This is a genomic window from Flavobacterium sp. HJSW_4 (assembly GCF_042436695.1).
GTDB lineage: Bacteria > Bacteroidota > Bacteroidia > Flavobacteriales > Flavobacteriaceae > Flavobacterium.
In genome coordinates, this window is sequence record NZ_JBHNPP010000031.1 from 1 (window position 1) to 52,364 (window position 52,364).

32 protein-coding genes are annotated in these 52,364 nt (G+C 34.5%); 28 read left to right on the forward strand and 4 right to left on the reverse strand.

The window, feature by feature from the left end; translation table 11 throughout:
* Positions 1-419: 419 nt before the first annotated feature.
* Both ACE01P_RS20700 and ACE01P_RS20705 read right to left on the reverse strand, forming a co-directional pair.
* Complete coding sequence (locus ACE01P_RS20700) at positions 420-1,061, reverse strand: response regulator (RefSeq protein ID WP_379700941.1); 642 nt, start codon at positions 1,059-1,061, stop codon at positions 420-422.
* Positions 1,062-1,073: 12 nt separating this feature from the next.
* Entirely contained in the window at positions 1,074-3,263 is a 2,190-nt protein-coding gene (locus ACE01P_RS20705; RefSeq protein ID WP_379700942.1) for a tetratricopeptide repeat protein, read from the reverse strand.
* A gap of 287 nt (positions 3,264-3,550) precedes the next feature.
* On the opposite strand from ACE01P_RS20705, the gene ACE01P_RS20710 reads away from it, so the two are divergent.
* The 20 genes from ACE01P_RS20710 to ACE01P_RS20805 all read left to right on the forward strand — a co-directional run bounded on the left by ACE01P_RS20710 (position 3,551) and on the right by ACE01P_RS20805 (position 35,422).
* Positions 3,551-3,988: a PepSY-like domain-containing protein gene (locus ACE01P_RS20710; protein WP_379700945.1), complete on the forward strand. Its 438-nt coding sequence runs from the start codon at positions 3,551-3,553 to the stop codon at positions 3,986-3,988.
* An 81-nt stretch (positions 3,989-4,069) separates the two neighbouring features.
* The gene (locus ACE01P_RS20715) at positions 4,070-5,098 is read left to right on the forward strand and encodes a LacI family DNA-binding transcriptional regulator (RefSeq protein WP_379700947.1); all 1,029 of its coding nucleotides are present in this window, start codon (positions 4,070-4,072) and stop codon (positions 5,096-5,098) included.
* A gap of 60 nt (positions 5,099-5,158) precedes the next feature.
* On the forward strand, positions 5,159-5,995 hold the full coding sequence (locus tag ACE01P_RS20720; RefSeq protein WP_379700948.1) for a helix-turn-helix domain-containing protein: 837 nt from the start codon (positions 5,159-5,161) through the stop codon (positions 5,993-5,995).
* A gap of 86 nt (positions 5,996-6,081) precedes the next feature.
* The gene (locus ACE01P_RS20725; RefSeq protein ID WP_379700949.1) at positions 6,082-6,624 is read left to right on the forward strand and encodes a YbhB/YbcL family Raf kinase inhibitor-like protein; all 543 of its coding nucleotides are present in this window, start codon (positions 6,082-6,084) and stop codon (positions 6,622-6,624) included.
* A gap of 279 nt (positions 6,625-6,903) precedes the next feature.
* Positions 6,904-9,057, forward strand: a complete 2,154-nt coding sequence (locus ACE01P_RS20730; protein WP_379700978.1) for an alpha-glucuronidase family glycosyl hydrolase — start codon at positions 6,904-6,906, stop codon at positions 9,055-9,057.
* Between the two features lie 16 nt (positions 9,058-9,073).
* Positions 9,074-9,811 carry an SDR family NAD(P)-dependent oxidoreductase gene (locus tag ACE01P_RS20735; RefSeq protein ID WP_379700950.1) on the forward strand — a complete coding sequence of 246 codons (738 nt, stop codon included), beginning with the start codon at positions 9,074-9,076 and terminating at the stop codon, positions 9,809-9,811.
* A gap of 163 nt (positions 9,812-9,974) precedes the next feature.
* The gene (gene uxuA, locus ACE01P_RS20740) at positions 9,975-11,138 is read left to right on the forward strand and encodes a mannonate dehydratase (RefSeq protein ID WP_379700979.1); all 1,164 of its coding nucleotides are present in this window, start codon (positions 9,975-9,977) and stop codon (positions 11,136-11,138) included.
* 123 nt (positions 11,139-11,261) lie between these two features.
* The gene (locus tag ACE01P_RS20745) at positions 11,262-13,868 is read left to right on the forward strand and encodes a glycosyl hydrolase 115 family protein (protein WP_379700951.1); all 2,607 of its coding nucleotides are present in this window, start codon (positions 11,262-11,264) and stop codon (positions 13,866-13,868) included.
* Between the two features lie 255 nt (positions 13,869-14,123).
* A complete protein-coding gene (locus ACE01P_RS20750) occupies positions 14,124-15,233 on the forward strand; it encodes an endo-1,4-beta-xylanase (protein ID WP_379700952.1) in 1,110 nt (369 codons plus the stop codon).
* A gap of 251 nt (positions 15,234-15,484) precedes the next feature.
* A complete protein-coding gene (locus ACE01P_RS20755; protein WP_379700953.1) occupies positions 15,485-16,918 on the forward strand; it encodes an MFS transporter in 1,434 nt (477 codons plus the stop codon).
* A 21-nt stretch (positions 16,919-16,939) separates the two neighbouring features.
* Positions 16,940-17,974, forward strand: a complete 1,035-nt coding sequence (locus ACE01P_RS20760; protein WP_379700954.1) for a glycoside hydrolase family 43 protein — start codon at positions 16,940-16,942, stop codon at positions 17,972-17,974.
* Between the two features lie 376 nt (positions 17,975-18,350).
* Positions 18,351-19,358 (forward strand): GntR family transcriptional regulator, encoded by a 1,008-nt coding sequence (locus ACE01P_RS20765; RefSeq protein WP_379700955.1) that lies wholly within the window; start codon positions 18,351-18,353, stop codon positions 19,356-19,358.
* Between the two features lie 3 nt (positions 19,359-19,361).
* Positions 19,362-20,843, forward strand: coding sequence for a xylulokinase (locus ACE01P_RS20770; RefSeq protein ID WP_379700956.1), 1,482 nt, complete (start codon positions 19,362-19,364; stop codon positions 20,841-20,843).
* Between the two features lie 13 nt (positions 20,844-20,856).
* Positions 20,857-22,182, forward strand: a complete 1,326-nt coding sequence (gene xylA, locus ACE01P_RS20775) for a xylose isomerase (protein WP_379700957.1) — start codon at positions 20,857-20,859, stop codon at positions 22,180-22,182.
* A gap of 972 nt (positions 22,183-23,154) precedes the next feature.
* Positions 23,155-26,322, forward strand: a complete 3,168-nt coding sequence (locus tag ACE01P_RS20780; protein ID WP_379700959.1) for a SusC/RagA family TonB-linked outer membrane protein — start codon at positions 23,155-23,157, stop codon at positions 26,320-26,322.
* A 10-nt stretch (positions 26,323-26,332) separates the two neighbouring features.
* On the forward strand, positions 26,333-27,964 hold the full coding sequence (locus tag ACE01P_RS20785) for a RagB/SusD family nutrient uptake outer membrane protein (RefSeq protein WP_379700961.1): 1,632 nt from the start codon (positions 26,333-26,335) through the stop codon (positions 27,962-27,964).
* A gap of 31 nt (positions 27,965-27,995) precedes the next feature.
* Positions 27,996-29,366: a glycan-binding surface protein gene (locus ACE01P_RS20790; protein ID WP_379700963.1), complete on the forward strand. Its 1,371-nt coding sequence runs from the start codon at positions 27,996-27,998 to the stop codon at positions 29,364-29,366.
* Between the two features lie 15 nt (positions 29,367-29,381).
* Positions 29,382-31,592, forward strand: a complete 2,211-nt coding sequence (locus ACE01P_RS20795; protein WP_379700964.1) for an endo-1,4-beta-xylanase — start codon at positions 29,382-29,384, stop codon at positions 31,590-31,592.
* Positions 31,593-31,705: 113 nt separating this feature from the next.
* Positions 31,706-33,355: a DUF5597 domain-containing protein gene (locus tag ACE01P_RS20800; RefSeq protein WP_379700965.1), complete on the forward strand. Its 1,650-nt coding sequence runs from the start codon at positions 31,706-31,708 to the stop codon at positions 33,353-33,355.
* Positions 33,356-33,514: 159 nt separating this feature from the next.
* Complete coding sequence (locus ACE01P_RS20805) at positions 33,515-35,422, forward strand: sialate O-acetylesterase (RefSeq protein WP_379700966.1); 1,908 nt, start codon at positions 33,515-33,517, stop codon at positions 35,420-35,422.
* A gap of 65 nt (positions 35,423-35,487) precedes the next feature.
* On the opposite strand, the gene ACE01P_RS20810 is transcribed toward ACE01P_RS20805, so the two are convergent.
* Positions 35,488-36,363 carry a LysR substrate-binding domain-containing protein gene (locus ACE01P_RS20810; RefSeq protein ID WP_379700967.1) on the reverse strand — a complete coding sequence of 292 codons (876 nt, stop codon included), beginning with the start codon at positions 36,361-36,363 and terminating at the stop codon, positions 35,488-35,490.
* Between the two features lie 103 nt (positions 36,364-36,466).
* On the opposite strand from ACE01P_RS20810, the gene ACE01P_RS20815 reads away from it, so the two are divergent.
* The gene (locus tag ACE01P_RS20815; RefSeq protein WP_379700968.1) at positions 36,467-37,222 is read left to right on the forward strand and encodes an MBL fold metallo-hydrolase; all 756 of its coding nucleotides are present in this window, start codon (positions 36,467-36,469) and stop codon (positions 37,220-37,222) included.
* 122 nt (positions 37,223-37,344) lie between these two features.
* On the opposite strand, the gene ACE01P_RS20820 is transcribed toward ACE01P_RS20815, so the two are convergent.
* Entirely contained in the window at positions 37,345-37,956 is a 612-nt protein-coding gene (locus ACE01P_RS20820; RefSeq protein WP_379700969.1) for an RNA polymerase sigma factor, read from the reverse strand.
* Between the two features lie 279 nt (positions 37,957-38,235).
* On the opposite strand from ACE01P_RS20820, the gene ACE01P_RS20825 reads away from it, so the two are divergent.
* The 7 genes from ACE01P_RS20825 (at position 38,236) to ACE01P_RS20855 (ending at position 52,300) form a co-directional block, all read left to right on the forward strand.
* On the forward strand, positions 38,236-39,387 hold the full coding sequence (locus ACE01P_RS20825) for a FecR family protein (RefSeq protein ID WP_379700970.1): 1,152 nt from the start codon (positions 38,236-38,238) through the stop codon (positions 39,385-39,387).
* 211 nt (positions 39,388-39,598) lie between these two features.
* Positions 39,599-43,195: a SusC/RagA family TonB-linked outer membrane protein gene (locus tag ACE01P_RS20830; protein ID WP_379700972.1), complete on the forward strand. Its 3,597-nt coding sequence runs from the start codon at positions 39,599-39,601 to the stop codon at positions 43,193-43,195.
* Between the two features lie 17 nt (positions 43,196-43,212).
* A complete protein-coding gene (locus tag ACE01P_RS20835) occupies positions 43,213-44,616 on the forward strand; it encodes a RagB/SusD family nutrient uptake outer membrane protein (protein ID WP_379700973.1) in 1,404 nt (467 codons plus the stop codon).
* 66 nt (positions 44,617-44,682) lie between these two features.
* Positions 44,683-45,885: a redoxin domain-containing protein gene (locus tag ACE01P_RS20840; RefSeq protein WP_379700974.1), complete on the forward strand. Its 1,203-nt coding sequence runs from the start codon at positions 44,683-44,685 to the stop codon at positions 45,883-45,885.
* Positions 45,886-46,067: 182 nt separating this feature from the next.
* Complete coding sequence (locus ACE01P_RS20845) at positions 46,068-47,201, forward strand: redoxin domain-containing protein (protein ID WP_379700975.1); 1,134 nt, start codon at positions 46,068-46,070, stop codon at positions 47,199-47,201.
* Positions 47,202-47,284: 83 nt separating this feature from the next.
* Positions 47,285-50,056 (forward strand): M16 family metallopeptidase, encoded by a 2,772-nt coding sequence (locus ACE01P_RS20850; protein WP_379700976.1) that lies wholly within the window; start codon positions 47,285-47,287, stop codon positions 50,054-50,056.
* 234 nt (positions 50,057-50,290) lie between these two features.
* A complete protein-coding gene (locus tag ACE01P_RS20855) occupies positions 50,291-52,300 on the forward strand; it encodes a cytochrome c biogenesis protein CcdA (protein ID WP_379700977.1) in 2,010 nt (669 codons plus the stop codon).
* Positions 52,301-52,364: the final 64 nt, after the last annotated feature.

Here is a 52,364-nt window from a genome sequence, read left to right on the forward strand (position 1 = left end):
CTGCAGTTATGTGGGAGAGTATGTCGTCGCCTTTCTTTTGAAAACCCCATCCAATACGGATGGGGTTTTCTGTTTTATATCCCTTCTGGGAAAAAGCTCCTAAAACGGAACCTTTCTTCTTCCCTAAAACCCCATCTGTAAAAGATGCAGCGTAGCACTGCCCCTAAGGAAACATCATAATTTTATTAAAAGAATTAAATTTTAAACGTGAAAATCATTATTTATAATGATGTGAAAGAAAATGTAGAGTATTAGTTTTGTATAAAGTTGCAATGTAAACGAGGTGTGTCAAGCTATTTTTGGAGAATTAAATTGATATTGTCATGCAATTTTAATTACTTGCTCGAATAACTACTAGTACTAGCATTGGGGAGCTTTACTATATTATTCGAGCTTAGTTGTATTTAAGCATCATCTGATTAATCTACTAAACCATTTTCTACAGCATATTTTACCAGACCAGCTGTGTTCTTAGCATTTAATTTAGATAATAAATTGCGGCGGTGCGTATTTACAGTATTTAGACTTATAAAAGTTTTTTCTGCGATTTCTGCGGTATTGTATTCTTGCGTAATAAGTATCAAAATTTCTTTTTCCCTTGAACTTAATTCCGTTAGATTGGAAACTTGTTTTTCAATTCTAGAACTATTTATAGCGTGTTTCTCTTCTAGTTCTTCTGCAAAGTAATTTTCGCCTGAAGCAATTGAGTTGACAGCTCTTAATAACTCTCCTTTTTCAGCATTTTTTAATAAATATCCATTTACGCCAATTCTTATTAATCTCGAAATAATCATAACATTACTGTGTGTGCTTACTATTAAGATTTTGATTTGCGGATAATGTTTTTTAAGAATCTTACTCAATTCAATTCCATCCATTTCTGGCATGCTTATGTCGAGAATTATAAAATCAATAATGCCTTTTTTAATAATCTCCAACGCTTTTATTCCATTTACGGCTTTATCAACAATATTGATATTCGGTTCTTGTTCTAACAAAGAAATTAGACCTTGTAAGAACATCGTATGATCATCAGCAATAAGTAGATTAATTTTCTTCATTTCATAAATATATTAGTTGCTCTTCAACTCATCAAACGGATTTTTCAGATCTATGCCTTTAATTTGAATTCTTGATTTTGATTGTAAAATTGGAATTTCAATATTGATAATGGTACCTCGTTTTAATTTTGAGTCAATTAGATATGATCCATTTAGTTTGTTAATTCGGTTTTGGAGGTTAATAAGTCCAATTCCTTTGGATGTATTTTCGATTTCGAAGCCTATTCCATTATCCTCAAATAAGAGATTTAATATATTTTCAATATAATTCAGCTGAATTTCGATATCAGAAGCGTTAGCATGTTTAATTGCATTAGTTAGAAGTTCTTGAATAATTTTAAAAACCTCAACTTGAATATTTTCATTCAATTCATTAATCTCTTTCTTCGGGTATGGAATACAAGAAATTCTTATTTTGCTTGCCTCGCTTATGTTGTTTAAATAGGATTCTAAAACTTCAATAAAATTATTCTGATTGAATTTTTTCGGAAGTAAAGTGTGCGATAAATTTCTAACTTGTTGATAGGTTTCATCAAGCTGATGGCTTATTTTTTGAATATTCGAAAAATTAGAAGGATTTAAATGGTTTACTTGCAATTTAATTGCGGCAAGATTCCCACCAATACTGTCATGAAGTTCTTGCGAAATACGCTGTCTCTCTTTGTCTTGCCCAGCAATTGAAGCTTTGATTAATTCTAATTCCTGCTCTTTTAAAATGCTGTTTATTTTTTGAGTACTAATTTCAGTCTGCTTAATATTTAATAAATGCTGGACTTTAAATCTTTTATAAAATTGAAATAAAAGCGCAATTATGGGAATCAATAAAATGAGAAAAGCATTTATGGTAAAAAATTTAAGTTTTTTCTGCTGATTGATTTCTAGTTCTTTTAATTGTTGCTCTTTTTTCAGTAACGATATTTCATTTTGCTTTTTATAGAATGTGTTTTGATACGCAAGAATCGTATTCTCACTATTTTTTCTTGAAATTTCATCTTGAAGAATCATATTTTTAATTGCTTCTTCTTGAGTGGCTAATGTTAGTTTTTTAGCATCATTTTCAAATTTCAAAAAATCAATTTCTTTTTGTTTTTGTGCAGTTTGATATTTGACTTCTAGTTCATTAATTTCCTTGATTCTTTCCAATTTCGAAATAGAGTCTTTAATTCGAGTTGATTTTTCAAAAAAAGAATAAGCATTTTTGTAATCATTTTGTTCTATAGCAATTTTTCGCAATTCATTATAGATGTCTATTTGATTTTGAAGTAATCCAAAATGTATTGATTTTTGAAGTGCTTCAGAGAAAATCAATTTTGCATCGTTATATTTTTTCTGTGAAATATAGCAATCACCAATGGTGATTCTTGAAATAATTGCTAATTGATTCATTTCATTTTCGTCAGCAATAGCAAGCGCCTCCTGAAACATTTTTAGCGCTTCCTGATATTTGTTTTGCGATTGATAATTTTCGCCTAAACCAAGTAATATTGTTGCTTTTCCTTGGAAGTTATTGGTTTTCTCACAGAGGTTTTTTCCTTTTTTATAATAGTCAATCGCATTATCGTAATCTTTCAGCCTGGAATAAATATCTCCAATGTTGATATAACTTCCTAGAATTATTTCTGAATCGTCTTTGTACTCCAAACATTGTTTAAATAATTTTAAAGCATTTTGATAATCGCCTAGCTCTGTATAGGTTTGCGCTAAACCATGCGTATGTGTGTAAAAAAGATTTTTCTCATTGTATTTTAGCGAAGCTTCGATGCCTCTAAGATGCCATTTTTTACTTTCGTTAAATAAACCTCGTTTGTTGTTGTTAATTGCCAACAAATTATATCCCAAAGAAAAAAGCCGATTTTTTAAAGAATCATTAGCGGTTGTGTTATACTTAAAGGCTTGGTTTGTATAGTAAATGGAGGAGTCGATGACGGCTCTTTTGTTGAAATAGTAAGCAAGAAGAAGATTTGCACTTGCAATAGATCGGTTATCTAGTTTTGTTTTTAAAAGAAAATGCGCTTTTTTATAAGCCTTTTTTTCTTCTCCATTATTGTATAAATTATAAAGATCTAGAATTTTTGGATCGTGTTTAACGTTAGAAATTTTTTTGACAGCGAAAGTCTTCTTTTTATTTTCAATCTGTGCCTGTAGATTGAAAGATAAAAAGACAAAAAGCATTAAATAAAGCTTTTTGGACCAGATTGCCATACGTTTTTGGTTTGTATTCTAACTAAGAATAATTTTTTAGGTTTTGTAAACTTGGAGATTCTTTTCTTCTGATTGGTAGGTAAAAGTACTACAAAACATTTGAAATAAATCTTCTGAAAAATAATTTTTTTAAATGAAGTTGTGATATTATAATCATAAAATAAAGTTTTAAATTATTTGTATGTCAGTGAGTTATGATTTTTTTAAAGGCTAAAAGTTTCTTAAATTAATTTGAATGTAGATTTTCTTACTGTAAATTAGTATGACTTTACTTAAATGAATGGATTATGAAAAATAGAATGTTTTTAGCCATAGCATTGTTGATGTTAACAGTCTCGGCCAGCGCACAGAAGAAAATTGAAGTAACAGAACTGCCAAAACCGGCACAAGATTTTTTAAAGAAACATTTTAGTCATACTTCCGTAGAAATTGCTAAAAAAGATGCAGAGCACGGTGAAAAAGGTTATGAAGTTAAATTGAAAGACGGAACAGAAGTCGAATTCTGGAAAGATGGATCGTATCGTGAAGTAGATGGCGGTGACAAGCCAATTCCGACAGATTTTATTCCGGAAAACATTAAAGCTTATGTAGCCAAAAAGCATCCAAATGAAAAAATAACGCACATCGATTATGGACACAAAGATCTTGATGTAGATTTAACGAATAATATTGATTTGGAATTTACGAAAGATGGTAAAATTCTAAAAGACAAAAAAGATGATTAATGGCTCAAATTGTTGCTGAGTTTTGAAAATATAAACGTGAAAGAAAAATAGCTTATATTTACATCTTCTATTATTTGTTTTATGGAAGAAAATAAACATGTAACGATTTACGATATTGCTGAAAGGCTTAATTTGGCAACATCAACCATTTCACGAGCTTTAAAGGATCATCACACGATTAGTGATAAAACGATAAAGAAAGTAAAAAAAACGGCTGAAGAAATGGGGTTTGTTCCCAACACTTTAGCGGCAGGTTTGCGCGGCAACAAAACTAAAACCATTGGAGTTTTGATTCCGACCGTTACACAGCCCTTTTTATCATCATTAATCAGCGGAATCGAAATTACGGCTCAAAAATCAGATTATACGGTAATCATTATGCAGTCGCATGACTCGTATGAAGAGGAGGTAAATATGGCGAAATCCCTTTACAGTAATCGTGTAAGCGGTGTAATTTGTTCGCTCGCTATGGAAACGCGCGATACGTCGCATTTTCATCAATTCTCAAATAATAATATTCCGTTAGTTTTTGTTGACAGGGTTCCGAAAGATTATAATACTTTTAGAGTGGTGATTGATAATTATTCAGCTGGTTATAAGGCTACTAAACATCTTATTGAGCAGGGGTGTATTCGTATTGCTCACATTACAGCAGGATCGGAATTAGGGAATTTATATAACGAACGTAAAAGAGGCTACATAGAAGCTTTAAAAGATCATAATGTTGATATTGACGAAAACCTGATTATCAATTTAAATTCAGTTACTTACGAAGATGGTGTAAAAGCCAGCAATGCTTTGTTTGATTTAAAACCAATGCCAGACGGATTATTTGCTCCTGGAGATATTCTGGCAGTAAGCGCTGTACAAACGGCTAAAAAGCGAGGTATAAAAGTACCCGAAGAATTTAAAGTAATTGGTTTTAATAATGACCCGATTTCTCAGATTATCGATCCTAATTTGTCGACTATCACACATCCCGCAGAAAAAATGGGAAAAGCAGCGGCAGAAATCATCATCAAGAATTTGAAATCGGCTAAAAATGATGATGCAAAAGAAATTACCTTTTTAAATACAGAAGTACTCGCAAGAGAATCTACTCAAAAATAAAATCAAAAATATTCTAAATAGTAAGGCTTATCGATTCGTTTGGTAAGCCAATATTTTTTTATGAAAACAATTACACTTCCAGAAGAAATGAATTTAGAAAAATCGCAACAAGTTCATGTTGTGGGTTATAGTAGTTCTAAAGACGTTTCGAAACAGCAAATTATTTTAAATCAAAATATTATCAGTTTTTTAATTGAAGGAACGAAAGAAGTCATTTTTGATAATGAAGCATTGTCAATAACACCTTCAAAGTTTATTGTAATGAGATCTGGAAATTGTTTAATGACAGAAAAAAGAGTTTCTGAAATTTCTCTTTATAAAAGTGTTCTTTTGTTTTTTTCTAATGAAATGCTTCATAATTTCATTAGAAAAATGGAATCTGAAAGATCAGAATCAATTGAGTCAAAGTCAGTTTATGCGTTTGATTATGATGATTTCTTAAAACGTTTTGTAGAAAGTTTAACTGATATTTCTAACCTTTCTAAAGCGGTTCAGTCAAAATTATTGGAAGTTAAATTTGAAGAAATTATGCTTTACTTGACTGATAAATACGGAACAGATTTTCTTTATTCTTTGACAACAAACAGTGATGATGCGGCACAAAAATTCATTAGGACCATCGAAAACAGTCATTTAAGCAAACTGACTTTGAAAGAATTGGCTTTTTTATGCAACATGAGTGTTTCGACTTTTAAAAGAGAATTCGAAAAATACTATTCTGAATCGCCTATAAAATGGTTTCAAAACAAAAGACTGGAACATGCGCATTATTTGTTGAGTCAAGAAAAGAGCCCTTCAGAGGTTTATTTTGAAGCTGGTTATGAAAATCTTTCAAGCTTCAGTCAGGCTTATAAAATCAAATATGGTGTAACGCCCAAACATTATAAAACAATTTGAGCTTTTAGCAATAGTTTTTGAACTTTTGTCTAAAATTATTCGGCGATTCCAAATCTAACTTTGCTTAAAATTTTAAATCAGATAAAATGAAAAAGCTAAGTTTAATTTTGGCGATGTCAGCGATTTTTTCGACATCTATTTTTGCACAAAAAACATTCACATTAAGCAGTAAAGATTTAGGAGGAGAAACTACTAAAGTCCAAGAATTCAACGGATTTGGATGTTCGGGTGAAAACCAATCTCCGCAATTATCTTGGAAAAATGCTCCAGAAGGAACCAAAAGTTTTGCCGTAACAATGTATGATCCTGATGCGCCAACGGGAAGTGGATTCTGGCATTGGGTTGTATTTGATATTCCAGCAAACGTAAACGAATTGGTAACCAATGCAGGAACAAAAAATCTTGTTCCAAAAGGAGCAATTCAAAGTGTTACCGATTATGGAATTAAAGGATTTGGAGGGCCTTGTCCGCCAGTTGGCCACGGATACCATCAATACATTATTACGGTTTATGCTTTAAAAACCGATAAATTGGGAACAGACGAGAATACAAACCCAGCTGTAGTAGGATTCAATCTTTGGAACCAAACTTTGGCAAAAGCTAGTATTATAGCATATTACAAAAGATAAATTAGAAATAAGGAATCTAAAATTTACCATACTGTAGGCAGGATAGTTTTTAAAATTATCCTGCCTTTATTTGTTTATGAAATTATTTTTTTTGAAAAAAGCAGCGCTAAAATTTTTTTCTTAAATAACAATCTTATATTTTTACGCAACCGATTGCGATTGTTGTTTTGTTTAGGATAATTTATTTTTTAGATTAAAATTTTATCAAATATTTTTATTGTAATGAAAAACATTGATTCTTTCAAAATGGAAATTTTAAAGAATAAATTAAAAACCAAAATGGCTTCATTAAGATTTGTTTTCCTCTTTCTTTTGATTTCCTTTTCGGCTTCTGCTCAAAAGGATTATAAATTGTGGTTGCAGTATAACACTGTGAACAATTCTGCAATAGCTTCAGAATACAAAAACAATCTAAAAGGAATTGTTGTTTTAGGAAATTCAGAAACTATTAAAATTGCGGAAAAAGAACTTAAAACGGGATTTCAAGATATGCTGGGTTTCATTCCAGAAATCAAATCAGATGTAAAAGGAGAAAATAATCTAATCGTTGGTTCGCAATCCAATTTAAATTCCGAAATAAAAAAAGAACTACAATCTGATTTTGGTAAAATAAATGAAGAAGGTTTTATCATCAAATCAGTTTCTATTGAAAACAAAAAACAGATTATTATTTCAGGAAAAAATGATGTTGCCGTTTTATACGGAGTTTTTAATTTTCTGAGAATTTTACAAACTAATAAATCGGTTAAAAATTTAAATATTGCCGATTCTCCAAAAACAAATATCAGAATTCTGAATCATTGGGATAATTTAGATCGAACAGTTGAAAGAGGTTACGCCGGATTTTCACTTTGGAATTGGCAGAAACTTCCTGATTTCATAGATCAGCGTTATATTGATTACGCTAGAGCGAATGCTTCAATCGGAATTAACGGAACGGTTTTGACGAATGTAAACGCGAATGCTTTAATTCTGACGCCACAATATTTGGAAAAAGTGGAAGCTTTAGCGAATGTTTTTAGACCTTACGGAATAAAAGTCTATTTAACCGCAAGATTTTCAGCACCAATCGAAATTGGAAATCTAAAAACGGCAGATCCAAAAGATCGCGAAGTTATAAAATGGTGGAAAAATAAAGCAGCAGAAATCTATAAACGAATTCCCGATTTTGGAGGTTTTTTGGTGAAAGCCAATTCAGAAGGTCAGCCTGGTCCGCAAAATTATAGAAGAGATCACGTTGACGGAGCAAACATGCTTGCCGATGCTGTTGCGCCTTTTGGCGGTGTAATTATGTGGAGAGCATTCGTATATTCGGAACATGATGCTAATGATCGTGCGAAACAAGCTTACGCAGAATTTCAGCCTTACGATGGAAAATTCAAAGAAAATGTAATTGTTCAGGTAAAAAATGGAGCGATTGATTTTCAGCCGAGAGAACCTTTTCATCCGTTATTTGGAGCAATGCCAAAAACGCCTTTAATGATGGAATTTCAAATCACGCAGGAATATTTAGGCTTTAGCACGCATTTGGTTTTTCTACCCAAATTATTTCAAGAAGTTTTAGAATCAGATACGTATCGAAAAGGAAAAGGTTCGACCGTTGCCAAAGTTGTGGATGGAACTTTATATCAAAATAAACTAACAGGAATTGCTGGCGTTGCCAATATCGGAAACGATTTAAACTGGACAGGACATCCTTTTGCGCAGGCAAATTGGTACGGTTTCGGAAGGCTGGCTTGGAATCCGTATTTAGATTCGGAAATTATTGCTGATGAATGGTTGCGAAGTACTTTTTCTAACGATGAAAATTTCATTAGACCTGTAAAAAATATCATGATCGAATCTCGCGAAGCAGTAGTAAATTACATGACACCTTTAGGGCTACATCATATTATGGACACTGGCCATCATTACGGACCAGGACCTTGGGTTTCAAATTTATCAAGACCAGAATGGAATCCGACGTATTATCATAAAGCCGATAAAAACGGAATTGGTTTCGATCGATCTAAAACAGGAACGAATGCAACTGCCCAATACGCGCCTGAAGTTGAAAAACTTTTTGATAATTTGGAAACTTGTCCAGAGAAAGATCTTTTATGGTTTCATCACGTTTCATGGGATTATAAATTGAAAAATGGCCAGACGCTTTGGAATGGCATGGCGTTGAAATATCAGGAAGGCGTAAATCAAGTCAATGAAATGCAGAATGTTTGGAGGAAAACCGAAAAATATATTGACAGCGAGCGTTTTCATGAAGTCGAAATGTTATTGAAAATTCAGTACAAAGAAGCAAAATGGTGGCGCGATGCCTGTTTACTGTATTTCCAACAATTTTCTGAAAAAGAACTTCCGGCAGGAGTAGAAAAACCTACACAAAAATTAGATTATTTTAAATCGTTAAAATTCCCATTTGCACCGGGAAATGGATAAATATATTTTAAAAATTATGAGTAATAAAACAGCAATTGTAACCGGAGGAAATTCGGGATTAGGATTTGCAACAGCAAAAAAACTTTGTGATAACGGAATCAAAACCTACATAATCGGAAGGTCAAAAGATAAAACTGAAGAGGCTTGCAAGGAAATTGGAGAAAATGCTATTCCGGTAATCTTTGATTTAAATGATTTAGCTGGAATTCCTGCAATGATCGAAAACATTACAAAAGAAAACCCAATTGATATTTTGGTAAATAATGCCGGAATCAATCTTAAAAAAGAATTTTTGGATGTGACTGATGAAGATTTCTTTTCGATAATTCACACCAATCTTTTGAGTGTTTTTGCCGTAAGCAAAGCAGTTGTGAAAAATATGAAAGAAAACGGAGCAGGAAGTATTGTAAACATCAGTTCGATGGCTTCACAATACGGAATCCCAAAAGTAATTGCTTATTCGGCGAGCAAAGGTGCAATAGAATCTATGACGCGCGCTATGGCTGTTGAATTAGCGCCACTCGGAATTCGTGTCAATTGTGTTGCCCCAGGTTTTATCAAAACAAAAATGTCGGCTAAAGCCTTGGACAGCGATCCGGAAAGAAAAAATAAAGTGTTAGGAAGAACGCCAATGGGCTTTTTGGGCGAACCTTCAGACATTGCAGATGCCGTTTATTATTTCGCTTTAAGCGAATCAAAATATACCACCGGAACTATTTTGCCAGTTGATGGCGGAAATAGTATTGGATTTTAATTTAAAGTTACTAAGGGACAGAGGCTCAAAGGTTCAAAGGTTTTTTAAAGCCACAGATTAAAGGATTAAAAAGATTAAAATCAGCTCAATCTGCAAAATCTGCGGGAAACAAAACTTTGCATCTTAGCGACTTTGCGAGATTAAAAAAATAAGTATGATAAAAATGCAACAAACAATGCGTTGGTTTGGACCCCAGGACAACGTAAAACTTATCGATATAAAACAGGCCGGAGCAACAGGAATTGTAACCGCCTTGCATCAAATCCCTGTTGGGGAAATTTGGTCAGTTCAAGATATTCAGGAAAGACAACAAATAATTAAAAATGCAGGTTTGGAGTGGACAGTTGTAGAAAGTCTTCCGGTTCATGAAGAAATCAAACGCGCTTCTGGAAATTATTTGCAATACATTGAAAATTATAAAATCAGTTTAAAGAATCTGGCAGATTGTGGCATCAAAATCATAACCTACAATTTCATGCCGATTCTGGATTGGGTGAGAACCAATCATGATTTTATAAATGAAGATGGAAGTAAAGCTTTGCTGTACAATCAGGATGCGTTTACTTATTTTGATGTATTTCTTTTGAAAAGGCCAAATTCGGAAAATTATTATTCGGACGTAGAAAAAGAAAAAGCATTGCAATTTGGAAATCAGTTGAATGAAGATGAAAAAGCATTGCTTTTCAAAAATGTTTTGTTGGGATTGCCAGGAAGTAAAATTAATTTTACGGCAGAACAGATTTTGTCGCTTTTAGATAATTATGCCGATATCAATAACGAAAAGCTAAGAGAAAACCTGATTTATTTTTTATCAGAAGTAACGCCAATTGCGGAGCAAAACGGACAAAAACTAGCGATTCATCCAGACGATCCGCCGTTTTCGGTTTTGGGACTTCCAAGAATTGTTTCAACAGAAGCTGATTTGAAAGCGATTTTTACCGCCGTTTCTTCAACCGCAAACGGATTGTGTTATTGTACAGGTTCACTAAGCGCTGATCCAAAAAATAATCTGGAGAAAATAATTGACGATCACGAAAACCGAATTCATTTTTTACATCTAAGAAATACTATCCGCGAAAGCGAAACTATTTTCAGAGAATCGGAACATTTAGATGGCGATGTAAATATGGGGGCAATTGTAGAAAAATTATTGCTTTTAATGAATAAAACCAAAGTGAGTCTGCCAATGCGCCCCGATCATGGTTTTCTTCACGAAGCAGATGAAAAAACAGAAACGTATCCGGGTTATTCGTTGACAGGAAGATTAAAAGGGCTTGCCGAATTGAGAGGTTTGGAAATGGGGATTGCTTATAAATTGAATTTGTAAAAGTCTTTTACGCAGAAAATTTCTCGCAAAGACGCGAAGGTGCAAAGACTTTTTCTTTTAAGCTTTTAAATAAAACTTTGCGACTCTGCGACTTTGAGAGATTAAATAAAAAAACTTGTCACAATGTCTTTAAAAATCAAAACATCCTACATTATTTTACTGCTTTTCCTAATCGGATTAAGCACAAAATTGCACGCCATAAATCCAGAAAAATATGTAGTTAATGAATCTTCAAATGAAAGTTTTCCTTTAGTTTCAAAAGGAAAAACAGCTTCGATTTTGGTGAGCGATAAAGATTATGCAGGAGTTTTAAAAGTGGTAGGACATTTAGAAAATGACATTTTTAAAGTTTCGGATTTACATCCAAAAAGAATTAAAAAGATTTCTGAGGCAGAAGATTTTGTTGTCATAATTGGAACATTAGGAAAAAGTGAAATCATTGATCAATTAGCTAAAAAAGGCAAAATTGATGGAAACGCGCTTCAAGGAAAATGGGAAAAATTTACAACGCAGATTGTCGAAAACCCGTTTAAGGGAATCAAAAAAGCACTCGTAATCGCAGGTTCAGATAAAAGGGGAACGATTTACGGAATCTATGATTTATCGAGTCAGATTGGAATTTCGCCTTGGTATTTCTGGGCCGATGTTCCTGTGAAAAAACAATCAGAATTGCATGTTTTGTCAGGAGTTCATACACAGGGCGAACCAAAAGTAAAATACCGTGGAATCTTTATAAATGATGAGGCTCCAGCTTTGACAGGTTGGGCTTTTGAGAAATACGGCGGATTCAATTCGAAATTTTATGATACTGTTTTTGAATTGATTCTGCGAATGAAAGGCAACTATTTGTGGCCAGCAATGTGGGGCAGAATGTTTTATGTCGAAGATCCGCAGAATGCTGTTTTAGCTGATGAATACGGAATTGTGATGGGAACTTCTCATCACGAACCGTTAACTCGAGCACATGCTGAATGGGTAAAATCAAATGGAAAATGGGATTTTAATACCAATTCGGAAGCTCTGATTAATTTCTGGAAAGACGGAATTAAAAGAATGGGCAATAAGGAAACCCTTGTCACAATTGGAATGCGTGGCGATGGCGACGAACCGATGACGGAAGGAACTGCAATTGATTTATTAGAAAATATCGTCAAAACTCAAAGAAACATCATTCAGGAAGTAACCAAAAAACCGATGGAAGAAACGCCACAAATGTGGGCGCTTTACAAAGAAGTTCAGGATTATTATGATAAAGGAATGCGAGTTCCAGACGATGTAACGCTTTTATTGTGCGATGACAATTGGGGAAATATCCGCAAATTACCAGAACTGAACGCAAAACCAAGAAAAGGCGGTTACGGAATTTATTATCACTACGATTATGTCGGCGGTCCGCGAAATTACAAATGGATCAATACCAACCAAATCGAACGAACTTGGGAACAAATGGATTTGGCATATCAATATGGAGTTGATAAAATCTGGATTGTAAATGTGGGCGACATCAAACCAATGGAATTTCCGATTGAGTTTTTCTTGGATATGGCTTGGAATCCAGAAAAGTTTAATGCGGGAAATCTACAAGATTATTATGTGAATTGGGCAAAAGAGAATTTCGGAAATCAGTTTTCAGAAGAAATTGCTGAGATTTTAAAGTTATATACGAAATATAACGCTCGTCGAAAACCAGAATTATTAGATGCTAAAACGTACAGCATAACCAATTATAACGAAGCTGACCGAGTTATTGCTGATTATCAGAAATTGGTAGAAAAAGCCAATTCGATTAACGAAAAATTGCAACCCGATTATAAAGATGCTTTTTATCAGCTGGTTTTGTTTCCTGTTTTGGCGAGTTCGAATTTGAATGAATTGTATGTTGCAACGGCTAAAAATCATTTGTATGCAGAGAAGAGAAATGCTTTAGCAAATGTTTATGCTGAAAAAGTAAAAGAGTTGTTTGAAAAAGACAGTCAGTTGACGAATTATTATCATACAAAATTAGCAAATGGAAAATGGAATCATATGATGTCGCAAACGCATATTGGTTATGATAATTGGCAGCAACCGGATAAAAATGTAATCCCGAAAACAAGGAGAATTGCGCCTGAAGTTCAAGCGATAAAAGTTGTTAGTGCTGAAGAGATGGCAAAAAAGGAAACATCAACTAGCAAAAATCAATATTTAGCTCAAGTTCATGGTTTTATAGAGAACGACGGTTATATTTCAATAGAAAGCAAAAATTATTCTAAAGCAATAAATTCAAATTCTGTAAAGTGGACTATAATTTCGAATCTCGGTAAAACAGATTCAGGATTAACAATCAAGCCTTCGAATATTCAACCAATTGAAATTTCAGAGCAATCGCCAAGATTAGAATATGATCTTCATTTTTTCAGCAAAGGAAAAGTAAAGGTAAAAGCGTATTTTTCGCCAACAATCAATTTTAAAATTGGTGACGGATTAAAATACGGAATTGCTTTCGATTCGGAAAAACCACAAATTATGAACCTCAACACAGATTCGTCAGAGAAAAATTGGGCTGAATCGGTTGCAAACAATATTCAAATTATAACGTCAACGCATCAAATAGAAAATGCAGGAAATCATGTTTTGAAAATTTATGCGATTGATTCGGCTTTGGTGCTTCAGAAAATTGTTATTGAAACGGAAGAAGGAAAAGTTTTGGAGTCGTATTTAGGACCGCCGGAGAGTTTTAGGAAGGAATAATGCGATAAAGTATCACGTTCTATTTGTCATTTCGACGAAGGAGAAATCTCCGCAAGAAGCTCCACAATGAAAAACGACAATCTTTGTAGAGCTGTTTTAGGGGTTGGAGGTTCGAACCCCTCCGGGGTCACTTACGAAAATTACTACCCACTCAAAATGATATGATTGTGGATAAGCATTGAAGATAATCGTTGCGGATTTAGACCTGATAGGTCTCCGTGGAGAGAAAACTATTAACTATTTAAACCAAAAGATATGAGATTTATTAAACCTTATTTATTTGCCGTCACGACCTTGCTGGCTGTGAGTTGTACATCGCAAAAAGAAACGGCTTCATTAAAAGATGTATATAAAGATGATTTCTACATAGGAACTGCTTTAAGCGCCAACCAAATCGAAGTCAAAAATGAGAAAGAAGATTCTTTGATTCAAAAAGAATTCAATGCGATTACAGCCGAAAATATAATGAAATCCATGTACATTCATCCGCAGAAAGACAAATATGATTTTGCTTTATCTGATAAATTTGTGTCTTATGGAGAAAAGAATAAAATGTTTATTCACGGACATACCTTGATCTGGCACAGCCAATTAGCGCCTTGGATGGAGAAAATTGCTGACAGTACAGAAATGAAGGCTTTTATGCAGGATCATATCAATACGATTGTTTCAAAATATAAAGGAAGAATTGGTTCTTGGGATGTTGTAAATGAAGCTTTAAACGAAGACGGAACTCTGAGAGAATCGGTTTTTTTGAAAACACTTGGCGAAAAATATTTGGTTAATGCTTTCAAATTAGCTGCAAAAGCTGATCCGAAAGCAGAATTGTATTATAACGATTATAATATCGAAGAACCAGCAAAAAGAGCAGGAGCGATCGCTTTAATCAAAAAAATAAAAGCGGAAGGTGGAAAAGTAGATGGAGTTGGAATTCAGGGGCATTGGAGATTAGAAAGTCCGTCTTTAGAAGAAATAGAAAAAAGTATTTTGGAGTATTCGGCTTTAGGAGTTAAAGTTGCGTTTACCGAATTGGATATTACTGTATTGCCAAATCCGTGGGATTTAAAAGGAGCAGAGATCAGTCAGAAATTTGAAGGAAGCGCGAAAATGAATCCATATCCAAAGGCTTTGCCAGATTCTATTCAAAACAAGCTTGCAGAACGTTACGCTTCGATTTTTAAATTATTTTTAAAACACAAAGACAAAATCAGCAGGGTAACTTTTTGGGGCGTTCATGACGGGCAATCTTGGTTAAACGATTGGCCGATAAAAGGAAGAACAAATTATCCTTTGCCGTTTGATGTCGATTTAAAACATAAAAAAGCTTACGACAGTATTTTAAAACTTAAAGAAACTGAAGAATAAGTATTAAAAAAGGATAAGTTTTGATAAATTAATCAACAATCGGTTGTGGTTTGAAAAATAACTTAAATAAAGTGAAGTAAATTTGCATAATATGTTTTTTTGTCTAATTTTACACAACCGATTGTTTAAATGGAAATTGAAATAATCTTGTCATTTCCTAGAGATGAGAAATGACCAAAAAACTGACTAACTTTATTTTTAGAAACCACTTTTGCTTACATAACTACCAACAAATGACCACAAACCCACGAATGACTAACATTTCACAAAAACTATCCATCAAAGAAAAAATTGGATACAGCTTAGGAGACTTAGCAGCTAATCTGGTTTTTCAGACTTTGATGACATATTTGGCGTATTTTTACACCGATATTTATGGCTTATCACCAACCGATTCTTCTATCATTATGCTGATCGTTGGTTTAGTTGCAGCCTTTATTTTTAATCCTATTATTGGAGTTTTAGCAGATCGAACAAGTACCAAATGGGGAAAGTTTAGACCGTGGATTTTAATAACCGCAATTCCACTTGGAGTAGTGGCTTTATTAGCATTTTCAACTCCCGATTTCTCTTATAAAGGAAAAGTAATTTATGCGGTGATAACCTATACTTTTTTGCTGCTTTTTTATGCAGGAAATAATCTGCCTTATTCTGCTTTAAGTGGTGTGATTACGGGCGATATGAAAGAACGAAATAGTATGTCATCGTACCGCTTTGTTGCCGTTATGTTTGCTCAGTTTTTCGTTCAGGTTTTTATGCTCGGAATTATAAAAAGTGCTGGAAACGGCGATAAAGCAATAGGAATCGAGAAAGTAATGACCGCTTTGGCGATTATCGGAACAATCATGCTTTTGATTACTTTTTTAACAACGAAAGAAAGAATCATTCCGAAACCAGAACAAAAGTCAAGTGTTAAGGAAGATTTGAGCGATTTAATCAAAAATAGACCTTGGGTCATTATGCTTACGCTGACGACTTTGGTTTTTGTGACTTTGGCGATGAAAGGCGGTTCGTATGTGTATTATTTTGAAAACTATGTCAACAAAGAACAATTAGCCGTTTTTATTCAGCCAATATTAGATTTTCTAACTACGATTGGATTGAATCATTTTGGTAATGATCCTGTTTCTGCGGGCTTCGGTTTATTTAATGCGGGCGGAATTATTTTTATGATTGTCGGAATCACATTGTCTAAAAACCTGGCTGATAAATACGGAAAAAGAAATGTTTTCGGCGTGTTTTTATTCATTTCGACTTTATTCATTATCGCTTTTTATTTCTTTCCGCCAGCGTCAATCGGATTAATGTTTTTTTCTCAAATCTTGCACGGATTTTTCTACGGAATCACAATCCCTATTCTTTGGGCAATGATTGCCGATGTTGCCGATTATTCAGAATGGTTGAATAACCGTCGTGCAACTGCTATTATTTTTTCTGCCATGATGGTCGGATTAAAAGCTGGATTGAGTATTGGAGGCGCTTTAACAACCTTATTTTTAGGATATTTTCGTTACGTTCCAAATACTTCTCAACAATCAGAAACAGCGATAAACGGAATCAAATTATTAGTGAGTATTTTCCCTGCAATCCCTTTTTTAATTGGAGCTGGATTGCTGTTTTTCTATAAAATTAATAAAGAAATGGAAGTGCGAATCGAAACAGAACTTAAACAAAGAAGAACTTAATTATTTAAATAAAATATCACTATGCCTGAAGATAGCATTGAACACATTAATTTTGAACAAATTAATGAACTGGCGATTTCAAAGCCTTTAGTATCACATATTTATACAGCCGATCCTTCGGCGCATGTATTCAACGGTAAAATTTATATTTATCCATCGCATGACATCGATGCGGGAATTCCGTTTAATGACAATGGAGATCATTTTGGGATGGAAGATTATCACGTTTTTTCTATGGAAGACATTTCGTCAGAAGCCGTTGATAATGGCGTTGCGCTGCACGTAGATGATGTTGCTTGGGCAGAAAAGCAAATGTGGGCGCCTGATGCGGCACATAAAAACGGAAAGTATTATTTGTATTTCCCCGCAAAACGTGCCAACGGAATTTTCCAGATTGGAGTTGCGGTCAGCGATTCTCCAGCTGGGCCTTTCATTCCAGAAAAAGAAGCTATAAAAGGAAGTTACAGTATTGATCCAGCCGTTTTTGAAGACGAAGATGGCAAACATTATATTTATTTTGGAGGAATTTGGGGCGGACAGCTTCAGAAATATCGAAATAATAAATACGATCAGAATAATGAAGAGCCGACAGCAGATGAAAAAGAGTTGGGACCTATCGTGGCTAGACTTCGACAAGATATGCTGGAATTTGACGAAGAGCCGAAAGAGATTTTAATTCTGGATGAAAATGGAGAAGTGATAAAAGCAGGCGATAACGACCGTCGTTTTTTTGAAGCTTCTTGGGTTCATAAATACAACGAAAAATATTATTTCTCGTATTCAACGGGAGACACGCACTTTATTTGTTATGCGATTGGCGATAATCCGTATGGGCCATTTACGTACCAGGGAAGAATTTTGAATCCGGTTGTGGGATGGACATCACATCATTCGATTTGTGAAGTGGAAGGCGAATGGTATTTGTTTTATCACGATTCAAGTTTGTCGAAAGGCGTAACGCATTTGCGAAGCATGAAAGTAACCAAAATCGATTATCTAGAAGATGGTTCGATTATTACGATTGATCCTTATGGAATAAGAAGATTGATTGATTAAGGTTTTTTGTGTAAAAAAATTTAGCAAAAATTACAATCGGTTGTGTTGTTCTTATTTTGCTTTTTTGTCATTGCGAGGAACGAAGCAATCACATTTGCTGAATCAATTTTAGTGAGGTTGCTTCGTTCCTCGCAATGACAAATTTTAGGATAAATGTTCTTATGAAACCGTTTCGCGTGAGGGATAGAAGTGGAAAGCCCACAGCCGCGAGGAACGAGCAGGCGAGGACTTGGAACGGATAGCCCGATTCGCCGCGGCGAACACGCCCAAATTATGAAGATTAACACATTTAAAAAAATAACAATTTTAATCTAAAAAATAATTTTTTGTAAAAGATTTTTATCTACTTTAGCATAACAGAACGGAACAGAACGGTATGCCAAAAGAAGAAGAAAAATTTGAGTTTATAATTAACCACGAAAGTGATATTCCGAAGTACCAGCAGTTGGTTGACGGGATTACAAATGCGATTGCGGAGAATATTTTGCAAAAGGGAGATTTGCTTCCGTCTGTGAATGTGATTTGTAAAACGTATCAGCTTTCGAGAGACACGGTTTTTAAGGCGTATTCGATTTTAAAGGATCAAAAAGTAATTGATTCTGTACCGAATAAAGGCTATTATGTTGCGGGCGAAACGAGAAAAGTGCTTTTGGTTTTGGATACGTTTAAGGCTTATAAAGAGGTTTTGTATCATTCGGTTGTGAATAATCTGCCTGATAATGTAATTATTGATGTACAGTTTCATCATTATAATATTGATGTTTTTAAAACAATCATTAATAACGGAATCGGGAAATATTACAAATATGTGGTGATGAATTTTGACCACAAGGATATTCCGCCAGCATTGTCGGCGATTTCGAAAGATAAATTGCTTTTGATTGACTGGAATATCAGAGCGGATAAAGCGAATAATTATGTTTTTCAGGATTTCGGAAAAGCGTTTTATGATGCTTTAAAAGAAGCGGTTGATTTGTTTAAAAAGTATAAAAAAATAGATTTTGTATATCCGGATTTCACGAATCATCCTTGGGAAACAGTTGAGTTTTTTAAGAAATTTTGTGCTGATTTTGGTTTTGAATATGACCTCATCACAGATCCGAAAAAGTTCAATATTGAAAAAGGAATTGCTTATATCAGTGTAAGTGACAGGATTTTAGGATACTTTTTAGAGCAATGCAAAGAGAAGGATTTTGAACCTGGAAAAGACGTTGGTTTGCTTTCGTACAACGATACGCCAATGAAGAAATTTATATACAAAGGAATTTCAGTTGTTTCGACTGATTTTAACGAATTAGGAACCAAAGCAGCGGCATTTATTACGCATGACGAAGAAACGAAATGTTATGTGCCGACTAAATTAATAATAAGAGAATCATTGTAAGTTATGTATTATATCGGTTATGATATTGGAAGTTCTTCTGTCAAGGCAGCCTTGGTGGAAGCAGAAACAGGCAAAAAAATCATTGTTCTGAATGAGCCTCAAAACGAAATGGAAATCCTTTCGATTCACCCAGATTGGGCAGAACAGGATCCAGAAATGTGGTGGCAATACATTTGTACAGCAACAAAAAGAGCAATTAAAGAAGCTAATATCGATGCTTCTAAAATTCAGGGAATTGGTATTTCGTACCAAATGCACGGATTGGTGATTGTTGATAAGGAAGGTGCTTCGTTACGTAATTCAATTATCTGGTGTGATAGCCGTGCGGTTGAAATTGGAAACAAGGCTTTCGCCGAAATTGGAGAAGAAAAATGTATGTCGCATTTATTGAATTCGCCAGGAAATTTCACTGCTTCGAAACTGAAATGGGTTAAAGAAAATGAACCTCAGCTTTATAGCAAAATTGATAAATACATGCTTCCAGGAGATTACATCGCTTTGAAATTGACAGGCGAAGTAACGACAACTAAAAATGGTTTGTCTGAAGGAATGCTTTGGGATTATAAAGAAAATAAAGTGGCAGATTGGCTTTTAGATTACTACGGAATCGATCAGTCACTGACGCCAAAAATTGTAGAGAATTTTACGAATCAAGGTGTTGTTACTGAGAAAGCTTCACAAGAATCTGGTCTTCCTGCGGGAATTCCGATTGTGTATAGAGCGGGAGATCAGCCAAATAATGCTCTGTCGCTGAATGTGCTTCGTTCGGGAGAAGTGGCGGCAACAGGCGGAACTTCTGGCGTTTTCTATGCGGTTACAGAAACTAATTCAGGAAAAAGTACTCGTGTAAACAACTTTGTTCATGTGAATTATACAGAATCAAATCCGAGAGTTGGAAAATTACTGAATATAAACGGAGCGGGAATTCAATACCGATGGATGCGAAACAATATCGGAAATGAGTCGTACGAAGAAATGAATGAAAAAGCATCTCAGATCAATGTAGGTTCGCAAGGATTGGTTGTGATTCCGTTTGGAAATGGTGCCGAAAGAATGTTCAATAATAAAAACATTGGTTCTCATATTTTAAATCTGAACTTTAATATTCATACCAACGCGCATTTATTCAGAGCATCTTTGGAAGCCATTGCGTTTTCTTTTGTATACGGAATGGAATGTTTGAAAGATGATAATGCGACAATTAATGTCATTAGAGCTGGAAATGATAATCTTTTCCGTTCTGAAATTTTCTCGAATACCGTAGCAACATTAATTGGTCATGAAATCGAAATTTACAATACAACCGGTGCAGTAGGAGCGGCGAGAGCAGTAGGCTTGACAGATGGCGACTTTGAAAAATTTGGTTCAGGAATTACAACAAACGATCACGTAATGACTTTTCTTCCTTTAAAAAATAAAGAGGAATATGAAAAAGCATATCAAAACTGGAAAAAAGAATTAGAATTAATATTAACAAACAAATAAAAAAATAAATAAAATGATAGTTTTAGGAGATAAAGAATACTACAAAGGTATTGGCCAAATTAAGTTTGAAGGAAAAGAATCTGACAATCCAATGGCGTTTAAATATTACAATCCAGACCAAGTTGTAGCTGGAAAAACAATGCGTGAGCACTTTAAATTTGCTATTGCTTACTGGCATACTTTCTGCGGTCAAGGTGGGGATCCATTCGGACCTGGAACTCAAAATTTTGCTTGGGATGCATCATCAGATCCGTATCAAGCGGCTAAGGATAAAGCAGATGCTGCTTTTGAATTTATCAGCAAAATGGGATTTGATTATTTCTGTTTCCACGATTACGATTTGATTAATGAAGGGCCAACTTTCGCAGAATCAGAAAAACGTTTAGCATTCATTACAGATTACTTAAAACAGAAAAAAGCAGAATCTGGAATTAAATTGCTTTGGGGAACTTCAAACTGTTTCTCAAACCCAAGATTCATGAACGGAGCAGCTACAAATCCTGATTTTAATGTTGTGGCAAGAGCCGGAGGACAAGTAAAATTAGCTTTAGATGCTACTATCGCTTTAGGTGGAGAAAACTACGTATTCTGGGGAGGTAGAGAAGGTTATATGTCTTTATTGAACACAGATATGGGAAGAGAATTAGACCACATGGCGCAATTCTTAGCAATGTCTAGAGACTACGCAAGAGCTCAAGGTTTCAAAGGAACTTTCTTTATTGAGCCAAAACCAATGGAGCCATCTAAGCACCAATACGATTTTGACTCTGCAACTGCAATTGGATTCTTAAAACAATACGGTTTAGACAAAGATTTCAAAATCAATATCGAAGTAAACCATGCTACTTTGGCACAGCATACTTTCCAACACGAATTAGAAGTTGCTGCAAAAGCAGGAATGTTAGGAAGTATCGATGCAAACAGAGGTGATTACCAAAACGGATGGGATACAGACCAGTTTCCAAATAACATTCAAGAAACTACTGAAGCAATGTTGGTTTTCTTAAAAGCTGGCGGATTGCAAGGTGGTGGAGTTAACTTTGATGCTAAAATCAGAAGAAACTCTACAGACTTAGAAGATGTTTTCTTGGCACACATCGGTGGAGCTGATACTTTCGCAAGAGCTTTATTGACTGCTGATAAAATCATTTCTTCTTCTCCATACGAGAAATTAAGAAAAGAGAGATACAGCTCATTCGATTCTGGAAAAGGTAAAGATTTTGCTGATGGAAAATTAGGTTTAAAAGATCTTTACACTATCGCTCACGAAAATGGAGAATTAAATCTTCAAAGCGGTAAACAAGAATTGTTTGAAAACATCATCAACCAATATATTTAATCGGTAAGATTTTAAAATAGATTTCACCTAACGGGTTTTAAAGCCCGTTAGGTTTCTACAAAATATTTAGTGAGACAAAATATCTAAATAATTTTAAGTTTTTAAATATGATAGCTATAAAACGTTAGTATTTTTGAAACTACTTTTTTTAGATGAAAACTGAGAAATGTGTATTAAGATAATGGCCTATTTTTTGACTTTTGAATGGAAGAGAATGGATTGAAGGTTTAGTTACTATTTTCTTTTTATTCGAAATTGAAAATGAAGTCAGTTTGATAAGAATTAGTGTGAGTTAAATTTTTATTGAAGGTTTTTTGAAGAGCAGAATCGATCGAAATGCACATTTTTTCTCGCTAGAATTTATTTAGAAACTTTGTTAGAGTTTAAAACTTTGACAAAGTTTTTTTATTTCCATTTTATAGTTTTAAAACTCCCTTCCAGCTATTTGGAAGGGAGTTTTTTTATGAAATAAAAGCAACCGATTGTCTCTTTTTTATGTTTTGTAAGAAATGTATTCTTTTGAGGTTATTGTGTTGATTTACAGTTTTTAAGGTGTTAGAAGTCCCATTTTATAAGGGGTATCGAAGATTTTGTTTAGGAGAGATTTTTAGATGTTTACTACAACGTTTTAGTATTTTTTGAAAAATCCGCATATTTTAACATTTTATATTTTTTTTAAGATTTTCAATCAAACAATTTATTATATCTAACGTTTTCGTGATATTAAATGTGCTTTTTAGTAATTATTCAATATTTTATAATTTTAAATAAATATAATTCTTTTTTATAACTATATTTTTTTGAAATTGATTAAAAAAGTTAACGCAACCGATTGTGTGTTGTTGTTTTTTACATATATTTGTTTTGACTATAAGTTGTTATTTGTTTGAAATGTTAAAATAAAAACGAATCGTAAAGTCACTAAAAGAAAACTAACTAAACCATACTATTAACTCATTAAACCAATTATTTATGACTAACTTTTTAATTACTAAAAGCAGATCTAAATACTTTAAGAATTTGGGGTTCTTGATCCTGATGCTAGTATTTTCTGCTGCAGTAAATGCACAAATTACTGTTACGGGTACTGTATCTGATGGTAGCGGACCAATACCAGGTGTCAATATTATTGTAAAAGGAACTAAAACAAGTACTGTATCTAATTTTGATGGAACCTATACGCTTCCAGCTATTCCCACTAATAGTATTTTAGTTTTTAGCTTTATTGGATACAAACCGTATGAAGTTGCAGTCAACAATAAAACTAAAATTGATGCGCTGCTTGAAGAAAACTTAAATGACTTAAAAGAAGTTGTTGTTATTGGATACGGAACATCAAAAAGAGCAGATTTAACGGGAGCTATTTCTTCTATTTCTAGCGCTGCAGTAGCACAATCAGTTTCAACAACTATTGATCAGGTTTTGCAAGGTAGAGCGGCTGGGGTGCAGATTCAGCAAAATAGCGGTACGCCAGGAGGGAGTACTTCAGTGCGTATTCGTGGTATAAGTTCTATTACAGGTTCAAACGAGCCAATTTATGTAATTGATGGTGTTATTATAGATGGTAATTCAGGTTCTTTAAATGCAAATCCGCTTTCGGGAATTAACCCTAATGATATTGCTTCTATCGATATTTTAAAAGACGCTTCTGCAACTGCAATTTATGGATCTAGAGCTGCAAATGGTGTAATTATAGTTACAACTAAAACAGGTAGAAAAGGCGATTTGGTTTTAAATTTTGACAGTTATGTAGGATGGCAGCAAATGCCTAAAGAATTGCAAGTGCTGAATTTGCAAGAATATGGAACTCTTAAAAATACTCGTGCAGATTTGGGTATCGTACAAAGAGATCCTTATTTTATTCGTCCTGATTTATTAGGAGAAGGAACAAATTGGCAAGACGAATTATTTCAAACAGGTTTAATTCAGAATTATAATTTATCTGCTTCAGGAGGATCTGATACTACTACTTATGCATTAGGAATGTCTTATTTTGATCAAGAAGGAACCATAATCGGATCTTCTTTTGATCGTATGACGATTCGTGCGGTAGTTGATTCTCAGGTAAAAAAATGGATGAAAGTTGGAGTAAACATGAATGTTTACAAAACCAATCAAGTAACGACAGTTAATGATGATTCGGTTATCTTAACGGCGCTAAAACAAACTCCAAACGTAGCGGCTCGTAATGCTGATGGAACGTTTGACGGACCAGATACAACAGAATTCGTTCAAACCAATCCGTTAGGAATTGCAATGCTAAAAGATAATCATGGAAAAGATTACGGAATTAGAGGAAACGTTTACGCAGAAATTGGTTTTACAAAAGATTTAAAACTTAAAACAACATACTCAATTGATTATGGTTTTGGAAACCGATATACTTTTAATCCATCGTATACTTTTGGAGCATTATCAAATGAAGTAAGAGAAGGATCAAGAACAAAATCTACCAGCGAAAACTGGATTTGGCTTAATACTTTAAATTATAATAAGACATTTCAAAAACATACAGTTGGTGCAATGTTGGCTCAAGAAATGCAAGAGCAAAACTGGGAAAATCTTTATGGTTACCGTTCTGGTTATTTAACAAATGGAGCAACAGATTTAAATGCAGGAGATCCAACGACAGCAAGAAATTCAAATGCAAGTTCTACAAAATCGCTTAGTTCTTATTTTGCAAGAGCAAATTATTCATACGATGATAGATATTTTATAACAGGAACAATCAGAAGAGACGGATCTTCTCAGTTTGCAGAAGGTAACAAATGGGATTGGTTTCCATCTACTTCTTTAGCATGGAAAATTTCGAATGAATCATTTTTAAAAGACAGTAAAGCAATTAGCAATCTGAAATTGCGCGCAGGATGGGGAGTAACAGGGAACTCAAGCGTGCCAAATAATGCTTATACTTCTGTTTACGGTACTTCTGCAACCAATTGGGGAAGCGGGCAAATTGCAACCAATACAGCAAATCCAGATTTAAAATGGGAAAAATCAAACCAAACGAATATTGGTTTAGATTTTGGGTTTTTAGATAATAGAATTGAAATTACAACAGATGTTTACTACAAGAAAACAGACGATTTATTACTAAGATTATCTCTTCCAGCCTATGTAGGAACTACAGGTCAAGGATCTACAACACCGCCTTTTGCTAATATCGGATCTTTAGAAAACAAAGGTTTCGAGTTTACCATAAACACGGTTAACATGCAGAGAAAAGATTTTCTTTGGAAAACAAATTTCAATATCTCGATGAACAGATCTAAAGTATTGAAATTGAATTCAGAATCTGGAGTGTACGATCAAACTCTGCAGCAAGGTTCAGATGTAACTGTGGTTACTCGTACAGCTGTAGGTCAGCCATTAGGACAATTTTATGGTTATAAAGTAATTGGACGTTTTGAAAAAGCAACAGATTTCTATTATAAAGATGCCAGCGGAGCAGTAAAACCAACTGCATTGCCTGAAGGAATGGCAATTGGCGAAAATGGCGTTTGGATTGGAGATTATATGTTTGAAGATGTGAACAAAGATGGTGTAATCAACGAAAAAGATGCCGGTTATATTGGCGATCCTAACCCAGATTTTATTTTCGGTCTTACCAATAATTTTTCATTTAAAGGATTTGATGTCGGAATCACATTCTCAGGATCTTACGGAAATGAAGTTTTAAACTACCAAAGAAGATGGTTAGAAAACCCTCGTGAGAACACAAACTTATTGAAATCGGCGCTAGGATATGCACAATTAGATTTGATTGATCCGAATGGGCCAAACGATTATCGTAACGTGCAGATTGTAGGCGGTGATCCTTACATGCCTAGAATTGGAGCTTCTTCAGCTTCTTCAGCATCTAACTATCGTTTGAGCAACAGATTTGTAGAAGACGGATCTTATATCAGACTTAGAAATATATCATTAGGGTATAATCTTCCTAAAGAATTATACTCTAAGTACGGAATCTCAAATATCAAAGTATACTCAAACATGCAGAATGTTTTAACCTTCACAAAATATAAAGGTTACGACCCTGAAGTTGGAGCGATAAACCAAAACCAATTGTTAAATGGTATCGATAACGGACGTTATCCTTCACCGACAATAACTACACTTGGATTAACTGTTAATTTCTAAAAACTGCACAATGAAAACAAAGAAAATATTTTACACGGCTTTAATTATTGCATTGCCATTTGTTTGGACGAGTTGCAGCGACATTTTAGACGTTGAACCAAATGATGTAATTACAAAAGAAAACTTCTATAAAACAGAGTCTGATTTTCAGGCGGCAACGGGACCATTGTACAACAAAGTATGGTTCGATTTTAATGATAAATTTTATTATGGTTTAGGAGATGGACGTGCAGCAAACATGTATGCGCCTTTCTCAGACTACATTTATCCTTTTACAGATTTAACAGAAACAGGATTGACAGGGCCTTTGGTTTCGGCTTGGGGATCATTGTACAATGTAGTGCAGCAGTCAAATAACGTGATTATCGGAATTTCAGGAAGTCCGTTGAGCGATACTGTTAAAAATAAATACATTGCAGAAGCTCGTTTTATGCGAGGAACAGCTTACTGGTATTTGGCTTCATTATGGGGAGATGTAATCATTTCTACAGATCCGAGAGAATTGGTGAAGAATCCAATTGTAAATAAAAATCCGTTAAAAGATGTTTATGAATTTTCAATTCGCGATTTAGAATTTGCTGCAAAATACCTTCCAGAAGCTGCTGGTCAGGCTGGGCGTTTAACAAAATACAGCGCATTCGGAATGCTGTCTCGCGTTTATTTATCATTTTCAGGAGTAAGCGATAATCCAAATAGCGGAACTCGCAATCAAGAATATCTTGACTTGGCTAAAAAAGCGGCAGAAAAAGTAATGAGTTCTGGGCCGTACGCCTTAATGACAAATTATGAAGATTTATTCATGATTGACAATAACAATAATACAGAATCGATGTTTGCCTTGCAATGGGTTCCAAACGGAGATTTTGGAGTAAACAATACCCAGCAAGCTTATTTCGCATTAGGTTCTGACATTACGGGGGACGATGCCGCTTGGGGTTATTGGACAAGAGCTTCTTACAATGTTTTGCAAGAATATGAGTCAAAAGATCTTCGTCGTAGAGCAACTTTTATGGGAGACAACGATCATTATGCAGAAATCAATAAAGCAAATGGAGGTTACACAGTAGATCACGGAGCTGATTTCCTTACGGTTAAAAAAGGAGTTGTAGGTTCTACAAAAGACAATTCTAAAATTACCCGTATGAATTCTGCTCTAAATACGTACATGTTGCGTTTGGCAGAAGTATACTTAAATTATGCAGAAGCAACATTAGGAAACAATACCTCAACAGCAGATGCCACTGCGATTTCGGTGGTAAACAGACTTCGCACCCGTGCAGGTTTAGATCCAAAAACAACTTTGACTTATGCAGATCTTGCACACGAAAGAAGAGTAGAATTATGTATGGAAGGACAATACTGGTACGACTTAGTTCGTAGAGCTTACTACAAACAGCAAGAAGTAATTAACTATGTAACAGCTCAAAACAGAGGAACAATTACTCCAATTCTTTACGATACAGCAACCAATACAGTTACAGTTGATGCTTCAAAAAGTACAAGCCCAAGAGCAATTGGTGTAATCGATGCTACAATTTTCACACTTCCTTATCCAGAATCTGAATTAGTTCAGAATCCGTTATTGAGAGAAAATCCTGTTCCGTATCAGTTTACAGAAGAGAAAATAAAAGACTTATTCTAGTTTCAGAAATAAAAAACTAAAAGATATAAATATGAAATATATTTTAAATAAAAAGTATTGGGCACCCATCGCATTGCTAAGCACGATGGTTTTCAGTATGCTGTTTACTTCTTGCGACAACAACGATTCAGAAGTAAGCGCGATTACAATTACAAAAGTATTTTTAGAAGATGTAAACTCATCTGTGCCAGATAGAGAAGTAAGTTTTGCCCGTTTGGGACAGCTATTGCGTATTGAAGGTTCGGGATTTGCTGGATTGAAAAAAGTATACATTAACGGATATTCAACCTATTTTAATGTTGTTTTTGTTTCTAATAATTCGATGCTCGTAAGCGTTTCTGCAGATACGCCAATTTCAGATGCAGATCCGTCAGTACGAAATACAATTCGTTTTGTAAATGATTCTAACGAAGTAACATTCCCTTTTCAAATCCGTTCAGGAAAACCTAGTATCGTAAGCATGTCGAATACAATGCCAAATCCGGGAGAAACCATTATTGTTTCAGGAACAGGTTTAACAGAAGTAAGTAAAGTAGTTTTCCCAGGAAATGTTGAGGTTACAACAGGAATCGTTTCAGATGAAGAAGGAGAAGCATTTACCGTTGTAGTTCCAAGCGGAATTTCAGATTTAGGAGGTTCAATTTATGCAGAAACATCAAACGGAGGCGTTTATTCTCCAGCATATTTTAATTTCAAAAAAGGAATTATTTTAGATTTTGACGGCCTTGGGCAGCACAGTTTCTGGGGAACACCACCAGCTACAGGAATGATTTTAGGAACAGATTTAGAATCGACATCTATAGGAGCAGGAAATCTTTCACATGGTAAATATGTACCACATCGTCCATCTCGCATCACGTCAATTGCACCAGCTACAGGAAGAGCTACAGAAGTTTGGACAGGAGGTACAGGTGTAGATAATTGGAGAGCACAATTAACACCTTATATTCCAGCAACTACTCCGCTTGATAAAGTAGCATTTCAATTTGATATTTATGTGCCAGATGCATGGAAAGACTCAGGTTATTTAAAAATATGTACCATCAATAATTTTAATGCAGGAACATGGTCTGGAGGTGTGTATAATTATATTCCTTGGCTAGTAGACGGAAAATCTGTTCCTTTTCAAACTACAGGATGGACTACTATTACAATTCCGTTGAACAAATTTTATCAATGGTCTAAAGAAGCTGCAACATTTGAAACTGTTTTAACTTATCGTGAAACGGCAACTTATCAAAACTTTGGTATATGGTTCGAAAATGCCGATGTAAAAATGAAAGATGTTCTAGGAAATACAAGCGAAGTAGAATTCCCTTCAAAAGCAACTTCTGTAAAAGTATACACAGACAATTGGAGAATTGTACCGCTAGACACGCCAGTTTACAATGATTTTAACTAACCCAACAACCACAAAATGAAATATAAATATATCATACCAATTATAGCTTCATCACTAATGATTTTGTCATCATGCGATGATAATTTGATGGAGTGGGGAAAAGACCCAGAGCACGGAGAAGTAACAGGAGCTGAACTTCCGCTGGCTTTAGTAGAAAAAATAGGCCGTTACGAACCGCTAAAAAACTATTCTGATTTTTCTTTAGGAAACGGAATCGGAATCAGTTTGTACATGAGCGATGCAGCCTACAGAAAAATCGTAAACGAAAATTTTGACGAAGTAACGCCAGGCTACGAAATGAAGCACGGAGCCATGGTAAATTCTAAAGGAGAAATTAATTTTACCAATGTAGATGCCTTCATTGCAGCAACAAAAAGCGCAGGCTTGAAAGTTTTCGGACACACTTTAATTTGGCATTCGAACCAAAATGCAAGCTATCTAAACAGTATTATTGCCCCAACCGTAATTCCAGGTTCAAGCGGAATAAATGTTTTAGATCTAACACCTGTTAAAAATGGAACTTTTACAGGTTGGACAAAATATAATTCAGGTAAAGGAATTGCAACAGTTGCCAATCTAGGTTTAGCTCCAAACACACCAGCTATTCAATTAGAATCTAGTGCAACTTCTTCTTTAGCCTATAATTTACAATTAACATCTCCTACGGTACCTATCGTAGCGGGACATAATTATGAAATTTCTTTTTATGTTAAATCAGATGTAGCAGGAAAAGGACGAATTTCTTTTGATGCAGATGCCTCATTAAAAAACAAATATCCTTATAAAGATTGGATGAATACAGGCTCAGAAACCGAAGCTTTTGCTACAACTTCATCATGGAAACAAGTTAAAATTAAATTGGCCCCAGGCGATTTTCAAGCAGCTGCTACAGGCTTTAAATTTAATATCGATTTAGGATATCTGCCAAATGTTACTTATTTGGTAGATGTAAATACTTTAGCAGTTGTCGATCTTGACGCTGTCGCAGGCCCAGTTAATTTAGTTTCTAACGGAACATTTAATTCCGGAATAACAGGATGGAGTAAAGCTAACGGAGCAGCAGATGCTTTAAGTGCTGCTACTTCTGCCAATGCTTACGAAGGAAACGGAGCAATGAAAGTAGTAAATGCTGTATCTGACGCAGGAAACCAATGGAAAACGCAAATTCAAACTACCTTTACTTCTCCATTAGTAGCAGCAAAAAGTTATACGATTTCGTATATGATTCGTTCTGAAGCTGCAGGTTCAGTAAGATGTTCAACAACACCATCATCAAATGCAAGTTATCAAACGGATCAAGCAACTACAACGACTTGGAAGTTAGTCGAATGGAAAATCACAGCAAAAGGCGGTGAAACAGGTTTTGGTTTCGATTTAGGAGGAGCCGCAGGAACGTATTACATCGATAATGTTTTGGTAACCGATGGAACTTCGACTGGAGGAGGTGTTACAGCTCCAATTACAATTGAAAAAACAGAAGCAGAGAAAACCAAAATCATTACTGATGCAATGACCGATTGGATTTCTAAAATGATGACACATTACAAAACAAGCGTTTTCTCTTGGGATGTGGTTAACGAACCAATGAAAGAAGATGGAACATTAAGAGACGGAACTGAAGGAGATACTGCTACAGACTATTTTTCATGGGTGAAATATCTAGGAAAAGATTACGCTGTAACGGCTTTCAAACTAGCACGTCAATACGGAAATGAAACCGATAAACTTTTCATCAACGATTTCAACTTAGAATCGAGATTAGACAAATGCGATGGAATAATCGAATATGTAAAATATATTGAAGGAAAAGGCGCTACAATTGATGGAATCGGGACGCAAATGCACATCAGTTTAACAACAGATAAAGACAAAATTGTTCAGATGTTCCAAAAACTGGCGGCTTCAGGAAAACTGATTAAAATCTCAGAATTAGACATCAGATTAGGAACTGCTACACCAACAGTTGCACAACAAGCTTCTCAAGCAGAAATGTACCAGTATGTTATTGATATGTACAAAAAATACATTCCTGCAGCACAACAATACGGAATTACGATTTGGGGAGTTTCAGATAATTCTAAAGAACATGAATACTGGCTTCCAAACGAATCTCCAAATCTTTGGGATGCAAATTATGTTCGTAAACATGCTTACAAAGGCGCAGCAGATGGTCTCGCCGGAAAAGATGTAAGTTTAGGTTTCTCAGGAGAGTTACAAAAACCTTAAATATTTAATTAGTAATATGTCCATAGTGCAAATCTGAAAAAGGGTTTGCGCTATGGATTGTTTATTTTCTTAACTTTTACAGCTCAAGATTTTCAGAGCAAAAACAAAACAAAATGGCTTTCAATCTTAAAACAAACCCGATAAAAGTTTTTACCAAAAGCAAATTGTTTCTCCTAGCATTGCTAACGATACAGTTTGGTTTTAGTCAAAACATACCTCATCTACAAAAAGCAGGAAACAAAACACAGTTAATCGTCGACCAAAAACCATTCTTAATACGAGGCGGAGAATTAGGAAATTCTTCTGCTACGAGTATGGAAAGCATGGAACCCATTTGGTCTAAATTGACCGATATGAACCTCAACGCGGTTTTAATCCCGATTTATTGGGAATTGATAGAACCGCAAGAGGGCAAATTTGATTTTCAGTTAGTTGATGATCTAATTCTTCGCGCACGAAAAGAAAACTTAAAACTTGTTTTTCTTTGGTTCGGATCTTGGAAAAATAGTATGTCGAGTCACGCGCCTGAATGGGTAAAACTCAATCAGAAAAAATATCCGAGAGTTAAAGACGATAAAAATAAAAGCCATGAAATTTTAACGCCTTTCAGCGAAAATAATCTTCAAGCCGATTTGAATGCTTTCAAAAAACTGATGGCACATATTAAAGATTTCGATCAAAAAGACCAAACCGTGATCATGATTCAGGTTGAAAACGAAATTGGAATGTTACCAACGGCTCGCGATTATCACGCTTTAGCGAATGCTGCGTTTCAGAAACCAGTTCCAGAAGAATTGATCAAATATTTAGAAAAAAACAAGCAAAAACTAGTTCAAGAATTTTTAGAAATCTGGAAGAAAAACGGATTCAAAACCAAAGGAAACTGGGAAGAAATTTTTGGAAAAGGATTGCATACAGACGAAATTTTTATGGCTTGGTATTTTTCTAAATTCACCAATATCGTTGCCAAAGCAGGAAAAGACGCTTATCCAATTCCGATGTTTGTCAACGCCGCTTTGAATGCGCCAGAAAAAAAACCGGGACAATATCCAAGTGCAGGACCGTTGCCTCACCTTATGGATGTTTGGAAAGCAGCTGGAAATTCGATCGATTTTTTAGCGCCAGATTTCTACAATCCGTTATTCAAACAATGGAACGATTTGTTTACGCGTCAAGGCGATCCGCTTTTTATTCCAGAACATCGTTTTGATGAAACTGCGCCATTCAAAGGGTTTTACGCAATCGGACATTATGAAGCAATCGGATTTTCTCCGTTTTCAATAGAATCTGTCGCCGATGCTAAAAAAGAACCTCTAGGCAAAATCTATGATTTGGTAAAACAGCTAACTCCGACAATTGAAAAATACAAAGGACAAGGAAAAATCGATGGCGTTTTGTTAGACAAAGAAAACAACACGCAGATTATTAAAATGGGTGATTACGAATTTACATTCAAACATGATTATACCTTAAATTGGTCTGACGGAGCAAAAGCAGAAACTTGGCCAATGTCAAGTGCGATTATTATCGAAATGGCTAAAGATGAATTTTACATTTCAGGATCAGGAATTGTCGTTACTTTCAAACCTTTAAAAGAAAATGTAAACGCAGGAATTCTAAAAACAGATTTTGGTAAATTCGAAAACGAAGTTTGGAGAACGATAAGACATTTTAACGGAGATCAAACGCATCAAGGAAGACATTTGAGAATTTCTGTTGGCGATTACGAAATCCAAAAAATAAAATTATATACGTATGAATAGGGCTTTTTTCGCCACGAATTCACGAATTTTTTATACAATACGTTGTCTATAATAATCTAATTCCACGAATTAAATTCGTTTAATTTGAATAATTAACCGCAAAGCAGGCATTAGAAAAATTCGTGAATTCGTGGCGAAAAAAAAACAAAAACAATATATATGAAGAAAGTATTACTAGCATTTCTAATAACCTTTAGCATCAATGCTCAAATAAAACTTCCGCGACTTATAAGCGACGGAATGGTTTTACAGCGCGATACCAAAGTCAATATTTGGGGTTGGGCGTCGCCAAATGAAAAAATAGAACTCGATTTTAAAGGAAAAAAATACAACACCACAACCGCTCAAGACGGAAAATGGTCAATTCAGCTTCCATCGCAAAAAGCAGGCGGACCGTATGAAATGACTTTAAAAGCATCCAATACAATTGTTTTGAAAAATATACTTTTTGGAGATGTTTGGCTTTGTTCAGGACAATCAAACATGGAACTTCCAATGGATCGTTTGAAAGACAAATACAAAGAGGAAATTGCAAAATCGACTAATCCGAATATCCGTCAGTTTTTAGTTCCTGATGAATATTATTTTGCAAAAGAAAGAAACGATTTTTCATCTGGTTCTTGGGTTGAAGCAAATCCTATAAACGTTTTACAATTTACCGGGGTTGGCTATTTTTTCGCTTCAGAAATATACGAGAAGTATAAAATTCCAATTGGTTTAATCAATGCCGCTTTGGGCGGTTCTCCTGCAGAATCTTGGATCAGCGAAGAAAACATTAAAAAGTTTCCAGAATATTATCAGGAATATTTGAAGTTTAAAGATGGAAAACTTGAAAAACAAATCGATGAAAACGATCGTAAAGTCAGTTCAGAATGGTATAAATTATTGAACACGACCGATATTGGACTTAAAAATAAATGGGCAAATTCTATCGATATTTCAGATTGGCAAGAAATGCAAATTCCAGGTTATTGGGCTGATGGAGAACTCGGAAAAACAAACGGTTCTGTTTGGTTTAAAAAAGAATTTGTTCTCGAAAAAGTAAAAGAAAATCAGGCAAAATTAATTTTAGGACGAATTATCGATGCCGATTCAGTTTTTGTAAACGGACGTTTTGTTGGAACAACTTCGTACCAATATCCGCCAAGAATTTATTCTTTTAAAGCTGATATTTTAAAAGAAGGAAAAAATGAAATTACCGTTCGAATCATCAACAATTCTGGAAAAGGAGGTTTTGTAACCGATAAACTTTATGAGCTGATTATTGGCGATAAAACCATCGATTTAAAAGGAACTTGGAAATACAAATTAGGTTCAAAAATGGAACCGCTTCCAGGACAGACTTTTGTGCGCTGGAAACCTGTCGGACTTTACAATGCTATGATCGCGACTTTAAAAGAATATCCAATAAAAGGTGTTTTATGGTATCAAGGCGAAGCCAATACAAGAAAGCCACTAGAATATGGACCTTTAATGGAAACCTTAATTTCGAACTGGCGCTCACAATGGAAACAGGAAAAAATGCCGTTTTTATTGGTACAACTTCCAAATTTCATGGAACCAAAAACAGAACCAGCAGAAAGCAATTGGGCGGCTTTGAGACAACAGCAATTGAATACGCTGAAAGTCTCAAATACAGGATTGGCGATAACAATAGATTTGGGCGAATGGAACGATATTCATCCTTTAGATAAATATGATGTTGGAAAAAGATTGTCGCTTCAAGCTAGAAAAATAGTTTATGGCGATAAAAATGTAATTGCTTCTGGTCCAATTTTTCAATCTATGAAAAAAGACGGAAACAAACTGATTTTAAGTTTTTCTGACATTGGAACAGGACTTCAAATCAAAAACGGAACTGAGTTAAAAGAATTCGCCGTTGCAGGCTCAGATGGAAAATTCGTTTGGGCAAAAGCATTAATCGAAGGCGATAAAATTGTAGTTTGGAATGATGCTGTTTCAAATCCTGTAAAAGTGCGTTACGCTTGGGCAGATAATCCCGTTGAAGCCAATTTGTACAATAAAGAAAACTTGCCCGCTTCGCCATTTGAAGCAGAGTTGAGGTAGTTTTTTAATCTCGCAAAGACGCGACTTCGCGTCTTTGCGAGAAATTCTTTAGGCTTAATAAAACTTCAGTTCAAATTCTCCACCAATATTTTCAAGAAAGCCGTAACCGCTTTTTTCTCATAAACTTCCTTCAAAGAAATAAGCATCGCAGTTCGCGTCATGTTTTTACCGCTTATCGGAATTGCATACAAATCTTCTTCGTTTTCAATTGTAGTTTTCGTTAAAATCGTATGCCATTTTCCTGTTTTAATTAATTCTAATAAAGTCGGAATATCATTTATTTCAATCGTAACATTTGGATGTAAATTGCTTTTCTCAAAAGCCTTGCTGATAAATTGAGTCGTACTGAAACCGCCAGCAGGCATTGCAAGAGGAAGTGTGCTAATTTCTTCAAGCGAAATGGTCTTTTTATTTTTTAAAGAAGTTTCAGATGAGGTAACCAAAGCCATTGGCGAAGTAAACAATTCTAGATATTTGAAATGCGCCTCAGAAGCAATTTCTTCAAAAGTTAGAATAACGTCAAGCTGAAAATGATTTAGTTTATGAATTAATTCCTGCGAAGTTCCAAAGATAATTTCGAACTGGATTTTTGGATATTCGGAGCTGAATAAAATCAATGCTTTTGTAACTACGTGACGCAGCGCATATGTTACGCCAATGGCTACTTTTCCAGTTTCGAGTTTATTTAAATCCTTTAATAATTCGAGTCCGTCAGAAGCTTTGTTGACCGATTGTTGTGCATAAACGGCAAACAAATCTCCAGCTTCAGTAAGCGTAATTCTTTTTCCGATTCGGTTAAAAAGCGGCACTTGAAGTTCGTCTTCTAACTGTTTTATTTGTTGTGATAGTGTGCTTTGACTGATGAAAAGTGCCGAAGCGGCCTCTGTAAAATTCAGTAATTCTTTTGCTTTTAGGAAATATTTTAGTTGACGAAGTTCCATTTCTAAATCGGTTTTATCGATTGATTATATCGAAAAATAAGGTTTTACAAATATAGAAATTCTTAAGAACTTTGCTTTGTTGTAAAATTAGAAGTAAAACAAAATGGAAATTATAGCTTTACAAGAAGGAAATTATATCGTCAATTCTCAAAAAGAATTTCAGCTTTTAACAGAGAATACAACCGAAATGGGTTTAAAAATGGCCATTCAGCCTTTTCTTGTTATTACAGATAATGATGTTATTTTAATAGATTTCGGTTTAGGATTTGTCAATAACGGCGTTCCGTTTATTCATGAAATGCTGAGAAAAAATAATATCGAACCTAAACAGATTACTAAAATTTTGGTTTCGCATTTGCATAAAGATCATATTGAAGGAATCGGTTATTTCGAAAATAATCAATTCGTTCAAAATTTTCCAAATGCGAGAATTTATATTCAAGAACGAGAAATAGATTTCGCTTTAGAACAATTGCAAAATCCGTCTTACATTCCAGAAATATTAAATGAGCTGAAAAATTTGCCAAACGTTGAATTATTAAATGAAGACAGCGGTAATATAACTGACGAAATTTACTTTGAAGTTACAGCAGGACATACCAAATTTCAACAAGTATTTTGGATTAAGGCAGATGACGAAATTGTTTTTTACGGAGCAGATGATTTGCCACAAAAAAGATATTTAAAATTCCCTGTTGCTTACAAAACAGATTTCGACGGAAAACGTGCCATGGAATCAAGAAAAAAATGGGAGCAACAAGCTAAAGACGAAAATTGGAAAGTGCTTTTGTATCATGATATGAAAACACCAATTTTAGATTTTGCCGAAGAAAGAAGCGATTTGGAAAAAGCGAGTTGATAAAAAAGAAGTTAAATAGAAAAAAGAAGCTAGAAACAAGATTTCTATTTTTGAGTTGAAAAAAAGAAGCAAGAGGCAAGAAGAAAGATACTTGTTTATACTTTAAATAATAAAAGGAAAATTCAGATTAAATTATTTAGTCTGAATTTTTTTTTAGCAGAAAATAGAAGAAACAAAACGCTTTTTACTTTTTCTTCCAAAGAAGTACGCAAAATTGAGAACGCTTTTGTAATCTGTGCTTCAACGGTTTTGATCGAAACATCCAAATGTTCTGCGATTTCAATATTGGTTAAACCTTCTTTTTTACTTAAAATAAAAACTTCTTTGCATTTTGGCGGTAAGTTTTGAATTTCTTTGTTCACTGCATTCAAAACCCTTTGAAAAGCTTCAGAATCTTCTTCCTGAACGATTCCGTTTAAAGCATCGTAATATGATTTTTCTAGCGAAAATAAAGACTGGTTTTTTCGATACAAATCGATAAATTCATTGTAAACCAGTTTATAAAGAAAACTTTTTAAAGAATGATCTGTTTTTAATCTCGTACGCTGTTCCCAAACTTTAATAAAAACATTCTGTACGATATCTTCGGCGCTGTAAACATTTTTAACCAAGCTGTTAGCATACACACAAAGTTTATGATGATAGGTGTCGATAAGATACGTGTAAGCGCTTTCATCTCCATTTCGTAGAGACTCAATTAGAGTAATATTATCGCTGTAATCATCAATCTTCATAAAAACAAATATATAAATTAATAGTTTTTGAGGTCAAAAAGTAAACTGAATTTGATCAAATCGACCTTTTTTTTGCCTTTCTATTTGAAAATTATTACAAATAAAAAAGGTACAAAATGCAAATATAAATCTTTTATCTTATAATTTCTACTGAATTAGTCGAGTTTTATTGAGAGAAAAGACTTGTCAAAAATAAAATATTCATGAAAATGAAAAAAACTTTATCAAATTGTTAGGGTTTTGTTTTTTGGCTTCGTAATAATATTAAAAACGACTAAAATGACAGTGAAAAAGTCAGAGCGACTAATTGTTAAATTTATCACAAATCAGGCTTCTCAGGAAGAAATTGAGGAGTTAACTGCGTGGTTAAAAGACGAAGAGAATCAAATTGTATTTAAGGATTTTGTGCAAACCAATTATGCAATTGATTCTACTTTGAACACTTTTGATTCGACTGAAGTTAGAAAACAGCTTTCAGAACGAATCAATAAAGAAAATAATGTTTTTTATAAAAAGAGATTTTCATCTTATTACAAATATGCTGCGGTTTTAGTTGTGGCTTTGGGAGGTTTTTATTTCTATAAAAATTCAAGTTCAGAACAAGTTAAACAAAATGTTATCGTGCCGAGAGTGGACGAAATTGTTTTACAATTTGGTAACGGAGCATCTGAAAATATTGATATTTCTGAAGAAAAAAATGTTACAGATAAAGACGGAAATATCATCGGAAAACAAGAAAAAAACAGATTGGTTTATAATAAAGCTTTTGCTGAAGGAGAATTGGTTTACAACACTTTAAAAATTCCGTACGGGAAAAAATTTGATGTGCAATTATCAGACGGAACTTTGGTGCATTTAAATTCTGGAACTTCATTTAAATATCCAGTTCAGTTTGTCAAAAATAAAAACAGACAAGTGTATTTAACTGGCGAAGCGTATTTTGAAGTTAGTAAAGACAAAAGTCATCCGTTTACGGTAAATGCGCAGGAAGTTAATGTTGAGGTTTTAGGAACTAAGTTCAATGTAGACTCGTATAGTAATAATAGCAGTACTGATGTTGTGCTGGTTGAAGGTAAAGTTTCGCTTTACAAAGATCAGAAAACAAGTGAAAATCAGGTTTTTTTAACGCCAGGTTTTAAAGGTTCGGCTCCAAAAGGGCAGAGCGAAATTAAAATCGAACAGGTAAATACCGATTATTATACGGATTGGGTAAAAGGAAGTTTGGTTTTTAAAAATGCTTCGTTTGATGATATTATCAAAAAGTTAGAACGCCAATACAATGTGACTTTCATCAACAGAAATAAAACACTTGGAAGAGAAATTTTCAATGCTCGTTTTGATAACGAACCGATTGAAGTAGTCTTGAAATATTTCAGCGACAGTTATGCGATTGATTACAATATTGACCAAGATAAGATTACAATTAAATAAAGATAAAAAGTAGAAAAAAGAGACAGGAAGAAAGATTGGAAAATCTAAAATCTGCAATCTAAAATCTAAAATCTAAAATAACCCCGCCTATGTAACAAAAATCCAAAATGAAAAGGATCGTTATAAAAAAACCGGAAAATGCGCCAACATTTCCCGGTGGAATATCGGTCAGTTAATTAACCAACCAACATTAAAAAAAACATTTAAAAGTATGAAAAAACTCTTGAACAAAATCAGGTTTGATAAGCCTTTTTTGAAATTTGATTTGAAAATGAAATTGACCACATTATTTCTGCTAACTGCCCTAACAGTAATGCACGCCGGAACCACTTATTCTCAAAAAAACAAGATCTCTTTTAATGCGAGCAACATGACCGTTGCAAAAGTGATTGAGAGACTTGAATATACTACAGATTACAGATTTGTATACAATGTAAGATCTGTAGATTTAAACAGAGTAATCGACGTAAATGCATACGAAGCTTCAATTGAAGTTATTTTAAATAAGATTTTTAATAATACCAGTACCGATTTTAAAGTGTCAGGAAATCATATTGTTCTGACGCCTAGAAAAATCTCTGTAGAAAAAACTGAAGAGAAAAAACCTGTTGCCGATTTTATCGTAAAAGGTAGAGTAACAGATGAAAAAGGAATGCCTTTAGTTGGTGCAGCGATTTCTGATAATGGCTCTGGAAGAGGTGTAAATACCGATTTTAATGGTGAATATCAGATTATTGCGGTAAGCAGTGAAACGACTTTAGCTTTTGCATATTTAGGATATGTAAGACAAGAGATTAAAGTTGATGGCAGAAGCGTGATTAATGTTGTTTTAAAAGAAGATGTTCAGGAATTAGAAGGGATTGTATTAAAAACAGGTTATCAGGAAATTACTGCAGAAAAGGCAACGGGATCTTTCTCAAGTTTAAAAGCAAAAGAGTTTCAAGAACAACGTTTAAGCAGTTTAGATAAAATTTTAGAAGGACGTATTGTTGGATATCAGGATGGAAAAATTCGTGGAACGACATCTATGAATGCTAATGCTATGGCTCCGTTATATGTTATTGACGGTTTTCCAGTTGAAAATACTAGATTAACGCCTTATGCGACTATCGAAGAGAATCTACCTAGTTTAAACTTAGAAGATATTGAAACAATTACGGTTTTAAAAGATGCCGCAGCTTCTTCTATTTATGGTGCTCGTGCCGCAAATGGAGTTGTGGTAATTACAACGAAAAAAGCAAAAGCGGGTAAAACAAATATTTCATTTTCAAGTAATTTAACCGTTACACCTTACCGAAATTATACTGGTAATCTTACTAGTTCTGCTGATATTATTGGTTTAGAAAGAGGATGGGCAGACGGAAATCCAAATTTGAAAACTGCTAATTCGGCTACTTATGCACAGTCTTTATTGAATAATGCTGTGTTTACAAGTTTAGGAATGCAGACTATTTTAAATGGCTATGCAGGAAATATTACGCAAGCAGATATGAATAATCGTTTGAATCAATTGGGGGCTCAAGGTTATAAATATTATGATGATGTAGCAAAATATGCAAAACGCGATCAATATTTTATGCAGCACAACCTTAGTTTAGGTAAAGCGAGCGAAAACAATACTTTTAATGCATCGATTACTTATAAAGACAATCAGCTAGAAGACAGATATTCTGAAAACCAAACGGTTGGAATTAATTTGAAAAACTCAACGCAAATTAACCACTGGCTGTCTTTAGATTTAGGTACTTATTTAAATTACGGAATCGGAGATACTCAGTATTATAATCCTCTTAATCCAACTACAATACCAGCTAATCCAGGTTATAAATGGCAACCATATAATCAGTTGGTTAATGCCGATGGAAGCAATTTTGTTTCTACTGCTGCTTCTCGCTACAACAATTTCACGCTTAATTCTATGCAAACTTACGGTCTTTATAACATGGATATTACGCCAATGGATGAATTAGGAAGAAATTTAACTGAAAACAAAAACTTCTTAAACAGAACGTTTGCTAAGTTTAATGTGAAGTTTAGCCATGCGTTTACTTACAATGCAATGTTCCAATATGAATTTGCTTCAGATCGCGCAAGCCAATTATTTGATAGAGAATCATATTATGTGAGAAGCAAAGTAAATGGTTTGGTGACAATTGCAAACAACAAAGCGGTTTACAACTTGCCTTATGGAGATATTATCAAAGAAACCAATCAGTTTTCTAATGCTTATAATTTCCGTCAGCAATTGAATTTCAATCAGACTTTTGCAGAAAAGCATGATTTTTCTGCGATTGCAGGTATGGAAATCCGTCATTCAAAACAAGAGTATAGCAATAATACACGTTATGGTTACGATGCGCAAGCTTTATCTTTTACAGCGATAAATCAGGCCGATTTATTAAAAGTATATGGATCTGTCTTTAGCGGTTATATGTCACAAAACGAGGATTTTGGATTAGAAAAAGAACTGCAAAACCGTTACGTTTCGGTTTACTCAACAGGAGGTTATACGTATGACAAGAGATATACATTATCAGGAAGTATTCGTTGGGATCGTTCTAATCTTTGGGGAACAGACAGTAAATACCAAAACAAGCCAATTTGGTCTGTAGGTGCGGGTTGGAATATTAACAATGAATCGTTTTTTGATGTTGCTTGGGTTGATGCTCTTAAACTTCGTGGTTCTTATGGTATTGCAGGAAATATAGCCAAAGATTCTGCGCCTTATTTAACAGCTTTTTATTATGCTAATGCTAATGTTGGAGGAACTTATGGAAGTGTAGGGAAACGACCAAATCCTGAATTATCTTGGGAAAAAACAACAACAACCAATATAGGTTTAGATTTTTCATTCTTTAAAAGCAGATTAAGCGGAACTCTAGATTTATACAAGAAAAAAGGTCAGGATTTATTAGCAAGCAGTCAAGGAATTCCAACGGAAGGATTTGGTTATTCTACCTATTATCTCAACAACGGAGAAATGACGAACAAAGGTGTCGAAGCTACTTTAAGAGGAACAATTGTAAAAACGCCTTCTTTTTCTTGGGACGCCGCTGTTTTGTATGCCTATAATAAAAACACAGTTGATTATGTAAATGTAAAAGCGCCTGTCTATTATTTACAATTAGATTATCCGCAAGCTTATCCTAGAGTTGGAACAAGTTTTAACAGTATTTATGGTTATCAATGGGCTGGTTTAAGCAATACAGGAATTCCGCAAGTTTATGATGCTTCGGGTACAGCGGTGAAATATAATCCTGGACAATTGGATGCAATTAAAGATTATGGTTCGACAGTTCCTATACACAGCGGTTCTTTCCATACCTCAGCAAATTATAAAAACTTCTCACTTTCAGCTCTTTTCATTTATGAGTTAGGACATAAAGTAAAAAATACATTCCTTCCAATGTTGGCTAATAATTACAATGGCGGACTTGGGGGTTATGTAACAGATATTACACCGGTGAACAATAATATTGCAAATCGTTGGATGAAACCAGGTGATGAGGCTTTTACTAATGTTCCGAGAGCGGTTTACGAATATGAAGCAGATTTTAATTCAGAATCTCGCACTATTTATTCTTATGCAGATATCAATATTTTGGATGCTTCAAATCTGAGATTGAGCAACATTTCGTTAGCGTATCAAATGCCAAAAGACATTATTAAAAGAGTAAAATTAGACGGAGTACGATTCAATTTGAACGCAGAAAACGTATACACTTTTGCTAAAAGTAGAGATGCCAAATACATGTTAGGCGGTTTCATATCTCCAAGTTTTGTGATGGGCGTAAATGTTAATTTCTAATTTATAAAGACTAGACGATGAAAAATATATATAAAAAAGTAGCGTGCTTATTGGCTTTAGGATTGACTTTGGCATCTTGCGATGATTATTTGAGCGATGTTCCAAAAGGAGCAAAATCGCCAGAAACATTAGCAGATTATGAAGCTTTTTTGCGTGACGAATACAATACAAGATTAGATATCTTGGGCGCAAATCATGTACTTAATGACCAATTTGTAACAGCTGCTACACTAACAAGCAATAGACTGTATAACGCTAATTATATGTGGGACGAAAGTGCAGATCGTATTGCATTGAAAGTTTCAGACGAATCATATTATTATACAGCTTATAGCGGAATTTCAGCTTTTAATTTAATTATTGAAAATGCGCTTTCGACAACCAAAGCGACTGAGCAAGAACAGAGAGTAGTTTGGGCGCAAGCAAAAATAATGCGTTCGATGAACTTTTTTTATGTGGCTAATTTTTATGCCGATACTTATGTAGCTTCTACAGCGGCAACAAAACTATCAGTTCCGTTAATTACAAGTGCCAATATTAATGCGCCAAGCAAACAGGTAACTATTCAGGAAATGTATGATTTCATTCTGAATGATATCAAAGAAGCATTGCCTTATTTGCCTAAAGTTTCTCAAACCGCTTTGCATCCAAATTTAGGAGCTGGTTATGCTTTTTATTCGAGAGTTTATCTGCAAATGAATAACTATACAGAGGCTTTAAAATATGCAGATTTGGCATTAGCGGAAAATAATAAATTATTTGATTGGGTAGCGTTTTACGAAGCTAATAAAGCGATTATAGATGTGCCAAATTCATACACAACTGCTGTATCTCCAATGGGTTATAACAATGTTGAAAATTATGTTTTCAGACACGGTTCAAGTCGTTCATTAGGAAGAGAACCAAGTATACCAGTAGAAAGAGCGGCACGTTTTGAAACGGGAGATTTACGTTTAAAATCTCGTTGGAAAATAAGAACTGTGGGAGCTGACACTTATTACTATTCGATATTATCTGGAATGTACAATTTCGGCGGACTTACAACTGTTGAGGTTTATTTAATTAAAGCGGAGTGTTTGGCACGTGATAATAAAATTAGTGAAGCATTAGCAATTTTGAACGCCATTCGTAAAACACGTATTCTTCCAGCATCGTATCAAGATATTGCAACTACAGATAAAACAACTGCTTTGAATGCTATTTTCAGAACAAAAAATAACGAATCTGTACAGACTCTTATTCCGTATGCAGATGCAAGACGTTTAAACGCAGAAGGAGTTTATAAAGTTAGTTTTAGCAAAGTTGTAAATGGAACGACGTACACATTATCTTCAGATTCTCATTTATGGACATCGCCTTTCCCACAAGGAGCAACGCAAAATCCAGGAAACGGTACAATTACACAAAACGTAGACAAATAATAATCTAAAAGCTTCCCGATTAGATTTCCCCGAAAGGGAAGCTTTTTCTAAAATATCAATCAAAAAATGAAAGCAATTCAAAACAAAATTTTAGGATTCTGTCTTTGTTTGTTTATGGTTTCCATCAACATTCAGGCACAAAAGAAAAAAGCAACCTCAGCAGTTGCAACTTCTTATACAATTGAAGGGAACATCACTGGTTTATCCGACGGAACAGCTGTAAAATTGGTTCCGGGCGCAACGCATTCATCTGAACTTCCAGTTGCTGAAACGGCATTAAAAGACGGGAAATTTACTTTCACAGGAAAATTAAAAGAACCTCGTTTTTTCTATGTTGTCTTTGGTAAAAGCAAAGGAAATATTTCTGTAATGGTCGAAAATTCAAAAATACAAATTGCAGCGACTGGTAAAGTTTCAGATCAAGAAGGAGAATGGATTAGTTTTAAAGATGTAACAATTAAAGGTTCAAAATCACATGATTATTATGCGAAAGAAACGGCTTTTAAACAAGAATTAGAAGCTGATTATACAGCGTATCATGTTGGAATAAATGAACTTAGTAATTTAGCTGGAAAAGCGAAAAAAGAAAATAACAAGAAATTATTAGATTCTGTTTATAATACAGCACAATGGAAAAAATTTGAAGCTGACGAAAAAGCATTTTTCACGAAAGTAGAATTATTGTCGAAAAACTTGATCGAAAAACATAAAACCAATTGGTGGGGACCATTTTTTATGATGACTTCATACAGTTATTTTACTCCAGAGCAAAAGCCAATTTACGAGCAGTTTTCTGAAGCTGCGAAGAAAAGCTACTACGGTCAGATTGTAGATAAAGATTTGAATCCGAAATCTTTAGTAGGAACAAGCATTGCTAATTTCGGATTAAAAGATAAAGACGGAAAAATGTTTAATGCAAAAGATATCGTATCAGGAAAAAAATACATTTTGGTAGATTTTTGGGCTTCTTGGTGCGGTCCATGCCGAAAAGAAATTCCGAACTTAAAAACAGCCTACGCAGAATATGCTCCAAAAGGATTCGAAATTTTAAGCGTATCAATTGATAAAGACGAAAAAGCTTGGCAGAAAGCACTTGGACAAGAAAATATGCAATGGCACAATCTGCTAGACGACGATAAAGTGAGTAAATCATTTAACGTAAAAGCAATTCCTGCGACTTATTTAGTAGACGGTAAAGGTGTAATTATCGGAGAAAACCTGAGAGGTGCAGAATTGGAAGCTAAGTTGAAAGAACTTATGAAATCTTAAGTTTTTAGTCTCGGTTTTCAGTCTCAGTCTCAGTGAAAACTGTAAACTGTGACTGCAAACTAAAAAAAACATCGCAAATTATTAAGTCGCAGTTTTCAGTCTCAGTCTCAGTCGCTGCAAAAACTGTAAACCGCGACTGAGACTGAAAACTAAAAAAAATATAACAAACAAAAAAATATAACATGAAAAGTACAATTTTAAAATCTAGCCTATTCGCATTAACAATGGCGACGGCATTTACTTCTTGCGCGAAGAAAGAAGGATATACAATTAACGGGAAAATTGCAGGATTAGATAAAGGAATCGTTTATTTAGAATATGCAGACGAAAAAGGAGATAAAAAAATAATCGATTCTGCTGAGGTAAAAGAAGGTGCATTTACTTTTACTGGAAAAACAGGAGAACCTCTATTTCATACCGTTAAAATTAAAGGACAAGAATATGGAGCATATTTTCTTTTAGACAATGAAGATATTGCAATCGAAGCAAAAAAAGATTCTGTTTTTAAAGCGAAAGTAACGGGCGCTACACAAAACGGATTCTACAAATCATATTACGATAACGAATTCAAAAAAATACAAGAAATCGCAGGTCCAATTTACAAATTATCAGATTCATTGACACAAGGAGGAAAAGTAAAATTAACTCCAGAACAGCAAACGATGATGGATAAAAAATGGAAAGATCTTGGCGCTTTCGCGGATGATTTGACAGACAAATTCATCAAAAAGAACAAAGACAATTTGGGAGGAGCTTTAGTAATTGAAGACAGAATTGTGTCTTACGGAACTCCAGAAAAAGTAAAAGAATATTATGGAATTTTATCTCCAGAAATTCAAAAATCATTTTACGGAAAAAAATTAAAAACAACAATTGACCTGAATGACAAAACAGCAATTGGCGCTCCAGCATTGGACTTTTCTCAAACGGATATCAACGGAAAAGTAGTGAAATTATCAGACTATAAAGGAAAATATGTTTTAGTAGATTTCTGGGCTTCTTGGTGTGGTCCATGCCGAAAAGAAAATCCGAACGTAGTTGTAGCTTACAAAACGTATCACGACAAAGGATTTGATGTTTTGGGAGTTTCATTAGACGATAAAAAGAAACTTTGGGAAAAAGCAATCGAAAAAGACGGTCTAACTTGGACACATGTTTCTGATTTAAAAGGTTGGCAAAATGAAGCTGCAGTTTTATACGGAGTAAAAATGGTTCCAACGAACTACTTAATTGGACCTGACGGAAAAATCGTAGCTAAAAACCTTAGAGAAGCTGAATTGCAATCTAAATTAAAAGAAATTTTCAGCAAATCATAAATCAGTTCTCAGTCACAGTCTCAGTTTCCAGTTAAACTGAGACTGAATACTGCGACTGCGACTAAAAAAAAATCTCTCAAAAAATGAAAAAATACATCTTTCTGGGCTATTGCTCATTAGCTTTCTGCGCGCTTATGTCAGCGCAGGGTAAATCTGTAAATTTTAAGAAAATAAAAGAACTAGGCGGAATTGAAGAATATTTATATCAGCCAAACGGAATGAATGTTTTGCTTTTGCAAGACAATGCTTCGCCAGTTGCAACGGTACAAATTGTATATCGCGTGGGTTCTAAACACGAAGTTTTAGGAAACACGGGTTCGACGCACCTTTTAGAACATTTAATGTTTAAAGGAACTCCAAGTTTCAACAAGAAAAACGGAAACACGATTACTGATGTTTTGCAAAATACTGGAGCACAATTAAATGCGACAACTTGGTACGATCGTACGAATTATTTTGAAACGCTTCCGAGTGATAAAATCGAATTGGCCATTCAAATTGAAGCCGACAGAATGCGTAATTCTTTATTATTAAAAGAAGATAAAGAAGCAGAAATGACGGTGGTGCGCAACGAATTTGAGCGAGGAGAAAACAATCCGAATAGTTTATTAGATAAAGAAATTTGGGCTGCGGCGTACATTGCACATCCATATCATCACTCGACAATTGGATGGAAATCAGATATCGAAAAAGCGCCGATTGAAGTATTGAAAAATTTCTACAATACGTATTATTGGCCAGATAATGCGACTTTAACCATTATTGGAGATTTCAAAAAAGAGAATGTTTTTGAATTGATCGAAAAGTATTTCGGGAAAATTACAAAAGCGCCAAACGTAATGCCTCAGCCTTATACGGAAGAACCTCAGCAATATGGAGCGCGTAAAATTACAGTAAAAAAACCTGGCGAATTGGGCGTTGTAAGCAAAGCGTATAAAATTCCAGGAGCTCTGCATGAAGATCTTCCAGCGTTGAATATTTTGGCTCAAATTATAGGTGTTGGCCCTTCAGCGATTTTAAACAAAACTTTCGTTGATACGCGTTTAGGAATTTACTCGTATGCCGAAGCAAGCAATTTTAAAGAAGTTGGACTTTTCACGATTGGTGTTGGTTTTCCAACGACTTCAAAGCATGAAGATATTGATGCTAAAATCAGTGAAGTTGTAGCTAAAATTCAGAAAGAAGGTGTAACTCAGGATGAAGTAAATAGAGTTGTGGCAAAAATTAGTGCGCAGACTATTTTGGCTCGTGATGGTTCTGGCGTAATTGCTTCACAATTAAACGAATCTATCGCTGCTGGCGACTGGACAGATTATATTACAGGAGTTGACCGATTGAAAAAAGTAACTCCGGCTGATGTTTTACGCGTTGCAAATAAATATTTGGTTGAAGATCAAAGCACAACAGGATATTTTATTCCGAAACAATCTGGAAACCAGAATAATGATTCAGCGAAAGCGAATAATTATATGCCAGAAAATGGTCCGTTTTATTACAGACATTCAGAAGAAGGACATATTCATGAAGAAACGGCATCTGCTTCATTTTCAACAAATAATTTAAAAGAAGAAATTGCTGCTGCAGAAACTTTAATCGAGAAATCGGCTTCAGCTTTTAAAAGAGAAAAAGTATCTGGAATTGATGTAGTTTCGGTAAAAACCTCAGCAAAAGATTTTGTTACGGTTGCAGCAAGTATTTCGTTAGGAAATTATTCAAGCGAAACTAAAAATGATGTAATTCCAGCTTTAACAGCGTCAATGTTGTCAAAAGGAACGACATTAAATGACAAGTTTAAATTCTCAGAAAAATTGCAAAAATTAGGAGTTACATTAAATGTAAATGCTTCGACTTTTAAAATCAATATCGGATTTAAATGTTTGAAAAAAGACCTAGATCAAGTAATTACTTTATTGGCAGAAGAATTAAGAAATCCGTTGTTTGATGCGAAAGAATTCGAAAATCTTAAACAACAGTTTATTGGAAATACACAGCAAGATTTGAATGATCCAGGCGAAAGAGGAAGCATTGCTTTATCTCAGGCAATTTATCCAAAAGGAAATCCAAATTACAGCTTAAGTGTGGAAGACAATATTGCGAACATCAAAAATGCAACTTTGGATGAAGTAAAAGCTTTCCACAAAAAATATTTCGGAACAGCTTCAATGCGTTTAGTAATTGTGGGTGATACTGATGGAGCAAACTTAAACGCTTCATTAAAAAAATCATTCAAAAATTGGAATGGCGGAGTAACTGAAAAATTAAAATTTGAAGAAGCTACAAAAGCTGCAGCAAAAACAGAAGTAGTAATTATTCCTGAAAAACCAAGTGCAGAATTGTATATCGGACAATTTACAGGTTTAAAAAGAGCCGATGCCGATTATATTCCATTCTACATTGGAAACTACACTTTAGGTGCAGGTTTCGCAGGACGTTTAATGCAAACTGTTCGTGATAATGACGGTTTAACATATAACATTTCTTCTGGTTTAGGAGGAAATATCGAAACGGGAGGTTATTGGTTTGTAAACGCTTCTTTCAATCCGAATTTGTTTCAAAAAGGTTTGGATGCAACAATGGTTCAGGTTGACAAATGGGTAAAAAATGGAATCACAGCTGAAGAATTAGAAAATAAGAAAACGAACTTAATCGGAAGTTTTAAAGTGGGAATGTCAACGACAAGCGGAATGGCGAGAACGATTTTAAGTTTTATCGAAAGAGGTTTAGAACCAAGTTACATCGATCAGTATCCAAAAGATATTGACAAAGCAACTTTACAGCAGGTAAACGATGCGATTAAGAAATACATTCAGCTGGATAAAATGATCATTATCAAATCTGGTTCGCTTGAGAAATAGTTTTTAGTTTTCAGTCTCAGTCACAGTTTTCAGTTTTGAAACTTCAACTTTGTCAAAGTTTCAAACTTTGACAAGTTTGCTACTGCGACTGCGACTGCGACTGAAAACTCAATTTTAATAGTCGTCTTTCATTATTTCATTTTAGAATCTGAATTAGTAAGCCATTTTCTGTGAAAGACCAAAAGAGCTGTTTTGCCGACAGCTCTTTTTTTTCAAAAATTTAATCCAAAAACAATGAGAAATACCATAATTACATTCCTGTTATTGATCTCGTTTTCCATGTTCGGACAAATGTACAATCCGGTAAAATGGACGACAACTGTTGAGAAAATTTCAGATAAAGAATATGTTTTAAAAGCAAAAGCCGTAATACAATCTGGCTGGCATTTGTACGGACAATATATCGAAGAAGGCGGACCTTCACCAACGGCTTTCACTTTTAAAAATCAGCCGAAAAAATTCGAATTAATCGGAAAAACGACCGAAGACAAAGGACACGAAACGGTTGATAAAATCTTCGATATGAAAATTAAATATTTCGAAGATAAAGCACTTTTTACACAAAAAATCAAATTCATTTCAGACGATATTTCCAATATTTCTGCAGAAGTAGATTTTATGGTTTGCGACGACAGCAACTGTTTACCGCCGTCTACAGAAGAATTGACTTTTAAAATTCCGACTGAAAAGAAATTGGCTTCCGCCGAAGAAACTGCAATCGTGAAAAAGGATTCTGTAATAACGGAAGAAAAATCTGTTTCTCAGATTGAAGAAAAAAAATCAAAACAAGAAATTGCAACTTCACCAAAGAAAACGGAATCACGAGGATTACTAACGATTTTTATTTTAGCTTTTTTATCAGGATTTGCAGCATTGTTGACACCTTGCGTTTTTCCAATGATTCCGATGACGGTAAGTTTTTTTACAAAACAGAGTAAAAGCAAAGCAGCGGGAATCAGAAATGCCATGATTTACGGAATTTCAATCGTAATTATTTATGTTTTATTAGGTTCAATTGTAACAGCCGTTTTTGGTGCAGATTCATTGAATGCACTTTCAACTAACGTTTGGTTTAACTTGATTTTCTTTATTTTATTGGTCGTTTTTGCTTGTTCATTTTTAGGCGCTTTCGAAATTGTATTACCAAGTTCGTTAGCTAACAAAGTAGATTCGCAAGCCGATAGAGGAGGGCTGATCGGGATTTTCTTTATGGCTTTGGCTTTAGCGATTGTATCATTTTCATGTACAGGCCCAATCGTAGGGACTTTATTGGTTGAAGCGGCTTCAAAAGGCGGAATCGCGCCAATCGTTGGAATGTTAGGGTTTTCGATTGCCATTGCATTGCCGTTTTCCTTATTTGCTGCTTTTCCAGGTTGGTTAAACGCATTGCCAAAATCGGGCGGATGGCTGAATACGGTTAAAGTTGTTTTAGGATTTTTAGAATTGGCTTTGGCTTTCAAATTTTTATCCAATGCCGATTTAGTTTTACAATTGCATTGGTTAGAAAGAGAAGTTTTCCTTGCGATTTGGATTGCCGTTTTCGGAATGCTGGCTTTTTATTTATTCGGAAAAATTACGTTGCCGCATGATTCTCCTTTAAATCATATTTCGGTTGGAAGATTAGGTTTCGGATTAATCGTTTTAAGTTTTACGATTTATTTGATTCCCGGACTTTGGGGTGCGCCGTTAAAATTAATCAGCGGATTTCCTCCTCCGATGCAATATAGCGAATCTCCAAATGGACTTGGTGTTTCAGGTAATTCCGAGTTAAAAATAACTGGTTCTTTACCAGAAGGAGCAGAGTATGGTCCGCAAAATATTATCACTTTCCATGATTATAATAAAGGAATGGAATATGCGAAAAAAGTTGGGAAACCAGTTTTATTAGACTTTACAGGATATGCTTGCGTAAACTGCAGAAAAATGGAAGAATTGGTTTGGTCAGATCCGAAAGTTTTAGGCGTTTTAAATAATGATGTGGTTTTGATTTCGCTTTACGTAGACGATAAAAAGGAACTCCCAGAAAACGAACAATATGTTTCTGAAACCACTGGAAAAAAGATTAAAACCATTGGAAACAAATGGAGCGATTTACAGATTAAAACCTACAAAGCAAATGCACAGCCGTTTTATGTAATTGTCGATCATAATAGTGCTAACTTGACAGAATCATCTGCTTATAATCCGAATATTGAGGAGTATTACGGTTGGCTTCAAAGCGGAATTAAGAACTTTAAAAAGTAAAATAAAAAACCTCCAAATTCAATTTGATTTTGGAGGTTCTTGTTTTTTAAAGGAGTTTCAAATC

Excerpts from the sequence above, each read along its gene's own strand:
- ACE01P_RS20805 (WP_379700966.1), top strand. The coding sequence starts at position 33,515 with ATGAAGAAAGTATTACTAGCATTTCTAATAACCTTTAGCATCAATGCT.
- ACE01P_RS20725 (WP_379700949.1), top strand. The coding sequence starts at position 6,082 with ATGAAAAAGCTAAGTTTAATTTTGGCGATGTCAGCGATTTTTTCGACA.
- ACE01P_RS20710 (WP_379700945.1), top strand. The coding sequence starts at position 3,551 with ATGAAAAATAGAATGTTTTTAGCCATAGCATTGTTGATGTTAACAGTC.
- ACE01P_RS20810 (WP_379700967.1), bottom strand. The coding sequence starts at position 36,363 with ATGGAACTTCGTCAACTAAAATATTTCCTAAAAGCAAAAGAATTACTG.
- ACE01P_RS20820 (WP_379700969.1), bottom strand. The coding sequence starts at position 37,956 with ATGAAGATTGATGATTACAGCGATAATATTACTCTAATTGAGTCTCTA.
- ACE01P_RS20850 (WP_379700976.1), top strand. The coding sequence starts at position 47,285 with ATGAAAAAATACATCTTTCTGGGCTATTGCTCATTAGCTTTCTGCGCG.
- ACE01P_RS20835 (WP_379700973.1), top strand. The coding sequence starts at position 43,213 with ATGAAAAATATATATAAAAAAGTAGCGTGCTTATTGGCTTTAGGATTG.
- ACE01P_RS20700 (WP_379700941.1), bottom strand. The coding sequence starts at position 1,061 with ATGAAGAAAATTAATCTACTTATTGCTGATGATCATACGATGTTCTTA.
- ACE01P_RS20765 (WP_379700955.1), top strand. The coding sequence starts at position 18,351 with ATGCCAAAAGAAGAAGAAAAATTTGAGTTTATAATTAACCACGAAAGT.
- ACE01P_RS20755 (WP_379700953.1), top strand. The coding sequence starts at position 15,485 with ATGACTAACATTTCACAAAAACTATCCATCAAAGAAAAAATTGGATAC.
- ACE01P_RS20750 (WP_379700952.1), top strand. The coding sequence starts at position 14,124 with ATGAGATTTATTAAACCTTATTTATTTGCCGTCACGACCTTGCTGGCT.
- ACE01P_RS20715 (WP_379700947.1), top strand. The coding sequence starts at position 4,070 with ATGGAAGAAAATAAACATGTAACGATTTACGATATTGCTGAAAGGCTT.
- ACE01P_RS20795 (WP_379700964.1), top strand. The coding sequence starts at position 29,382 with ATGAAATATAAATATATCATACCAATTATAGCTTCATCACTAATGATT.
- ACE01P_RS20830 (WP_379700972.1), top strand. The coding sequence starts at position 39,599 with ATGAAAAAACTCTTGAACAAAATCAGGTTTGATAAGCCTTTTTTGAAA.
- ACE01P_RS20800 (WP_379700965.1), top strand. The coding sequence starts at position 31,706 with ATGGCTTTCAATCTTAAAACAAACCCGATAAAAGTTTTTACCAAAAGC.
- ACE01P_RS20760 (WP_379700954.1), top strand. The coding sequence starts at position 16,940 with ATGCCTGAAGATAGCATTGAACACATTAATTTTGAACAAATTAATGAA.
- ACE01P_RS20785 (WP_379700961.1), top strand. The coding sequence starts at position 26,333 with ATGAAAACAAAGAAAATATTTTACACGGCTTTAATTATTGCATTGCCA.
- xylA (WP_379700957.1), top strand. The coding sequence starts at position 20,857 with ATGATAGTTTTAGGAGATAAAGAATACTACAAAGGTATTGGCCAAATT.
- ACE01P_RS20815 (WP_379700968.1), top strand. The coding sequence starts at position 36,467 with ATGGAAATTATAGCTTTACAAGAAGGAAATTATATCGTCAATTCTCAA.
- ACE01P_RS20705 (WP_379700942.1), bottom strand. The coding sequence starts at position 3,263 with ATGGCAATCTGGTCCAAAAAGCTTTATTTAATGCTTTTTGTCTTTTTA.
- ACE01P_RS20735 (WP_379700950.1), top strand. The coding sequence starts at position 9,074 with ATGAGTAATAAAACAGCAATTGTAACCGGAGGAAATTCGGGATTAGGA.
- ACE01P_RS20770 (WP_379700956.1), top strand. The coding sequence starts at position 19,362 with ATGTATTATATCGGTTATGATATTGGAAGTTCTTCTGTCAAGGCAGCC.
- uxuA (WP_379700979.1), top strand. The coding sequence starts at position 9,975 with ATGCAACAAACAATGCGTTGGTTTGGACCCCAGGACAACGTAAAACTT.
- ACE01P_RS20790 (WP_379700963.1), top strand. The coding sequence starts at position 27,996 with ATGAAATATATTTTAAATAAAAAGTATTGGGCACCCATCGCATTGCTA.
- ACE01P_RS20855 (WP_379700977.1), top strand. The coding sequence starts at position 50,291 with ATGAGAAATACCATAATTACATTCCTGTTATTGATCTCGTTTTCCATG.
- ACE01P_RS20720 (WP_379700948.1), top strand. The coding sequence starts at position 5,159 with ATGAAAACAATTACACTTCCAGAAGAAATGAATTTAGAAAAATCGCAA.
- ACE01P_RS20745 (WP_379700951.1), top strand. The coding sequence starts at position 11,262 with ATGTCTTTAAAAATCAAAACATCCTACATTATTTTACTGCTTTTCCTA.
- ACE01P_RS20840 (WP_379700974.1), top strand. The coding sequence starts at position 44,683 with ATGAAAGCAATTCAAAACAAAATTTTAGGATTCTGTCTTTGTTTGTTT.
- ACE01P_RS20845 (WP_379700975.1), top strand. The coding sequence starts at position 46,068 with ATGAAAAGTACAATTTTAAAATCTAGCCTATTCGCATTAACAATGGCG.
- ACE01P_RS20825 (WP_379700970.1), top strand. The coding sequence starts at position 38,236 with ATGACAGTGAAAAAGTCAGAGCGACTAATTGTTAAATTTATCACAAAT.
- ACE01P_RS20780 (WP_379700959.1), top strand. The coding sequence starts at position 23,155 with ATGACTAACTTTTTAATTACTAAAAGCAGATCTAAATACTTTAAGAAT.
- ACE01P_RS20730 (WP_379700978.1), top strand. The coding sequence starts at position 6,904 with ATGGCTTCATTAAGATTTGTTTTCCTCTTTCTTTTGATTTCCTTTTCG.